This is a genomic window from Salinivibrio sp. IB872 (assembly GCF_001995345.1).
Classification (GTDB): domain Bacteria; phylum Pseudomonadota; class Gammaproteobacteria; order Enterobacterales; family Vibrionaceae; genus Salinivibrio; species Salinivibrio proteolyticus.
In genome coordinates this window covers 57,672-105,016 of sequence record NZ_MUFO01000016.1, presented here as the reverse complement: position 1 = coordinate 105,016, position 47,345 = coordinate 57,672, and the positions used below count along the sequence as shown (strand labels likewise).

The window sequence follows — 47,345 nt, the reverse complement described above, 5'->3', positions numbered from 1 at the left end:
GTCGTGACCGATGGGCCACCAAAGAATTGAAATTGGCGCAGGCCATTCACACGGGCAAAGGTGCGGACGGCGTTGGCTGCGTCGGTGCCGTTAAGCGACGTCTCTTTATCGCTCGCGATATGTTGGCCGCTGATATTCTTGCTGAGGTATTTGGCGATATAGCCAACGGCGCTCCCGCGTGACCAGTCGATACGCTCAACCACAAAACGGCGGCGTTTTGCACCTTGCTCGGTGGGTGAATCGTGCAGTGATAAACGGCGGTACACGTCGATGATGGTGTCGGTATGGCGTGGGTCGCAGAACAGCAACATGTGCCAGTGCGGACAGCCGTCGTGATGCGGCTCAACAACACGCATACCATAGAATTTGATTTTGAGCTTATCGAGGGCTTTTCGAACGCTTTGCCAGACGCCGCACAGGTAATCGTGGGCGTCTTGGGTTGTGGGTTTGCCAGCCTCTAGCCATTTAGAGTTGGGTTCACCTTGGCTCACAGCATGAAAGCGGCTAGGGCAGGTAGCAGTGATAAAGGTGGCGTCGTGCCCCAGTTCCTGCGCGATTTCTTCAAAGCCGCGTAAACGGGTGAACATCTCGCACATGCGAATGTGTTCGTTAGACGGGGATTTGGCGGCCAGCTCAAACAAGGTGAAGAAGTTGTCAGGGTCGGATTCGTCAACCGCAACTGTGTTTTGCAACATGGCTTTGTTGGTTTCGGTGCGGTATTTGGCGCGGTGCAGGTTTGCTTTTGAGCAGTATGGCGAGGCGTCGCGATGTACGAGGTTTAAATCTCGGGCGACACGCTCAAGYTCAATYGCRCTGCGGCGGCGAAGYTGGCGACGTATCCAGATTTCATCAGCGGCACGATTAACGAGCGCTCGGAGTTCGCCWGAYTCGCGTTTTTCRTCAATGAGTTCGTCACGGAATGACAAACCGAGGTCTTCAAGTAACTCAGCAGCGACGCTGAACGCGTGTTCGTCGTCGTGAATCGGTGCGGTCTTGCGCATGATTTTGCGACTAAACGCCTTGGCTGTTTCGCATAAATCTTCGTCATTGCTCGAAAAGCGGTATGCACGCGCTGTCAGTCGYTCATCTGCGGCCTTAATATCACGAAGMGCGTTGATGTAGCCGTTTTTACGTTGCGCGTGGAGAAAACCAGTAAGCAGAGAATGACCGAARTCCCCATGACGGCGGATGATGTTGTAAACCGGATCGCGCCAGTTCGTGAGCCTGATTTTGTGCTCGTTGACGTCGGTAGCTGCAAGACGGTCCCAGAGTGAGCACGCGACAGCACTCATTCTGTGTGGGTTTATGGTGGTGTCACGGTCATTGGTGTTGCGTGCAGATTCGACCGTGGGCGCTGTGAAGTAGAATTCATTCGTGTCAGCGTCAAAGCGCGGCGGACAGACGTGATGCTGTGTGCGTTCGCGCTGGGCAATGGTGGGCTGAATGAATGCATGAGTCATCTAAATACCTGCTATTCTCAAATCTGGATATTCTCATTTTTGAAAACTGTAATTACCAAAGTTGAAAACTACAAGATTCGTTTTTTTGAGAATTGCAAGTAAACTGAGCGTATTGGAGGATTGTCTATGTTTCATTCTGAGCTGCTAGATGCCTATAAAAAGGCAAAAAACTACACACAAGATAAGCAGATTGCGCCGGACTTAGGTGTTACGCCGTCGAACATCAGTGAAATGCGCAAGGGTAAGCGCTATCTAACTGAAAAATCAGCAGTTATTCTTGCTAAAGGTGCAGGTTTAAATATTGAGGAAGTATTAGTAAAAGTAGCGGCTGACCGTGCTAAAACAGAACAAACAAAGAAAGCATGGGAGAACGTTTTGGGAAAGCTACATAACCAAGGTTTGCAGAGTATTCAGGGACTTAGCCTTGGTTTGATGGTATTGGCGCTATCCTTGGAACACTGGTCTCAGTTCGCATTATATATATTATGTTAAATATAGTGGCTGATTGATTGTGATATCTGCCACTTAACCATACGCTTCTCTACTTCATCCGTGCCATTAAACGTAATTAGCTATTTACCATAAAATAGCTAATTACTACTTCTTTTAATCTGATTATCCCAACTTGGTATAAACCGATTCAACTCATTGTAATTAGACCTCGCAATGGCTAGCGCGAGTTACTCGGTATGTAATCCGGGCTTGTAGTCACTGAGCAGCGTATGGAGGCTTTCTGCTCTGACCGGTTTGGTGACGAAGTCGTTCATGCCCGCTTGAATGCAGCGACGGCGGTCTTCGTCCATCGCGTTAGCCGTTAGCGCGATAATTGGTTTGTCAAAGCCTGCCATCCGTAATGCCTTGGTCGCGGCAATGCCGTCCATCACTGGCATCGACATATCCATGAGCACTAAATCAAAATCATCGAGGTGTTGCTGAATATGGTGAACGGCTTCTTCACCGTTGGATGCCAAAATGACTCGATGGCCTTGCTTTTCCAACATGAGTCTCACCACCATTTGGTTGGCGCGACTGTCTTCGGCCACTAAAATCGTCATTGGAGGCACTACATCATCATGATTTTCATCTTTTTTTGGCTGTTCCGGCGGTAATGCGCCATCGGGAGGCGCAATGATGGGCAAACGAACACAGAAATCTGTTCCTTGGTTTGGCTCGCTTTGCACGCTGATGGTCCCACCCATCATTTCAACCAGCTTTTTACAGATAGACAGCCCTAATCCTGTTCCGCCGAAACGGCGCGTGATACTGCCATCTGCTTGAGTAAAGGGATCGAATATCCGCGCGAGTTGATTTTCTTCGATACCGATGCCGGTATCTTTCACCCATAACACCAACGTGTGCTGTTCGGCATCAAGAGATACGGTGACACCACCACGATCAGTAAATTTGAGTGCGTTACCGATAAGGTTCAGTAAGATCTGCGTAAAGCGATTTTCATCCATAAAAATCGTCTCTGGAACCACAGATGAAACCGACATGGATAAGTAGATATGTTTTTTATCGGCACGATCCACCAATTGCTGATAGACATTTGTGACGCTGTCACTAGGACGCATAACGGAGGGAGACAGAGAAAAGCGATTGGATTCAATTTTTGATAAATCAAGCACATCGCTAATAAGCGTTAAGAGCAATTGAGCTGATTTATCCATCTGCCCTACCCATGCCATTTGATCAGCGTTAAGCGAAGAATGTTGCAGTGCGTCAATCAACCCCAGTACCGCGTTTAACGGGGTTCGTATTTCATGACTCATCACCGCCAAAAATTGAGACTTCGCATTATTGGCTAACTCTGCTTGTTGGCGTGCTTGTTGTAGCTCTTCGACACGACGCTTGGTGGTGGTAATATCCTTGGCCGTGCCGCGATACCCAACCAATTCTCCCCGTTTATTATAAAAGGGACGGCCCGACAAACTTACCCAATAATCATTTGTACCAGCGCGCATATGCCATTCAATATCACTGAATGCTTTCTCGTGGCGGATGAGTCGTTCTAAGCGTGCTTTCAGCGCCGTATCTGATTTAATTTTATTAAGTAGCGCTTCCGGATCGATATCCGCATCGGTTGACGGTGAAGAAAGGTAAGTAAGATGAAAGCTGTTGTCTAATTCCCAAAACCAATCACTAGCTGTTTGGGCAAAATCTTGAAAACGTTGACGACTTGCATTGAGCTCTTGGGTGCGGATCCCAACCAGCGTGTGCAGGCGGTGACGATAATCGATATCCATAATCGTCCGTTGGATTAATGGACGAAATCTGTCTAACACTTGCTGGGCTTCGTCGTTGAATGAATCGCGGCGATGCGACAACAAAACCAACATCACTTCACTGTCGTTAACAGTCAGGCCGCTGATCAGTGCTGTTCCATTAATATATCCAGCATACTGGTGCGTCAAACAGTGCAGTTCTTTGACCAACCCTGGCTTATAAATCGCGACAGTCTCACCGCGGACACAACGGCGAAACACCTCCCCCGTTTGCCAAGTCACGGTTTCCAAAGAACTGTCTGTCGCTACGAGGCAGCGGAACGCGTCTTCAGTTTCTCGGTTTCGGCTCAAGGCTAAGGCGCTATCAAAGCTGACATAGCGACGGATCACACCTAATAGCGAGGCAAAGATATCCGTTTTAGTCGTCGCTTCTGTCATTGCTGAAATCGCAGATAAGATGGCATCGTTTTCTTCACGCAGACGCTTTTCTCTCGCCTCGACGCGACTGAGTTCGAACAATGTTTCTTGGAGCGATTCTGAGTCTGAGCGAGCAGACGCAGTGAGTCGTTGCGACGCCATGATTAATCCTTGTGAAATAGCACAGCTGAGATCATTAAATTACCGTGAGACAACTCGCCACCTTGAAACAAGCCCTGCTCGCCAAAGGTAAACGGACAAACGAAAGGCGCATCGTATAACGCAATATTGATATTGTGAGCGACTTGCTCTAGCTTGTCTTTGACATGCAGCATGCATCCTGCACAGTAAATCGCTAATCCCCCTAAGGGTTCAGGCTGTCGCAACGCATGATCATTGGCTGATTCCACTACTCGGCTAGCGCGCGCGACCAATCCTTCGCTGGTCCCAGACATCAAATACACCGATTGACCGACTTCGAGCTGAGAGAATAGCTCTAAATGGCCTTGCTCATTAAATGCCATTGGATGCGTCAATGTGTAATAAGGTAGACCATGAATGGTGCCAGTTTGGGTGCCCAGCGGATACAATGTGGATTGCGTAAACACTGGTTGTTGTGTATCGAAGGCGATACCGGTTTCCGCCTCGTACCATGCTTTGTAGACCTCTGCCGCGGGCTGGTGATCAAGACTAACCAATTGGCGCCCTCTTACATCCGTCACTGTTGCACTGCGCTGAGTAGCTGCGTAGCCGGAATGAAACGAGTAGCTGACTCTTGCAGACGGATAAAACACACTAACCGCTACCCCTGTATTTGCAGTGCGTTGGCTATCGAAGACACGCCATTGCCCTTGCACACTATCCGCGGCAGCTGAGCCACCGATCACCGGCACCGCAACCCCAAGCTCTTCTCGAATCGCGGCCAATGTATGTTCTTCTTCACCAGGGGTGCTATGAAGTGCAATGAGTTTGGGTAACTCGCCACATCGGCCACTGTTTTCGATCGCTTGGTTCAAAGCAATACGCGCGGAGTCGGCGACTTGACGATGGGGTTCGTGCGGCACCAAAGCGGAACCATAGCAGCCTTTCTCATCATTACACGCCCAGACAGCAATGGACGGCCCTTCTATATAGCCACTTTGTGTCATCACACCACAACAGGTTGAGCAGCCGACCATTTGGGCTTCCGGAAACAGTTCAGATAATGTCTCTCGAAGCTGATCGGCATTATATTGCTCGGTAAAATACACCATTAACAGCTGTGGTGCGGTTAATCGTGCTTTTAGCGAACGAGCCAGGGCGTGTGCTGCTTGGCTCGCATCGCTTAGTCGCGTATGTGCTGTCGCTATTTTCATACAACCCGTATGTTTTAATGACACATTAATGAGTAAGAATAGTCATGATACGCACATTAGGCGTCGAATTCATCGCTTTAGGTGGCTGAAATTGCACCTAATCTCGCGTATCCTTAGTGCAACCTTGTTACGGATAGACAAAAAAACATGGACTGTCGACCTATCGCGCTGCTAGGTGGAGCCTGCAAACTCGGTGCCGTTTTGTCTCATCAACTCGCCGGCAAAGGCTTCATTCCCATCTTGATCGATCACCGAATAACCAACGGCTTGGACATCGTCGCAGACGAGCCTCGTGCTCGCTTTCGTGAAGCGCAACCTTCGGCGAGTGAAACCCTTAGAGTATTGGAAGAATGCTGTCGGCAAATGGGGTCTCTTCATGGTGCTGTCGTGCTCCTTGAGCACGGTCAGGCATATTTATCTGCCGTGGGTTGGCATGATTTGATGGCGGCCTGTATTCACGAGCCCGCCTTTGTCATGCTCCAATCACTTAATCCAAATGGCCCAGCACACAAACCCGATACAGAATGTGTGAAACGCTTTAACAGAGTAAATAAAAAAGAATTAGAGAAGTCTTTAGATAAATACCACTCTAGTAAATATACGACACCTATCCCTTAAAAAGTGAATTTACACGCATATCAATTGGGCTTTTTTAGGTAATTAAAGTTGAATTGATACTGATCAATGACAACCACAAACATGTCTTGACCCTCTGGCCGAGTCTCTGATGTCCACTGCCAAACTCGTTGCACGCCTTCTGGGGTTTCTTCTGACGATTCTGCGACTTGCGGCGCTTGTGCGCCACCTGCCAACCAGTAGGCAACATGTGGCTTTGTCTCTGATATTAAAAAGAATTTTAAATTACCCCCCTCTTCTTGCCATTGATAGCTAAGCAATTTCGGGGAATGTGATGTGCCACAAACTCCTTGGTGACCATCGCAGTCTATACTCGAAAGTCCCGGCGTATAGATAAGGGTGCGCCAAATGAACGCGGAGATTAAAAGTGTAAGCATCACCAATATTTGCGTGAGTCGGCCTTTAGTAAGTTTTTCTGCTGCCATAATTAGGTTTTTCCGTGTTACAGAGGTCAAAGTTTTATAAGAAAGAGGGGTAAGCCGTACTGAGTGTGTGGGTTAGCCCCTGTTTTTCACCCATTATCTACAGTATGATTCTGGCCGAAAATGCCATTTTTACAAAGAAATAGCAACGGAGCGAGCAAAGCGGTTAAAAACCGTACGCGACGGATGATGTCCTTTGGGATGGTATGTAACAAGACGAAGCGGAGGCTTCGTCCGTATCAAACGTGAGTGTAGTTAACCAAAAAGTGGAAGCATGCAATATGAGCCAAGTTAAGCAGCTTGAACAAGACTACAACTACCGCGTTGTCCGCTTATTCACCCTAACAACTATTTTGTGGGGTATTGTGGGCATGGCAGTAGGTGTACTTATTGCCGCTCAGTTGGTGTGGCCTGCGCTGAACTTTGATATTCCGTATTTGACCTACAGCCGTTTGCGCCCACTGCATACTAACGCAGTGATCTTTGCATTCGGTACCAGTGCGCTGTTTGCAACGTCTTACTACGTTGCGCAACGTACGTGTCAAACACGGTTATTCGGAGGGAAGTTAGCAGAGTTTACCTTCTGGGGCTGGCAAGCCATTATTATCGCCGCAGCAATCTCGCTGCCTATGGGATATACCACCTCGAAAGAGTACGCAGAGCTAGAGTGGCCAATTGACCTCGCTATTGCTGTTGTATGGGTGGCATACGCGATTGTGTTCTTTGGAACACTGATTAAGCGTAAGACCTCTCATATCTATGTTGCGAACTGGTTCTTCGGTGCCTTTATCCTGACCATTGCTGTACTGCATATTGTTAACAGCATGGCGATCCCCGTTTCACCGATGAAATCCTACTCTATCTACGCCGGCGCCGTCGACGCCATGGTGCAGTGGTGGTATGGACACAACGCGGTAGGTTTCCTACTGACGGCTGGCTTCCTAGGTATGATGTACTACTTTGTGCCTAAGCAAGCAGGTCGTCCAGTGTACTCATATCGCCTGTCTATTGTTCACTTCTGGGCACTTATCTCACTGTATATCTGGGCGGGGCCTCACCACCTCCACTATACAGCACTGCCTGACTGGACCCAGTCGTTGGGTATGGTGATGTCGCTGATCCTGTTTGCTCCATCTTGGGGGGGTATGATCAACGGTATTATGACCCTGTCTGGTGCATGGCATAAACTGCGTTATGACCCAATCTTGCGCTTCTTGATCGTTTCTTTGTCGTTCTACGGCATGTCCACGTTCGAAGGCCCAATGATGTCAATTAAAACGGTCAACGCATTGTCGCACTACACCGATTGGACCATTGGACATGTGCATTCTGGTGCTTTGGGTTGGGTTGCGATGGTATCGATCGGTTCCATTTACCACCTTATTCCAAAACTGTTTGGCCAAGAACGTATGTACTCCGTATCACTGGTTAACGTCCATTTCTGGCTCGCTACCATTGGTACTGTGCTGTATATCGTGGCAATGTGGATTTCTGGTGTGATGCAAGGTCTGATGTGGCGTGCAGTGAACACTGACGGCACCCTCACCTACAGTTTTGTGGAATCACTAGAGGCCTCATATCCGTTCTATTTCGTCCGCTTTATCGGCGGTGCAATCTTCCTCTCAGGGATGTTCCTGATGGCTTATAACGCGTACAAAACGATTCGTGCGCCAGAAGCTAGCTTGAAGTCGCTTGAGCCTGCGGTATAAGGAGAACGAATAAATGAGTGCCAATCGCCACGAAATCGTTGAAAAAAATACCGGTCTGCTTGCGATTTTAATTATCGTTGCAATCAGTTTTGGTGCGCTGGTCGAGATCACCCCGCTGATCTATCAAAAGCAAACCACTGAACCGGTAGATAACCTTCGTCCGTATACAGCCTTAGAGATGGAAGGGCGTGACATTTACATCCGTGAAGGCTGTAATGTCTGTCACAGCCAAATGGTGCGCCCTTTCCGCGCAGAAACAGAGCGTTACGGCCATTACGCAGTGGCTGGTGAAAGTGTTTGGGAACACCCGTTCTTATGGGGTTCGAAGCGTACAGGTCCTGACCTTGCACGTGTGGGTGGCCGCTATTCTGATGAATGGCATCGTGTCCACCTGATTAACCCGCGTGACGTAGTGCCTGAATCAAACATGCCAGGTTTCCCTTGGCTTGCTGAAAACAAGCTAGATGGGAAAACCACTGCTGCTAAGTTGAAGCTGTTCCGTGACCAATTCGGTGTGCCATATACCGATGAGGACATCGCGAATGCGAAGGCATCAGTTGAAGGTAAAACAGAGATCGAAGCACTGATTGCATATCTTCAGTCACTCGGTCATGCAATGAAGTAAAAAAGGAGGGCCTATGGATATCGGCACCTTTCATAGTATTTGGACAGTAGTCCTATTTGTTAGCTTCATTGGGATCGTTATTTGGGCTTACAGCAAAGGTCGCAAAAAGCACTTTGATGATGCGGCCAATCTGGTGTTCGCCGATGAGGACCAGGATAAGTCCAAAGACAAGACAGGAGATAATCGCGAATGAGTACGTTTTGGAGTCTCTTTGTAACAATCATCGTACTCGGCACCATTGCAGGGTGTGCAGCCCTTATCATTTGGACGACCAAAGATAAGATGGGTGTTGCCGAAGGGGATGATATGGGTCACGACTACGACGGTATTCGTGAGCTGAATAACCCACTTCCCAAGTGGTGGTCTTACATGTTTTGGGCCACGTTAGTGTTTGGGATTGGGTATTTAATCTTGTATCCAGGTTTAGGTAACTTTGCCGGCGTTCTAGGTTGGAAAAGTTCTTATCAGGATATAAGAAGTGTCGAGGAGTCGCGTGAATTGATGGCGAAAGCGCAAGAAGCGCAGCACATCAACCAGTACGCGATGGAACTAGAAGCCGCAGACAAAGTGTTCGGTGAAGCCTTCCGTAAGCTTGCTTACCAAGAAGACGGGAAAACGCTTCGCCCTATTACGCAAATTGCGGATAACGAAGAAGCCTTAAAGGTTGGTCAACGTTTGTTTATTCAAAACTGTGCACAATGCCACGGTTCTGATGCGCGTGGCCAAGCGGGCTTCCCTAACCTGACCGACGACGCTTGGTTATACGGCGGTGAGCCTCAAACCATCAAGGCAACCTTGATGCACGGCCGCCAAGGTAATATGCCAGCGTGGTTAGACACCATGGGTGAAGACGGCGTAAAAGAAGTCGCTGCCTATGCCTTGAGTCTTTCTGGTCGTAAGGTTGACGCGCAAATGGCCGCAAAAGGTAAGACGCGCTTTGTTGTCTGTGCTGCATGTCATGGTACAGATGGTAAAGGTAACCCTGCCTTCGGCGCACCAGACCTCACCGATAACGTCTGGCTATACGGTGGCTCTCGCCGTGCAGTTGAAGACACTATCCGCTACGGTCGCCAAGGTGTGATGCCTGCGTGGAAAGATATCCTCGGTGAAGAAAAAATTCAGTTGCTCTCTGCTTATGTATGGCGTTTGAGTAACCCTGAAGTAAAATAAGCACTTACGTGTGAACATGGCCCCTGTTCCGCAGGGGCTTTTTTTAACGCTCAAGCAAAGGTGTTCCCCATGATAAAGCCCTGGTACAAGCAGTTCTGGCCTTGGTTCCTTATCGCGCTTCCCGCTTCTGTTGTTGTCGCCAGTTTGCTCACAGTGACAGTGTTCTCATTGAACTCAGTGTCGCTTGTGGCTGAAGATTATTATAAAAAAGGAAAAGCGATTAACGTCGACCTTTCTAAACTTCGTGTGGCGGCTCAAAAAGGGGTTTCCGCGAGTCTATCGACGACGCCGGACGCATTACGCATTGCGCTCAATAAAGGCGAACTTGAACGTTTCCCAACCCTTCGGGTACATGTCCAACACCGCACGCTAGAGCGGAAAGACATCAATGCGATGGTGAATCCGAACCAAGCGGGCATTTATCATATTGATCTTGCCGAGCCAATTGAGGGACCGTGGTTTGTTGAGATCTCGTCGTTTGACGATAGTTGGAAGGTAAACGGACGTGTAAATTTCCCTCTCTCAAGTGATTGGACACTAAGCGGTAAGCAGTAATCATGACCCACTCCTGTTATCACTGTGGTGAGCCAGTTTTGACTGGCGACACCTATCAAGTTGTGATCTTTGATCAACCTCGTCTAATGTGCTGTCCCGGTTGCCAAGCAGTGGCAACCACTATTGTAGACAGTGGTTTGAGTTCTTATTATCAGTATCGAACAACTCAAGCAGATAAAGCGGATCTCGTACCGGAAGAGCTCAAATCACTGGCGCTGTATGACAATGAAGATGTTCAACGCGAATTTGTACGTGACCTTGCCGAACAAAAAGAGGTGACGTTGTCACTCGATGGCGTGTCATGTGCGGCTTGTGCATGGTTGATTGAAAAGCAATTGCAGCGCGCCAAAGGCGTAACGCATATCCAAGTCAATACAACCACGAACCGTGCGACTGTGCGTTGGGATCAAACCCAAACATCACTCAGCACTATCCTTACACACATTCACCAACTCGGTTACAAAGCTGCGCCGTTTGAAGCGGATAAGCAAGAGCAGCAATACCACCGCAATATGAAGCAATATCTCTATCGCCTAGGGATTGCAGGCCTCGCTACCATGCAAGTTATGATGCTTGCCGTGGCGATGTACTTTGAAGTCTTTGGCGATATGGATGAAACCTTCCGAAACTACTTCCGTTGGATAAGCCTTATCTTTGCGACTCCCGTGCTGCTTTACTCCGCGCTTCCGTTTTACACCAATGCGTGGCGAAACTTAAAAGCACGTACACTGGGTATGGATGTGCCCGTTTCTATCGCCTTGCTCTTTGCCTATTTTTCAAGTTTGTACGCGACCGTTACCGGCAAAGGCGAAGTCTTCTTCGAATCGGTCGCGATGTTTACCTTCTTCTTACTGTTGGGGCGTTTTCTGGAAATGCGGGCAAGACGCACAGCGGCGGCCGCGAGTGCAAATTTGCTCAAGCTGGTACCGAAAATGGCACGTTATCTTGATGGCGAAGCAGTGCCTGCTAATAGCCTCTCGGTCGGAGCAAAAATACGCGTGTTGCCAGGTGAGCCTTTCCCTGCCGATGGTGTGGTACTAACCGGCACAACCTCGGTTGATGAAGCGATGCTCACCGGCGAGTCACTGCCGCAAATGAAACAAGAGGGAGACGTTGTTTACGCGGGGACCATGAATGTTGAAGGTAACGTCGACCTTGAAGTGACAGCCAATCATAAAGAATCATTAGTTGCTAACATTGTTCGCCTACAAGATGAAGCACAAATGGCGAAGCCAAAAGTCGCTGTCCTCGCGGACAAAACTGCCCGCTACTTTGTCGCCGCGATTTTACTTATCTCCGCCTCAACGTGGTTATATTGGCATTTTGAGCGACCTGACGATGCATTTTGGATCATGCTGTCAGTGTTGGTGGCGACCTGTCCTTGTGCACTATCTTTAGCAACACCGACCGCATTAACCTGCTCAACTTCAACCTTTGGTCAGCTCGGTATCATGTTGCGCCGCAGTCATGTGCTGGAGACGTTAACGAAAGTCAATCGGTTGGTTGTCGACAAGACGGGTACCCTGACAGAAGGTAAGATTGAGATCAGTGATGTCGCGATCGTCAATCCTGAATATGATGAACAAAACGTACTGGACATTGCCGCCAGCTTAGAAGCGTTTGCCAACCACCCGATTGCCCACGCTTTTCAGTTGAGAGCCTTAGCGTATTATGACGTCGTTGACGCAGATAATCACATTGGGCTAGGTATCAGTGGCACAATTCACGGACAACATTGGCGGATCGGCAAGCCGGATTTTGCGCTGGCCACCATAGAGACAGCATTTAGCCATTACCCAGTCGTGCTCTCGTGTGATGGTATGCCCATTGCCGCCTTCTCGCTCAATGACCCAATTCGTGATAGCAGTGCATCCTTAATTGCTGCGTTCAAACACGCAGGCATTCAAACCACCATGCTCACAGGCGATCAATCTGCCAATGCCAACACGGTCGCAAACCAGCTTGGCATTGAAACTGTGATATCAGGTGTATCGCCACAAGGAAAACTGGCGTATCTTCAGGAGCTTTCAAGCGATACGATTACATTAATGGTCGGTGATGGTGTTAATGATGCCCCTGTACTTGCAGGCGCGCACCTCTCGGTGGCGATGGGTGGCGGTACCGATATCGCTAAAGCCTCCGCCGATATGGTGTTACTGAGCGATGATCTAGAAAAACTGCTTACGGCGCGACAACTCGCGCGTCGCACTCGCCGTATCATTGCCGAAAACCTCGCATGGGCCTTGGGGTACAATGTCACCATTCTTCCCCTTGCAGTAATGGGGTTTGTCGCGCCTTATGTTGCCGTGGTAGGCATGTCAGCAAGTTCAATTATTGTGGTATCGAATTCACTCCGTCTGCTCAACCGAAAATAAGGAAATCTTATGGCCAGCCTTTATATTTTGATCCCCATTGCCATCATGCTGGTCTGTGTGGCTGCTGTGGTGTTTATTTGGGCGGTGAAGTCCGATCAATTTGAAGATTTAGAACGCCAAGGCTCATCAATCCTATTTGATGAGGAAGAGCCAGAGAAAAATGCGCAGCGTAACGAAAACGAATCCGACAACCAGCACTCATCTAAACATCCCTAAACGAGCCTTGTATGACTAACGTTGATTTTATTGGCGCCTTCGTCATTGGTTTGGTCGGTRCCGGGCATTGTATTGGGATGTGTGGTGGTGTGGCGGCAGCAATGTCACTTGGTATCCCCAAGCATAAAGCGAAATGGCCCTACCTACTTTTGTATAACCTTGGACGCATTACCTCCTACACCATTGCAGGTGCACTGATTGGCGGTGCAGTTGCCTCTATTCTTGCCATGAGTGATCTCACCCATCAGCTGGCAGTCCTACGCCTTTTTGCTGCTGTGATGATGCTGTTGCTTGCGGCTTATTTAGCTCATATCTGGAACGGCTTAAGTTATATCGAGCGGGTTGGTGGCAAATTGTGGCAGCGCGTCTCTCCACTTTCCTCTAAGTTATTACCGCTCAAATCACCAACCTATGCACTTCCATTTGGCTTACTCTGGGGCTGGTTACCCTGTGGACTCGTTTACTCTGCACTCAGTTGGTCAGCAGTTGCAGGTAGCGCATCAGGAGGTGCCCTGATTATGTTTGGCTTTGGTCTCGGTACTCTACCCGYGATGATCACCGTGGGTGCACTTGCGGAGCGGATCAAACCCATACTCAATAATCGTCTAATACGTTTGACATGTGCCATACTAATGGCACTGTATGGTCTTTACACAGCCTATGGCGCGCTCAAACTGCTTTTGTAGGTAGACCATCAGTATAAGGTCGACCGAGCATGCCATAATGGTGTAATATTACTGGCGACGTTTTTTATTTCAGGCAGGTGTATGGTGTCTAATAAGATCATCACTCGGCGGGTACAGTCTGGTGGCTGTGCAATTCATTGCCAGGATTGCAGTATTAGCCAGTTATGTATTCCCTTTACGTTGAATGAGCAAGAGTTGGATCAACTGGATAGCATCATTGAGCGAAAAAAACCTATTCAGAAAGGCCAAGAGTTATTCAAAGCGGGTGATCATCTTCGAGCGCTGTATGCAATCCGCTCAGGAACCATCAAAAGCTATACCATCACCGAGCAAGGTGATGAACAAATAACAGCCTTCYACCTTGCAGGCGACTTAGTAGGCTTTGATGCTATTAATGAGAAAGAGCACCCAAGCTTTGCACAGGCGCTTGAAACCTCGATGATCTGTGAAATTCCTTATGAAATCCTCGATGATTTGTCTGGCAAGATGCCAAAATTAAGACAACAAATCATGCGGTTAATGAGTAATGAGATCAAAGGAGACCAAGATATGATCTTGCTCCTGTCGAAGAAAACCGCAGAGGAGCGTCTCGCAGCCTTCCTTTATAGCCTTTCTAAGCGCTTTGCTCAGCGTGGTTTTTCGCCTCGTGAGTTCCGACTGACGATGACCCGCGGTGATATCGGTAACTATCTTGGCCTCACTGTCGAAACGATTAGCCGGTTGCTAGGTCGCTTCCAAAAATCAGAAATTCTTGCCGTGAAAGGGAAATACATCACGATTCTCAATCTGGAAGAATTAGCACGTTTAGCAGGCGAAGAGCTCTAAACTGCCCTTTCAACATGTAAACAAACTCCTAATAAATGGCGCATTATGCGCCATTTCTCTTTTTTGCTTCCCTATCTCGATTTTATATCGCTCTCTTAGATGTTGTGCGTTACATTGAAACTACACGGTGCATCTGTGCTAAGGAGGCAGATATGTCCAGGTATACAAATCTTCTGGTTGTGATCGACCCCGCCCAAGACCAACAGCCCGCACTGTCTCGCGCAGTCACATTAAGTGAGCGCTGCGATGCGGATGTAAAACTGACCCTATTTCTTGCTATTTATGATTTCTCTTATGAAATGACCTCGATGCTCTCATCCAATGAGCGTCAAGCAATGCGAAATGGCGTGATGCACCAACGTGAAGAATGGATGAATGACATCATTCAGTCACACAACGCGCAACATTGTGATATTGAAAAAGAAGTGGTGTGGCATAACCGCCCTTATGAAGCCATTGTTGAGCGAGTACTGAGCCATCAGCATGACTTAGTGGTTAAGGCCACGCACAAGCATGATACCTTAGGCTCTGTGATTTTCACCCCAACTGACTGGCACCTATTACGCAAATGTCCAAGCTCTGTGTTGTTGGTGAAAGAACATGGATGGCCAGACAAAGGCAAAATCATTGCGTCCGTACATGTTGCCTCTGAGAGCGAAACACACGCCACATTGAATGATAAACTCGTGGATGAAGGCGAAGTGATGAGTGCGATGCTTGGTGCTGAGCTTCATTTAGCCAATGCCTACCCGGCAACACCGGTGAACATTACCATCGAGCTACCAGAGTTTGACCCCACCTCATATACCGATGCGGTTAGAGGACATCACCTCACTGCCATGAAAGCGCTCCGCCAGCGTCACCACATTGAAGAGGCGCGTACACATGTGCATGAGGGATTACCTGAAGATGTTATTCCCGAGATCGCACGCGAATTAGATGCAGAGCTGGTGATTCTTGGCACAACTGGACGAACCGGCCTCTCAGCCGTCTTTATTGGTAATACGGCAGAACATATGATTGACCAACTGGATTGTGACTTGCTCGCCATCAAACCGAATGGTTACATCAGTCCACTTGACCCTCGCGCGAGCGATTAACCCTTCAACCCTAGCAGGCAGTGCGATTCACTGCCTGCTGCTGGCATTTATAGTCAAAATCCGTATCATACCCGCCATTCATGCATTCACTGCAGCGCAACGTGGTTGAGCTGCCCATCACGCGAAAGTACTTATGAGCACGCAAGAGCTGACCAAAGCACAAAAATACGGGTTTAATAAACTGCAAAAGCGCATTCGCCGTAATACCGGCCAAGCCATTGCTGACTTCAATATGATTGAAGATGGCGATCGTATCATGGTGTGCTTATCTGGCGGAAAAGACAGTTACACGCTGCTAGATATGCTACAAAGCTTGCAAAAAAGCGCTCCCATTTCGTTTGAGCTTATCGCGGTCAACTTAGACCAAAAACAGCCCGGCTTTCCCGAGCATATCTTGCCAGAGTATCTTGAGAGTCTCGGCGTCGAGTATAAGATTGTTGAAGAAGACACCTACTCGATTGTGAAAGATAAAGTGCCGGAAGGTAAAACCACGTGCTCACTCTGCTCACGCTTACGTCGCGGTATTTTGTACCGTACGGCTAAAGAGTTGGGAGCCACTAAAATTGCCTTGGGCCACCATCGCGACGACATCCTTGAAACCTTATTCTTGAACATGTTTTATGGCGGCAAAATGAAAGGCATGCCACCCAAGCTTGTCTCAGATAACGGGGAACATGTGGTGATCCGTCCTCTGGCCTATTGTCGCGAAAAAGACATTGAACGTTACTCGGAGCAAAAAGCGTTTCCGATTATTCCATGCAACCTATGTGGCTCGCAACCTAACCTGCAACGCCAAGTGATCAAGGATATGCTGCGTGATTGGGACAAGCGTTTTCCTGGACGTATTGAGACCATGTTCCGCGCGATGCAAAATGTAGTGCCTTCGCACATGGCTGACTTCAACTTGTTTGATTTCAAATCAGTGGCAGCAGGTATGGCCTATGAAGGCGATGGAGACACTGCCTTCGATAAAGAAACCTTTACCAACCCGACACCCGATAATGATGATGTGGTTGAGGTAGACCCAGCATTAACGTTAGCTGTGATGAACGTGAGCCAATAGCTAACCCGTTCGTTATCGTAAAAAAGCGCTCCAAGAGCGCTTTTTTTCTATCAAGAGGAAGGGTCTTTTGGTAGCCAAGGTGATATTTTAATTGGCGTGGCTGGAAGCGTTAAGCGTGACTCCGGTTGCAACGCACTGGCATCAATGGTCACTTTACGGTTCTCAATCACGTACGATTGGCCGGTTGTTGATACCACATTACCGCTAACATCTGGTCCAAAATGCACCACGACACCCTGCGTTTTCGGCATAAACCACGACGCGAACATACCGCCGAGATTCTTCATCATCGCATCCATTTGAGGCAACCAGCCTTGAATTTGCTCCCCCGTCAATTGCTGATCAACCGGCGTATTCACTAGAACCTGAAAAGAGATGTCGCAGGTCATGCCCGCTGGAGTTTCCACAAATACATCTGGGTTCACTTTGCGTAACTGGTTATCTAGTGGCAGTGGCAATGCTTGCGATGGCGGGATATCAAAGGCTTCGTAATGTTCCTTTTTGCGCATCCACGCTCGAGATATGGGGCACACCTCGCCGGTATCAGGCGAAACCATAAAATACGCGACACCAATATCTGGGTGCCCTTCTTCAACATTATGCTTGAGCTGAGTGAACAATTTGCTGTAGCTAAATCTCATGGTATCGGCATGGGCAGGCAAGCTCATACAAGCTGCCAGTGCCAATGCACTGGTTAATTTTTTCATGGACACTCCGTGTACGGGCTAAACGCCAATCAGGCATCAAAAGTATCGTTGCCTGACGAATGGGATGTTTCAGGGGTAGCATTGTTATCGTTATTTTGTGACACCGTCACTTCAACGCCGACACCAAACATTTCTCGGTAAATCACACCCTTAACATTGAACAGAAAGGGTAATGCCCAAACCAATGCAAAGCCAGCGGTAACAAAAGAAATGAGAAATAGCACGCCGACCACCGCATAAATGGTGGCAAGGGCGAGCACTTTCTTGTTGACGGCACGGAAAGACACCGCCAGCGCCTTTAACGGCGTCAAACGCTTTTCACAAATCAGTAGCGGTGCCATTGAAAAGGCCATCGCGACATATAAGCTCAATAATGGAAAAATCATACTGGCGACGCTTTGTAACGTCGCAGACAAACAAATCACCACGGTGACAGGCAGTGCAAACGCCAACCCCTTAACTAGATGGCGAGGTTTGGACCTAAACCCAATTGCATGCGCCAACCCCATCAAGCTTGCACCTGCATACAAGGGGGCAATCAGCACCTCAGAGGTAAAGTTAGATAACCACACGGATGACACCATATCTGTGGTCATTTCGCGCTGCCCGACTAACCCCTCGAATAAATGAGAGGGATCGCCCAGAAGTAACGTCAACATCAACACTAGAATACCAACTTGAACGGCAAATAAGCATAAAGCCGCGGGCAGAAAGGACCAGAAGTGTTTAAATGTCAGCGAGAACGCTTCTTTAATAATCTCAAATGGCTCGAGGCGATATCGACCGTTGAGTGCGGTCTCTATCGACCCACCAATATGTAGCGCATTGTTGAAATCTTGTTGACTCATAATCGTTATTTGTCATGACTGTTGTTGACAGTATATCTGACTGTTACCAATAGCCAAAAACCAATCTCACCAGGAAACACGGAATCCGTGCTATTTTTACCCAACGTTAACATCAAGGATGTTTCATGATTTACCCATGATAGCGGCTGATTAGAGCACGGCGAAAATGTGTAAAAAATTGCTTTAACTTAGCAGGATGCACGTCTATCATGCGCCGTCTATTTTATGGGTAAATCCGCGAACAACAATTTGCCAGGTAGGGAGAGAACGAACCATTGAACCACGCGCATGTATCTCACAAACCGGTTGTTGAGCTTAAATCTCTGACCAAAAGCTTTGACGGCAAAGAAATCATTTCCCGTTTCAATCTCACCGTTAACGATGGTGAATTTCTGACTATCCTCGGCCCTTCTGGCTGCGGGAAAACAACCGTATTACGTCTTATCGCTGGCCTTGAAGATGCGGACAGCGGCCGTGTCATTATCGATGGAAAGGATGTCACAGATATCCCCGCCGAACAGCGCCACGTAAATACGGTATTCCAGAGCTACGCCCTTTTCCCGCACATGAGCGTATTCGAAAACGTTGCGTTCGGACTGCGGATGCAAGGTGTGGATCGTACGACGATCGAGCCTCGGGTGATGGAAGCGCTGCGTATGGTGCAGCTTGACCATTATGCGTCGCGTAAGCCACATCAATTATCGGGTGGCCAGCAACAACGTGTTGCAATTGCTCGTGCCGTTGTCAATAAACCGAAAGTGTTGTTGTTAGATGAGTCTTTATCCGCGCTAGATTATAAGCTGCGTAAGCGCATGCAAATGGAGCTCAAACAGCTACAACGTAAACTGGGGATCACCTTTATCTTTGTCACACATGACCAAGAAGAAGCGCTGTCGATGTCCGATCGGATTTTGGTAATGCGTGATGGTGAAATCGAGCAAGACGGTAGCCCTCGTGAGATTTACGAAGAGCCTAAGAACCTGTTTGTGGCGCGTTTTATTGGTGAAATCAATGTGTTCGATGCTACCGTGATTAAACGGATGGATGAGCAACGCATTTGGGCGCGTATTGAGTCACGTGAATGTGAGGTCTACTGCAAACTGGATGTACGTGCCGGCGATCAAGTCAAAGTCTTGCTGCGCCCAGAAGATATTCGCATTGAAGAAATTAGTGATGATGCTAACCCCAATGGCCTAATTGGCTACGTGCGTGAGCGTAACTATAAAGGCATGACGCTAGACTCTGTGCTCGAGATGCCATCAGGGCAAACCGTGATGGTCAGCGAATTCTTTAATGAAGATGACCCGGATGTTGACCACTCACTCGACCAAAAAGTGGCAATCACTTGGGTTGAAAGCTGGGAGGTGGTATTGGCCGATGAAAAAGCTTAACCTGCAAACCGCCATCATTGGCTTGGTTGTCGGTTGGTTATTGGTTTTTGTCTTTATGCCCAACCTGATGATCATCATCACCAGTTTCTTAACCCGTGACGATGCCAACTTGATTGAGATGACCTTCACACTCAGTAACTATGCCAAGTTATTGGATCCTCTCTACGCCAAGGTGGTATGGCATTCGTTCTATATGGCAGCCATCGCGACCCTGATTTGCTTGTTAATCGGTTACCCGTTCGCGTTTATCATCGCCAGAATGCCAAAACGCATGCGTCCGTTAATGCTCTTTTTGGTCATTGTGCCCTTCTGGACGAATTCACTGATCCGTACCTATGGCCTTAAGATTTTTCTCGGCACGCGCGGCTTATTGAACGAAAGCCTGATGTGGCTTGGCGTGATTGAGCGCCCCATTCGCATTATGTATACCGAATACGCGGTCATGATTGGTCTTGTCTACATCTTGCTACCGTTTATGATTTTGCCCTTGTATTCCAGCATTGAAAAGCTAGACAACGCGTACCTTGAAGCGGCACGCGATCTTGGGGCGAATACGGTTCAACGTTTTATTCGCGTGATCCTTCCCTTAACCACACCGGGGATTATTGCTGGCAGTTTGTTGGTATTACTGCCCGCCTTGGGCATGTTCTATGTCTCTGATTTATTGGGTGGGGCGAAAAACCTCCTGATTGGTAATGTGATTAAGAGCCAAATCCTCAATGTACGAGATTGGCCATTTGGTTCCGCAGCCAGTATTTCTCTGACCGTTCTCATGGGTCTGATGTTGTTCGCCTATTGGCGGGTTGGCAAATGGATGAACCGTAAGGAGACACTTGCATGAGCCGCATCTTACGCAGTGGATTCTTATCCTTAGTTTATGCCTTTTTGTATATTCCAATCATTATATTGATTGTGAATTCCTTTAATGCCAGCAAGTTTGGGATGAACTGGAAAGGCTTTACTTGGAAATGGTATGAGCAGCTTATCAACAATGACAGCTTGGTTCAGGCGGCAGGGAACTCGCTCACCATCGCGATTTTCTCTGCCTCTGCGGCGGCAATTATCGGTAGCCTCACGGCAGTCGCCTTGTTCCGCTATCGCTTTCGTGGCAAGCAATTCGTTAATGGTATGCTGTTCGTGGTGATGATGTCGCCTGATATCGTGATGGCTATTTCATTGTTGGCATTATTTGTCTTGATGGGCGCACAATTGGGCTTTCTTACTTTGCTGCTCTCGCACATCACCTTTTGTTTGCCATTCGTGGTGGTCACCGTGTACAGCCGCTTAAATGGCTTTGATGTCAAAATGCTTGAGGCGGCTCGTGATTTAGGCGCCAGTGAGTGGGTCATTCTGACCAAAATCATTCTGCCCCTTGCAGCGCCTGCGGTGGGCGCGGGCTGGTTACTGAGTTTCACGCTCTCCTTGGATGATGTGATTGTTAGCTCTTTCGTGACGGGCCCAAGTTATGAAATTTTACCTTTGAAAATCTACTCAATGGTTAAAGTTGGCGTCTCACCCGAAGTTAATGCCTTAGCGACCATCATGCTAATGGTATCGCTCGTCTTAGTTATGTGCTCACAATGGCTGGCTAAAGATCGACTAAAATAAACCTTTCCTCGGGCTGCTACCCCGCTGGCAGCCCGCTTCCTGTTGTCTGTAATGTCTAGGAGTTTTCACCATGACCAAATGGTCTTCACTCTCTGCGTTGGCGCTGCTGGGTGCGTCACTGGTCCCATCAACGGCATCGGCTGAAGATGATGTTCTCTACTTTTACAACTGGTCCGAATACATTCCAGCATCCGTGCTAGAAGAATTTACCGAAGAAACCGGTATTGAAGTCATGTATTCCACCTATGAGTCCAATGAGACCATGTATGCGAAATTAAAGACGCATCCTGAAGGCTATGATTTGGTTGTTCCCTCAACCTATTACGTCTCCAAAATGCGTCAGGAAGGCATGCTACAGAAAGTGGATAAAACCAAACTCAGCCATTTTGACGGCCTTGACCCGGATAACCTGAACAAACCCTTTGATCCTGATAACCAATACTCTATCCCTTATATCTGGGGAGCAACGGGCATTGGAGTCAACACTGATTTTATGGATAGCAGCGCTGTCTCTCGCTGGGCCGATCTGTGGGATCCGAAATGGCAGGGGCAATTGCTGATGATGGATGACGCGCGCGAGCTCTTCCACATCGCACTGCGTAAGCTGGGCTATTCAGCTAATACCACCAATCCGGATGAGATCAAAGCCGCCTACGAGGCGCTGCGTGAGCTAATGCCAAATGTATTGGTATTTAACTCCGATTTCCCTGCCAACCCCTACCTTGCCGGCGAAGTCACCTTGGGGATGCTTTGGAATGGCTCTGCGTATATGGCCCGTCAGGAGGGCGCTCCCATTGAGATTGTCTGGCCAGAAGAAGGCGCCATCTTTTGGATGGATAGTCTTGCCATTCCCGCCAACGCTAAACATGTCGACGCTGCGCACAAGATGATCGACTTCTTGCTGCGTCCAGAAAACGCCGCGAAGCTCGCACTCGACATTGGCTACCCAACACCCGTTAAAGCGGCTTATCCGCTGTTACCGGCTTCCTTTAAAAATGATCCTAATATTTACCCACCGAAAGCGGTGATGCAGGCCGGTGAATGGCAAAATGCGGTCGGTGATGCCAACCGCTTGTACGAAGATTACTTCCAGCGCTTAAAGGCGGGGATGTAATGACAAGACGCGGGGGCCTGAGGGCCCCTTTTTACTGTTCAAAGGCGAGGACTTCATCCACCAGCGCCGGTACGAGCGTGCTGGCTTTGCCGTAACGGCGTTCATTAAACTCACTTTCAACCGCACTGGGCTCCAAGTTGATTTCAATGGTGTGAGCCCCATGCATCGCCGCTTCATGTACAAAACCCGCAGCGGGATATACTGCACCAGACGTCCCAATAGAGACGAATAAATCAGCTTGGGTGAGTGCATCATGGATTTGTCCCATCCCCAGTGGCATTTCGCCAAACCAAACCACATGAGGACGAAGGGGCGCTGGCATTTGACAGCAATGACAGTGATCAGCCTCAGTAATATCCCCTACCCAATCAATGGTTTGTTGCGAGTGGCTACAGCGTGCTTTGAGGAGCTCGCCATGCATATGAATGATGTGCTGCGAGCCGGCGCGTTCATGAAGATCATCAATATTCTGCGTAACCACCAGCACAGTGGCATCACTCTCTTTTTCTAAACGGGCTAGCGCGTCGTGTGCCGCATTGGGGAATACACCGGATTGAAGCTGGCGACGGCGGTCATTATAAAACTGCTGAACCAATCGCGGATTACGCGCAAAGCCTTCTGGCGTCGCGACATCTTCAATATGGTGCTCTTCCCACAGGCCATCTTGGTCACGAAAGGTACGAATACCCGACTCTGCAGAAATGCCCGCGCCGGTAAGCACAACAATGTGTCGGTAGGGAAATGTCATAGCCCATCCTTGAATTTTTATCTAACACCTTCATTTATAACATCCAAAATGAAACCTTTGAAGCATGGTGGCTTTAGACCTTGGTCGTGAAATGGTTTCTTTAGGAAAAAATGCTCGACAGCGATCACTAACCGCTAATGCAACGACTGGCTAGACCAATCAATCGGTCCGCTTGGGTTACAATACTCACTTCTTTATCGCTTTTGTTAACAATTATGCAACTTGAACGTTATTATAGTGAGCAGGACGGAAAACTGCTTTTTACTCGCCAGCAAGCCAGTGACTTTGCTAAACGTGTTGCCGGTGACTTTAACCCTATCCACGATACTGAGGCATCACGCTTTTGTGTACCCGGCGATCTTCTGCTCTCTATTTTGCTTGCAAAGATTGGGATCAGTGAGCATATTCAGATTCATTTTAATGGCATGATCAGTGCGAACACGCCATTAAAGATTGTCGAAACCGAGCATGAAGTCACTGTGGTCGATGAAAACCAAAAGCTCTATCTTACCCTGACCCGCCGCGGTGCTGTGCGACACGACCCTGCGCTTGCTAACGAAATTGCTCAGCACTATGTACAGTTTTCAGGTAAAAACTTTCCCCATATCATGGTGCCATTGATGCGTGAGCAGCAGATGATGATCAATACCGATCGWCCGCTGGTGATGTATGAGAGCATGAGTCTGTCGTTTGATGATTTACAAATTAGCTCGGCAGAAGTTGCCCTTTCTAGCTCAACCATGAGTGTTAACGGTAAACGTGGCAAGGTCGATCTCTCGTTTGATTTTATGGTTGGAGATAGGCGTGTCGGTCATGGTTGCAAGACAATGGTCGCCAGCGGGTTACGCCCTTATTGTGAAGACGCGATTCAAGATTTGGTTGAGCGTTTTAATGCCCGCAAGCAAGCATACTGTACGACTTAGTTTTTTGCATTTTATCTGCACCCATGTTTCGCCCTGATCTATAGTTAGATGAGGGCGTTTTTATAGGAAAGTTATTATGCAATCCAGTAGCTTAGTTGAGCGTATCGATAAATTACCGAAGATCCCTAAAATTGTGCAAGAACTGATTGACTTGGTAAACAGTGACAGTGCCGATCTCAATCAAATTGCGGACAAAATTTCATACGATCAAGTGATTTCAGCCCGAGTACTCCGCTTATCAAATTCCGCCTATTTTGGACGAGCCCGGAACATTGGTTCTGTCAATGAAGCAGTCATTCGGCTTGGGCTTGGCCCCGTGCGCACCCTCGTCGTTTCAAGTGCATTAATGAGTGCGTTTGACGTCGATAGCGAATTGGATATCGACGCATTTTGGCAGCACACCTTTGAAGTAGCGACCATCAGCAAAGCGCTCGCGGGCTCATTAAAAATGGATCCGAATGAGGCGTTTACTGCGGGGATGCTTCATAACTTGGGCGAATTGCTGATCATGACCACCGCTTATGAACAGCTTGATAGGATTAACCTACATATAGAAGCGGGTAAACCCAAGCAAGAAGCGCAGGAACTCATTTTAGGTGTCACCAGCGCAGAGTTAGGCGGTGAGTTAGCACGTAGGTGGAATTTTCCTGATCGGCTTTGCGATGCAATTCGCTATCAATTTACGCCCGTCCATCAAGAACAATTCTCGCCCCTGGCCGGTATCTTACGACTGGCGGGGAAAGTCGACGAATCATGGCAGGAGTTTGTCACTACCGACTCCAAGCTCGAGTGGCTTAATCAGCAGCTCGAATACAATATGCTCGGCTTTCCTAAAACCGTGGTCGCCGCCGTTGATGATGTGATCGGCAAAGGCCGTGAAATGGCTAAGATGCTGAAATAGTTAAATCTGACTATACATAGAATACAAGCGCCATCGCCATCCAGCATGGCGCTTTTTGGTTGTCACCGAACGTTGCCATTGCAGCCAAATAAACTCGGTATCTGTTTATACATCACCTTGCTAGAAACAATGGCGAATATCTAAATACTTTTGCCGAATGTGCTCAATGAGTAAGCGGATCTTCTTTGGTGGCTGACGGGTAAACGGGTACACGGCATAAATCCCCAATCGCTTGCCCACCTGATCGGGAAACAGATCAATCAAGTCGCCCCGAGTAATATCCTGATAAACCAAACAACGCGGGACATACGCAATACCGTGTCCCCCAAGCGCGCCTTTCCTCAATGCAATGGGGTTATCCGTCGAGAGATTCCCCGACACTTTAATCATTTGGTTTTTGCCCTCACCTTTAAATTCCCAATCACTTGCCCCTGTGGTTTGATAGGCATATTGCAAACAGTTATGGGCTTTCAGATCATGAGGTTGCTGCGGACGACCATGACGTGCAATGTAGCCCGGTGCGGCACAAACCACCCATTGAGAGTCAAGAATATGTCGAGCAATCAAACTGGAGTCTTCGAGATAACCGGTACGGATTACCAAATCAAACCCTTCATCAATCAAATCAACAAAGCGGTTTTCTAACGACATATCAATGGTAAGCCCCGGGTATTGGCTACAAAATTCCGCGACTGCCTCTGCTAACAGTAACTCACCAGAAATCGTTGGTACCGAGATTTTGATATGGCCACTGATCGCCTCACCAAAGCCCGAGACAGCATCAAAGGCTTCATCAGCGGCTTGCTTCACAGTTTTTGCGCCTTGATAGAGTGTCCGCCCCGCATCCGTCAGTGTCAGCTTTCGGGTTGTTCGATACAACAACTGAACGCCTAGACTCTCCTCCAGCTTCTTAATCCGTTTACTAACGACTGAATTTGTAAGGGAATTTATTTCGGCAACTTTGCTGAAGGAACCATATTCAGCGACTTGAGCAAAAAGTACGAGATCGTCTGTTTTCGGCATATTATGTCAATTATGGAAGTAATCATTTTCATTATTTCCATATATCAAGAAAATGTAAACGAGTAATGTCACATCCAGTTAACATCACGTCATCACGATGTCAGCAAAAAAACAACAGATGCGACAGCATAAAAATACGATGGCGTGCCTTGCTTTTACGTGAACTAACGGAAGAGACGTCTAAAAGGACAGACTATGACTGATACCCTCTACGCCCTTGTTGCGTTTTCCCCCATCGTGGTTGCTGCCATTTTGCTGGTGGGATTAAATTGGCCCGCCAAAAAGGCGATGCCAGTGGCATTTATCATGACAGTGTTAATCGCACTATTCCAGTGGCAAATGAGCCTTACTCGCGTCTCAGCCTCGATTTTACAAGGACTAATCATTACAGCCGCTGTCCTCTGGATTGTCTTTGGCGCGATTTTGCTGCTCAATACATTGAAACACACCGGTGCGATTACCGTGATCCGTAATGGTTTCACCAATATTTCTGATGACCGGCGTATTCAAGCCATTATTATCGCTTGGTGTTTTGGCTCTTTCATTGAAGGCGCGTCAGGATTTGGGACCCCCGCGGCAATCGCTGCCCCTTTGTTGGTTGCAATCGGCTTTCCTGCGCTGGCCGCCGTTGTGATTGGTATGATGATCCAATCCACGCCCGTCTCTTTCGGAGCAGTGGGAACCCCTATCATTGTCGGCGTCAATAAAGGGCTTGATAGCCACACTATTGGACAAACATTACTGGCTAACGGCAGTGACTGGGCCAGCTATTTACAAGCTATCACCACCCAAGTCGCACTCATCCATGCCATGATTGGCACCCTAATGCCACTATTGATGGCCATGATGTTGACCCGCTTTTTCGGCAAAAACAAAAGCTGGCGCGAAGGATTGGCCGTGGCGCCATTCGCCATTTTTGCGGGGTTAGCCTTTACCATTCCTTATGCCTTGACCGGGTGGTTACTCGGTCCTGAATTCCCCTCTCTACTTGGTGGATTAGTGGGTATTGTCCTAGTCACCACTGCGGCACGGAAAAACTTTCTTGTTCCCAAAAAGCACTGGGACTTTGATGATGCCTCTACGTGGCCGAGTCAATGGTTAGGCTCGCTTAAAATGGACCTTAAGGTTCAAGAAAAGCCCATGAACATGGCCATGGCTTGGGCGCCTTATTTACTCTTGGCACTGTGTTTGGTGATCAGCCGCGTCAGTCCAACGGTAAAATCACTACTAACAGATGTGAGCTTAAGTTTTAACGCGCTATTGGGAGAAACCGGCATTAATGCGGCGATTCAACCTTTGTATCTTCCTGGTGGGATCCTCGCATTCGTCGCCTTAGTTGCCACCTTACTTCACAACAAACGTCTCCAGCCTCTATTCAAAGCAGCGAATGAGTCTAGTAAAACACTCATCGGTGCAGGCTTTGTGTTGGTGTTTACCATTCCTATGGTGCGTATATTTATTAACTCAGGAGTGAATGCCGCCGATTTGGTCAGTATGCCAGTGATGACAGCGCGGTTTGCTGCGCAACTGGTGGGTGATGGTTTCCCTGCTCTTAGCGCCACCATTGGTGCATTAGGGGCCTTTATCGCCGGCTCAAATACCGTCTCGAATATGATGTTTAGTCAGTTTCAATTTGAAGTCGCACAAACACTGGGCGCATCAACCGTCACCGTGCTGGCACTTCAGGCCGTCGGTGCGGCAGCAGGTAATATGATTGCCATTCACAACGTCGTTGCCGCCTCCGCCACTGTGGGCTTATTGGGGCGCGAAGGCGCGACCTTACGTAAAACTGTGTTACCTACGATTTACTATCTGATTGCCGCTGGGGTAATTGGCATCATCGCGATACATGTGATTCAAGTTGCTGACATCCTGATGGCGGCGTAATCTGACGATGATAGGCCGAGCGCAGAACTCGGCCTGATTGACCTAATTCAAGCGGGCCAGCCCGGCTGACCCTCAGCCTTTTTGAATATATGGAAGGAAAGGAACGCTTATGAACACCCCATCACGTTTGTCCTCATCACAACAACAAGCATTGATACAAACGCTGACGGATATTGTCGGTCACAAGAACCTACTGACGGATGCAAGTCATACCCAACACTATCGCACTGGGTTTCGCTCAGGAGGAGGCAGTGCGCTGGCGGTCATTTTCCCGACCTCATTAGTGATGCAATGGCGTGTCTTGCAAGCCTGTGTTGACGCCGATGTGGTGATCATCATGCAAGCCGCGAATACGGGCTTAACCGAAGGATCGACGCCGAAGGGCGATGACTATGACCGCGATGTGGTGATAATTAATACCACACGATTAGACGGCTTACAGCTGCTTGATCAGGGCAAGCAAGTGATCAGCTTTCCGGGGACCACACTTCATCACTTAGAGCAAACCTTACGGCCTCTTAACCGAGCCCCGCACTCTGTGATTGGCTCGTCGTGTATTGGCGCATCGATTGTCGGTGGTGTGGCCAATAATTCTGGTGGCGCGTTGGTTAAACGTGGCCCTGCCTATACAGAATATTCGCTCTTTGCGCAGTTAAACGAAGCCGGTGAGCTAGTCTTGGTCAATCATTTAGGGATTGCGCTTGGCGACGATCCGGAAACCATTCTCGCCCGTGTCGAACGCGGCGATTATCGTCCTGAAGACATTACCACGGATACGCGCAAAGCCTCCGCGCATGATTACGAGCAAATCCTCCGTGATGTCGACGCAGATGGTCCTGCACGGTATAACGCCGATAAACACCGTCTTCATGAAGTGAGTGGCTGTGCAGGAAAACTGGCAGTGTTTGCGGTCAGGCTAGATACCTATCCCATTCCAGAGCGTGAAAAGGTGTTCTATATCGGCACCAACAATCCTGATGTTTTGTACCAGTTACGTCGCCGAGTGCTCAGCGAGCTGTTACATCTTCCCGAAGTGGCAGAATACATGCATCGCGAGGCCTTTAATATTGCTGAACGATATGGCAAAGACGTGTTTTTAGCCATTGGCCGACTAGGGACGGACAGCATTCCTAAAATGTTTGCCTTAAAAGCCCAAATTACCGCGTGGCTGGATAAAGTGCCCTTGCTGCCCAATTCACTGCCGGATAAAGTCATGCAGTACGTTAGCCAGCTTTTTCCGCAGCATTTGCCTTCTCGTATGCTCGCGTTCCGTGACCGCTTTGAGCATCATTTGATTTTTAAAGCATCAGACGAAGGTATTGAGGAAAGCTCGCAATTCTTGACGCAATTTTTTGCCGACCATGATGACAGCGACTTTTTTGTCTGTACCGAAGAGGAAGCCAAAAAAGCCATGCTTCACCGCTTTGCTGCTGCCGGCGCAGCGATTCGCTATCACACCATGCACAGCAATGATGTGGAAGATATTCTCGCGCTTGATATTGCATTGAAGCGCAATGAAAAACATTGGGTCGAGCAACTGCCTGATACCATTGAGTCACAATTGATCACCAAGCTCTATTACGGACACTTTTTCTGCCACGTCTTTCACCAAGACTACATTGTGAAAAAAGGTGCCGATGTACATGCAATTAAGGCAAAAATGCTTGCCCAGCTCAACGAACGCGGCGCGAAATACCCTGCCGAGCATAACGTGGGGCATCTCTATGCCGCCGAGCCCGATTTAGCTCATTTCTACCATCAGCTTGACCCAACCAATAGTTTTAACCCGGGGATCGGAAAAACCAGTAAGAAAAAATACAGTGCAGACTGTCAGTGCCTTGATCACCAGCTTCGTCATCGAGCAAGCCAGGACACGTCACCCGCCACGCATGAGCACTAAACCGACCTGCAAACCCGCCAACCGTTAGGCGGGTTCTTTTTAAAGCATGGGTTTCTCGCGAATAAAACGCGCAAAGCGTGGGATGCCCTTTTCCGTCACACCAYTGTGCCTAACCAAAATGGTACTGCCGATTTCAGGTGGTTCAGCCCGCTGTGCATCGCTAAAGCCTGACCCCACGCGAAACTCAGTACCATCCGCAAGGCGTACCACTAAGGCCCCCATCAAGCCTTGTAACCGACCTTTTCCGGGCGTCATGCCAACAACGGTGGCATCTTTCTCTTGGTAGGTTTTTAGCTTGACCAAGCTCTCTACCCGATCTCCCAAGTACAGGCTATCGGGATGATGCAGCATCAACCCTTCCCCTCCCGATTCATTGATGGCAATAAGCTGTCCTTGGAGCGCGTCATTGTCAGTCACTGGCGTTTGCTTTACCAAGGCTAAGAACGGCGATGCGCTGTTGGCGACTATCTTTTTCAGTGCTGCATAGCGAGCAGAAAACGGGCCAGGTTCATCCGGTAAATCAAACGCATAAAAACGAACGTTCTGCCACGCGTCAGGGTCTGGTTTATCGTCCAACACGGTACGCAACACGGTTTGAAACTCGCCTCTTCCGGCCCATAACTCACCATCTAAAGGCGTCGTTGGTAGCGTTCGTATCAATGCATCCGGTGCGTGAATGGGATTTCCTTGTCGGGTTAAGAATTGCGTGCCCGTCCAATAGGCGCGGATCCCATCCAGTTTTTCACTGGCCCAATAGCCACGATAGTCATGTTCGGCAATCTGCCCGTCAACACCATGCATCAACGCTGGCGCGGACGGTGCAGCATCCCCATCACTGCTAGGAAACAGGGTAAACGCGGAGAGTAAGCATAAAGTAACAGGATTTAGGCGTGCCATGCATTCCTCCTTAGTGGTTAAGGAGCATACGCTAGCGCGATAAAAGGCGTCTCAACATGCCTTTATTTTTTGTTGGTAGAGAATTTGCGTTCACGATGAACAATGTGCAGGTGTTACATCGCCCACCGTGAAATGACTCGTGAAACCTCGTCCGCTGCGCAATCAAGAACCATCAAGCTTGGCTGGCAAACGCATAGATAAAGGTGCCATTTTTTATTGCATCAATCACGCGCGCGGATAAGTAGCTAGGTAACGCCGGGCAGCCCCAGCTTCTACCTAATTGGCCGCTTTGTTTAATCACCTTAGGATGAGCATAATCGGCACCGTGGATCACGATCGCTCTTGCGCGCGCATTATCGTTTAAGCCCTTCGAAAGCCCATCTAAACGCAGTGAGTAGCCATGTTTACCATGATAGGTTTCAGCCGCACGATAAACCCCTAACGATGTTTGCAAGGAATTAATCTGATTCGAGAAACGCTTTGCGTAAAGGGCGCCACTATTTTTGCCATGAGAGACATAAGAGCGAAATAACACTTGGCGTTTTTTTACATTGATTACCCAAAACCGCTTTTCTGACGACGGTTTGCCGTAATCAATCAGCGTCATCACCGGCTTGCTACTTTGGTTGTGCTTAAAATGGCGATACGCATCAGAAAAGGCCTGATACGACACCTCACCAGCGAGGTTGAGAGACTGATATAAACCACTGACCTCATCTTTAAAACTGGCCCATACTGTGGTTGGCATGCTGAGCGCTAACACATAAAAAACTACCCGATACCAAGGGGCCACACCTGCTTGTTTCATTTTTCTGCTCCTTACTTTGCCACTGCAACACGAACGACCGAGCCGTTTGTTGTCCGTATTGGCAAAAACAAAAACCGTGCCATTTGACACGGTTTCTATTAACTATTGATATTTATATAAATTAATTATCGTTCAAGATTTATCCTTTCACTGACGTCACACGGCGGCACGACCTTGCCGCGTTTAAATCGCCGCAATGGCGTTTTTAATCCGCTTGTCTGAAATCGGATAAGGCGTACCCAGTTGCTGCGCGAAGTAACTCACTCGAAGCTCTTCAATCATCCAGCGTATAGCTTTTACCTCATCAGGGAGAGTTTTGCCTTTCGGTAACTTATTCAGCAACGCCTTATAGTCATTCATCACAGATTCAATCTTGAGCATATGACTGCGATCTCGCGCTGGATCAATCGGCAGCTTCTCTAACCGACGCTCTATCGCTTTCATATAGCGTAAAATATCGGGCAGCCGCTGCCAGCCTGATTCGGTAGCAAAGCCTTTGTAAATCAGCCCTTCTAGTTGAGCTTTGATATCCGACATCGCAAACGCCATCGAAAGATCCACTTTGCCTTTTAGCTTTTTATTGATGCTAAAGGCATGGGTTAAAATCTGTTCGACTTGTTGAGCAATATCCACCACAGTATCACCTAGATCCGCACGCACCGTCTCTTTAAGAGCTTCGAATGCTTGCGCTTCCCAGGTTAACCCGCCGTGTTGCTCAATGAGTTTATCCACGCCACAGGCGATACAGTCATCAATCAAATCCAAAACACGGCCATAGGGGTTAAAATACAGACCGAGTTTCGACTTGTTGGGCAAATGGGTGTGCAGGTATTTTATCGGCGATGGCACATTGAGCAAGACCAATCGACGCTGCCCCGCTTGCATGGCTTTATGTTGTTGATCTTCCGTTTCGAAGAGGCGGATCGCGACACTGTCTTTTTCATCGACTAAAGCCGGATACGCTTTGACTTCAAACCCGCTGCGCTTTTGCTGGTAGCGTTTCGGCAGTTCCCCAAATGTCCATTGGGTGAGTCCTTGCTGTTCAATGTCATCATCCGCCACATCCGATAACGTCGCTTGCACCTTATCTTTCAGTGACAGTTTCAGTGCATGAAGATCTTCGCTTTCAGCCAAGGTGCGATTTTTATCATCCACAACGCGGAATTGAATGCGCAGATGCTCTGGCAATTGCGCCACATTCCAGCTGTCGCGCGCAATGGTGACACCGGACATCTGCTTTAGGGCTTTTTCCATGCTATCGAGCAAAGGCGCTTCCATGGGCGTCACTCGTTGCAAGACCGCATCCGCATAGTTTGGTGCCGGAACAAAGTTACGTCGTATCGGCTTAGGCAAAGATTTAATCAGCGCGACAATTAGCTCGTGACGTAGCCCGGGGACGTGCCAATCAAAGCCTTCTTCTGACACCTGATTAAGGATCGGCAGTGGGATATGCACCGTCACCCCATCGTGGTCWTGGCCCGGCTCGAATTGGTAGCTTAATTTGAGTTTTAGGTTGCCTTGATGCCAAAAATTGGGGTAATCCAGCTCCGTGACATGGCTAGCGTCGCCTTGCAATAGCATGGCTTTTTCAAAGTTAAGCAGGTCCGGATTGTCTTGACGTGCCTTTTTCCACCAGGTATCGAAGTGACGCCCACTGACCACGCTATGATCGAGGCGCTGATCGTAAAAGTCGAACAAGGTATCATCGTCTGCCAAAATATCGCGCCGGCGAGATTTGAGCTCGAGCTCCTCCACTTCCGCCAACAGCTTTTGGTTTTGGCGGAAAAAGGCATGTTTGGTTTGCCAATCCCCCTCAACCAATGCCGAACGAATAAACAGCTCACGGCTAAGCACCGGGTCAATGGCGCCATAATTGACGTTACGGCTGGCGACAATCGGGATCCCGTATAGCGTGACCTTCTCGCTGGCCATGACAGCCGCTTGCTTGCGTGACCAATGTGGTTCACTGTAGCTGCGCTTAATCAAATGCTGCGCCAATGGCTCCACCCATTCAGGTTGGATACGCGCAACAATTCGCCCCCAGAGTTTTGAGGTTTCAACCAGTTCGGCAACCATCACCCATTTAGGCTGCTTTTTGAAAAGCCCAGAACCCGGGAAAATATGGAACCGTGCATTCCGTGCGCCTTGGTATTCGTTCTTTTCTTGGTCTTTCAGGCCAATGTGGCTTAATAGCCCTGCTAACAGTGCCATGTGAACGGCCTGATAACTGGCAGGCTCTTGGTTAAATTGTGCATTTTGCTCTTTCATTACTTGGGTGATTTGATAGTGAACGTCTTGCCACTCTCGCACCCGCAAGTAATTGAGATAGTCTTTTTTGCACTGTTTACGGAACTGGTTATTCGATAGCGCTTTTTGCTGCTCTTTGACGTAATCCCAAAGGTTTACATAGGCCAAAAAGTCCGATTCTTTATCGGCAAAACGACGATGTTTTTCATCCGCTTGTTGCTGCTTATCCGCTGGACGCTCACGCGGATCTTGGATCGCTAAGGCCGCGGCAATTACCATCACCTCATTTAAGGCACCATGCTTGGGCGCCTCAATCACCATGCGTGCCAAACGCGGGTCAATCGGCAGTTTAGCTAAGGTTTTACCAATCGCGGTCAGCTTACGTTTATCAGTGGCTTGGCCGGGCTTGATCGCCCCCAGCTCTTCGAGCAAACGGACACCATCTTTGATGTGACGGCTGTCAGGCGGCTGAACAAACGGAAAGGCTTGAATATCACCGAGCCCTAATGCCGTCATTTGTAAGATAACGGAGGCTAGATTCGTCCGCAGAATTTCTGGGTCGGTAAATTCAGGACGGCCTAAAAAGTCCTCTTCGCTATATAGGCGCACACAAATGCCTTCCGACACACGGCCACAGCGCCCTTTACGCTGGTTAGCACTGGCCTGTGAAATCGGCTCAATTGGCAATCGCTGCACCTTGGTTCGGTAGCTATAGCGAGAAATCCGCGCCGTACCGGGGTCAATCACATACTTAATGCCCGGAACGGTTAGCGAGGTCTCGGCGACGTTGGTGGCCAGTACAATCCGGCGTCCCGAGTGAGATTGGAATACACGATTTTGCTCGCCAGCAGAAAGCCGCGCGTATAAGGGTAAAATTTCGGTGTCGCGCAGTTGACGACGCTGAAGGTAATCGGCGGTGTCGCGGATCTCACGCTCACCGTTCATGAAAATCAGGATATCACCCGGCCCTTCAAGGCACAGCTCATCGACCGCATCGCTGATCGCTTCCAGCTGGTCACGATCGCTATCGTCCTCTTCCACTAATGGACGGTAGCGCACTTCCACCGGATAAGTACGGCCAGACACCTCAATCATGGGGGCATTATTGAAATGCTTAGAAAAACGTTCAGGATCGATGGTTGCCGATGTAATGATGACTTTGAGATCGGGGCGCTTGGGCAATAACTCGCGCAAATAGCCGAGAATAAAGTCGATATTCAAGCTGCGCTCGTGCGCTTCATCGATAATGATGCAATCGTACTGATTCAGATACCGATCGTGCTGGATTTCGGCCAACAAGATCCCGTCCGTCATCAGTTTGACTTGCGTCGCCTCTGAGACTTTGTCATTAAAGCGCACTTTATAGCCCACGCTGCTGCCTAACTCGACGTCAAGCTCTTCAGCAATCCGTGAGGCGACCGAGCGTGCAGCCAAGCGACGTGGCTGAGTGTGACCTATGGTACCGGCGACGCCTAGCCCAAGCTCCATACAGATTTTGGGCAGCTGAGTGGTTTTGCCTGAGCCCGTTTCCCCCGCAATGATCACGACTTGGTTGTTCGCGATTGCCTCGGCAATGTCATCTTTCTTCTGACTGACTGGCAACTCTTCCGGGTAGCGAACGGTTGGCGTATTGGCTCGACGGGCGAGCAGGCGCTGCATACTCTGCGCCATTTCAGCGGCAATTTGATCGTACACCGCCTGTTTGGCGTCGTCTTTTTTGATTTTTTGTGCGCCATGGATGCGCTTTTTAAAACGAAAACGGTCTTGCAGCATACAATCGTTTAACGCTGCAAACAGTGTCTCTGACGTGTTGTGATGACGTGAACTCAAGGCGATTCCTGCTTACTGCTTAATCTTTTAAGGCGTTTATCAGTGTCACAGCCGATAAATAAGGTTGATTGGAGACGCATCCTATCACAAAGTAAAAAGAAACAAAGCCGCGCCATCGACGCACAAACCGCCAATACGGTGTTGCTAAAGTAAACGTATTGCCCGTTCACTGCGTACTCAGTGTGTAAAGACGGCCAATAAACTCCGCAGTTTGGGAGAACAGCCATGCTAAAACAGCTTTTTAAAAAACTTGAATCCGCCCTCGCCGCTGATGCGGCGCAACACAGTGACGTTGGGCTATCGCTGCATCAAGCGATGGCAGGCTTACTGAGTGAGGTTGCAATGGCCGATCACGACATTGATGAGCGCGAGTTTGTGACTAAGCGCGATCGCATTTGCCAATTACTGAACCTCGAGCCATCGCAAGCGGATACACTGTTGGCCGAGGCACAAGCTCACAGTAAACAAGCGACGTCGCTATACGAATACACGGACAAGCTGCGTGATTTAGACCCACAAGCACGGATTGAACTGATTGAAGCCATGTGGTCGGTGGCGTATGCCGATGAAAATATCGACCCGCTCGAAGAAGCGGTGATCCGTAAAACCGCCGAGCTGCTTTATGTGGATCACGCGGAATTCATCAGGGCCAAGCTGAACGTCATCGAGGCGGATTGAGATCGGCTTGCTCGCCAACGCGCACAATCACCGGGCCGTATGCAGTACTGACCTGCACTAAAGGAGTCGCAAATACGTCAGACAAGCGGGTGTCCGAGAGTACATCACGGGGTGCACCACTCGCCACCATCCGGCCTTGGTTGAGTAAAACCACGTTATCTGCGTGCGTCAGGCTGCGGTTGAGATCATGGTTTGCCATGACGACGCACAGTCCCTGCTTGGCGGCGTGAGTAATTTCTGCGTAGATCGCTTCTTGCTGAGCAACATCCAGCCCCGTCGCCGGCTCATCCAGCAATAACACAGAAGCTTGCGGGTTTAATTGCCTGTCGACTTGCAATAATACCCCAGCCAGCCTAACCCGTTGCCATTCGCCTCCTGACAAACTGTCAACACGACGATGAAGCTTGTCATCAATCGACAGCGATTGGCATACACGTCTTACCACCGCATCACGCGCAGACACTTGGCCAAGCTGTAAACTGTCGATGACCAGATTGAGGTATTCATACACGGCCATCACGAAGGCAGGTTTTTGCTGTTGGATTAAGTAACCGCGAAGATGCGCGAGATCTTGGCGGCGTAGGCCGGCAATAGCGGTGCTTTGAATGCTCACCTGGCCGTGTTCAGGCGTACCAAGCCCTGACAGCAAATGTAATAACGTGCTTTTGCCACTGCCGTTAGGGCCAATCAAATGCGTCACTTGCCCGCGCTGAAAGCGGATAGACAGTGGCAATAAACGCGGCGATAAGCTCAATTGATGTGCTGTTAACATTACACCGCCTTAACCAGCATCCAAATGAATAAAGGCGCACCAATCACACTGGTCACCACCCCAACGGGGAGCTCTGCCGCATCAAGCAGCAATCGACCCAGCGTATCGGCACTGACCAGTAAAATCGCCCCAGCCAACGCCGACAAAGGCAGCAAGTAGCGATTCCGGCTACCAAACCACAAACGCAAATAGTGGGGCACCACAAGGCCAATAAAGCCAATCACGCCAGCTGCAGCGACCGATAATCCGACCAAGATGCTGATCAGCACAATCAGTTGCCAACGCAATCGATGAGTATCTAGCCCCAATTGTTGCGCTTGTACATCACCAAGCATGAGTTGATCCAATTGCTGGCCAAAATGACACAATATCGCGATACACGGCGCGGTCAGCGCCAACCACGCGATATGGCTTAAGCGCATACCGGACAATGAACCCATTAGCCAATACATCAATTGGCGAAGGTTAAAATCGGAGCTGAAATAAAAGGCTAAGGTCACCACCGCCCCGGCAAGGATGCTCAAGGCTACGCCCACTAACAAGATGCGTGAYGTCGCTAAGGCACGACGAGCAAGCAATACCAATATCAGTGTAAAGAGGCTAGCACCAAGCATAGCCGCAACCGCCATCATGCCGCTGGATGCCCATGCTGGCGCGAAAAAAAGCAACAATACGACTGCGACGCTGGCGCCGCCTGAGATCCCCAACACGCCGGGCTCGGCAAGCGGGTTACCGAGTAACACCTGTAAACTCGCCCCTGCGATGGCAAGCGACGCGCCAATGAGTATGGCCGCCATCACTCGCGGCAAACGCAGTTGCACCAGCAGCTGCGACTCTAATACTGAGTGATTGCCAAACGGAGCGATCCAGATCTCCCCAACGCTCAGAGCGAACACGCCAACGACCAGTAAAACGCCACTAAATGCTAATAAAGCACGCCGCCATCTGGCTTGTTGGCGTGCAGTAAGTTCGGACACTCGCATGCGTCATCCATTATTTTGATTCTGTGACGCACTTTACAGACTGGCGTGAGGCTTGAAAAGCGCTACGCAGTGGCTTTTTGTGGTACGTGCACATAGAGTGGCTGACTCGCATCGGCTTCAAACGGTGTGGCAAGCAACCCAGCGCGATGACCCACTTGGACATTCGCGTTTGGAAAGATCACCACTTCACCGTCGTGTTCAGCATAAATTTCTTGTCCCTTGTCGGTCGCCAACAACGCGCCCTTTTCAAACGGTGTAAAGTTTTTGGCGGTGGAGGGAAACGTGAGTGCAAATTGCTCGCTGTGCTTGGTCAAGGTTCGGGTCACGCGGTAAAAGCGCATCGGCGCCAATTCAGTCGGCAACGTAGCGGCTTTTAACAAGCCCCGTAAGGTGCGATCAAGTGGCTCGTACTCACGCATATCATTTTCAAACAACGGCGCCACACGGCCCATTTCTAAGGTTGCAGCCAGCGCATCATGGTGATTGGCGCTATACCAACTAAAGGTTGGTGAGGGTGATTGAGACAGGACAGTGGCATCCATTTTCGCGTCATTGAGTAATGCGGCCAATGGGCGTACGTCTTTCTCGGTCGGCGTGGTTGGGATCACACCAAACATATAGTGGTAGGACTCACGAATCGCACTGTGTAAATCGAGATGCCAACGGGTCATGTTATCCGGTTGAGCTGCGAAGAAATCGCTCACCGCTTTTTGCAGCTGGTTGGCAAGGTAGTGCTCTTCGTTTTTTTCCTCATTCCAGCCTCCGAATAAGCGGTTGAGGTTATCTTCAATAAAACGAGTGTGCGCTTTAATCGCCTCAGCATGACCAATGATCAGTAACAGTGGAACATCAGGAGTAAATTGCCCTGCGAGCATATCCGCGAGCAGCTGATCAATCAGTTCAATCGGTGCAGTTTCGTCTCCATGGATCCCCGACGATAGCACTACACAACGGGAAACGTTGGCCGCATCGGGTTGGATTGAGATGATACCGGGCGCGCTGTGATTGAAGGCCAGCGAGCCAACTCGCCATGAGTCTGGGGTAAAGGCGTGAGGTGCAGTCAATGCCGCATCAATAAAGGCACCAGGACGTGTTGTCAGCATAATGCTTCCTTTTATTACAACTAGACAACAAAACGTTACAGCGACTTAACCGATAAACCCAGCGTTTTCCCTTCACAGTGTGATCATGTATAGACAAATTAAAAAGCCGCCAACCTTTCGGTCCGCGGCTTTTTATCCGTGGCATCGTCACCACTGGCACGAGTAACGCTCTGTTTATTTCTCTACCTCGGCGTTCTCAACCCGTGCTTTTAGTTTTTGGCCAGGTCGAAACGTCACAACGCGTCGCGCAGTGATTGGAATATCTTCCCCTGTTTTAGGGTTTCGACCGGGACGTTCATTCTTGTCTCGCAAGTCAAAATTACCAAAACCCGATAATTTCACCTGCTCGCCACTTTCGAGTGCTTTACGAACTTCTTCGAAAAACGCTTCGACTGTCTCCTTGGCGTCCCGTTTGCTAATCCCGATATTTTCAAACAGGTTCTCAGCCAAATCGGCTTTAGTGAGCGCCATAGGTTTTTCCCTCAAGAATTGTTGAACACATATGCAATACCGCAGTATCGACACCACCATTCTACACGTGGTCCACACGTCTTTAGCCCTTGTATTTTAGGGATATTTGAGGACCAACTCAAAACAAGTGTATGCCAACTGGCTGATTTGCGCCAACTTTTTTAAGTTGCAAAAGCAAGAACAGTGTCCAAAAATTTGACCTTTGTTACCAGCTACTTACCAAGCGTATTTTAGTCACGCTATTTGCATATATCCATTAGTGACTGATTTTAGGCAAATTTATCAATATCTGAGCGGATTTTATACAGATTTAGTGAATTCACTCAGCTTTTCAAACGGATAGATGTTAGATCAATTAGGCATAAAAAAAGCAGCGTTTCCGCTGCTTTTTTCTAATCAGAGTGGGATTAATCACGCAAAGTTACGCCCAGTTTCTCTGATAAATGGGCCACAACACCAGACACGGCATCGCTAATATCGGCTTCTTCCAGCGTGCGCTCATCAGACTGAAGCGTAAGGGCAATCGCCAAGCTTTTCTTACCTTCTTCCACCCCTTTGCCAGTGTAGAGGTCAAACAGTTTCGCCCCTTTCACCAACGCATTACCGCTTTCCAAGCACGCAGCTACTACGTCACCAGACGCGAGTGTTTGGTCGGCAATCACCGCAATATCACGGCGGTTTGCTGGGAATTTAGAAAGGCCAGCGGCTTCTGGAATAAAGCGGCTGTCAATGGCTTGCCACTCAATCTCAAACACCACGGTACGACCATTTAAGCCAAACTCACGCTCAAGCTCTGGGTGTAAGGTGCCCATATAGCCAACGACCTTGCCATCCAATTCAATCGCAGCAGTTTGACCCGGGTGCATCGCTGGATGCTTGGCGGCGACAAAACGGAAGTCAGACAACTTACCGCTCAATTCAAGAACAGCTTCAAGATCGCCTTTCAAATCAAAGAAATCCGCTGTCGCCGTTGCCATATCCCAGTGCTCCTCGCTACGAGGACCAGCAATCACACCCGCAAGCATACGCTCTTGACGAATATTTTCTTGGCGAACAGCACCCGTCATATCGCCTTCTGGAGTGAAACGTAAACCAAACTCAAACAAACGCACGCGTGGTTGTTGGCGTTTTTGGTTGTACGCCACCGTATTCAAAAGCCCTGGAAGCAGGCTCAAACGCATGGCTGACATGTCTGCAGAAATTGGGCTTGGCAGGATTAGCGGCTCAACATGTGGCACAATCAACGCTTGCTGTTTTGGCTCGACAAAGCTGTAGGTAATCGCCTCGTGGAAGCCACGGTCAACCAACAAATCGCGTACACGTTTTAGCGGCATCGCGGCTTCTTGATGCTCGCGCATAGTCAGTGCGGCTTTCGGTGCGCGCGTCGGAATGTTGTCATATCCATAGATACGGCCCACTTCCTCAATCAAGTCTTGCTCAATAGCAATATCAAAACGCCAGCTTGGTGCTGTCGCCTGCCAACCTTCCTGCGTCTGTGTGACGCCACAGCCAAGACGGGTCAGAATGTCGGTAACGGTGGCATCGTCGATATGATGACCCAGTAGGCGATCAAGCTTCTCGCGGCGTAAAGTCACAGTGTCACGCTTAGGTAGATGCTCAGATGACTCACCCACCACAATTTCACCGGCTTCTCCGCCACAAATCGCGATCAATAGTTCAGTCGCACGCTCCATTGCAGCAGTTTGCAGTGCTGGATCAACGCCGCGCTCAAAGCGGTGTGACGAGTCAGTATGCAAACCATAGTTACGTGCACGACCACGAATGGCTTCAGGCGCAAAGAAGGCGGACTCTAATAAGATGTCCTGAGTTTCCGTCGTCACACCTGAGTCTTGACCACCAAAAATCCCCGCCATCGCCAAGGCTTTTTGGTCATCGGCAATTACCAGTGTTTGCGCATTTAGCTTCGCTTCGTTGCCATCGAGTAAGGTCAGTGCTTCGCCCTCTTCAGCAAGACGCACGACAATGCCGCCTTCAATTTTGCTGAGGTCAAACGCGTGCATCGGCTGACCTTGTTCAAGCATCACATAGTTGGTGACATCAACAACAGGATCAATGGCACGAATGCCGCTGCGACGTAGTTTTTCTTGCATCCAAAGCGGTGTTTGTGCGCCAACATTGACATTGCGAACGACACGGCCGAGGTAACGTGGGCATGCCTGAGGCGCATCAATACGTACCGTGACTTTATCATCAATGCTAGGTGCCACTGGAGTAATGGTCGGCTCGGCTACATCGGCGCGATTAAGCACGCCCACTTCGCGAGCGAGGCCACGCAGGCTCAAGCAATCAGCACGGTTGGGGGTCAAATCAACATCAATCGCAGCATCATTGAGTGACAAGTATTCACGAATATCGGTGCCAATCGGTGCATCGGTCGGCAGCTCAATAATGCCATCAGATTCCACATCGATACCTAGCTCGGTAAAAGAGCACAGCATCCCGAACGATGGCTGGCCACGCAGCTTCGCTTTTTTGATCTTAAAGTTTCCAGGAAGGACCGCACCAACGGTCGCTACTGCAACTTTCAAGCCTTGGCGGCAGTTTGGCGCACCACATACAATATCAAGTAGCTCATCACCGCCAACATTGATTTTGGTGACACGCAGTTTATCCGCATCCGGATGCTGACCACACTCAACCACTTCGCCAACCACTACGCCGGAAAAGTCGCCGGCCACTGACGCAATGTCGTCTACTTCTAAGCCGGCCATCGTGATTTGGTGGGCAAGCGCCTCGGTGTCGTTTGCTGGGCTCACCCACTCTCTCAGCCAAGATTCACTGAATTTCATTATTACCTTGCCCCACTGATTACTTAAATTGTTTCAAAAAGCGCAGATCGTTCTCGAAGAACGCACGAAGGTCGTTCACGCCATAACGCAACATGGTCAAGCGCTCTACCCCGATACCGAAGGCAAAACCTTGGTACGCTTCTGGGTCAATGTTTACCGCGCGTAGGACATTCGGGTGAACCATGCCACAGCCTAAAATCTCAAGCCACTTGCCACCTTTACGGCGCACATCCACTTCTGCTGACGGCTCAGTAAACGGGAAGTAAGACGGACGGAAACGCACTTCTAAGTCTTCTTCAAAGAAGTTACGCAAAAAGTCATTTAACACGCCTTTCAGGTCAGCGAAGTTAATGTCTTTATCAACCAATAAACCTTCCACTTGATGGAACATGGGGGTATGGGTCTGGTCGTAATCATTTCGATAAACACGGCCCGGCGCAATAATGCGGAACGGTGGCTTACCCGCTTCCATGGTACGAATTTGTACACCCGAGGTATGGGTTCGCAACATCAGATCAGGGTTGAAGAAGAAAGTATCATGGTCTGTGCGTGCCGGATGGTCCGCAGCAATGTTCAACGCATCAAAGTTGTGGAAGCCGTCTTCGACTTCTGGGCCAGCGGCAACAGAAAAGCCTAACTCACCAAAAAACTGTTCGATACGCTCAATAGTACGCGTTACAGGGTGAATACCACCGTTTTCAATACGACGGCCGGGCAAGCTGACATCAATGGTTTCAGCCGCAAGCTTCGCTTCCAACTCGGCGCGCTCAAGTGCATTCTTACGCTCAGCAATCGCTTGTTGTACGGTTTGCTTCGCTTGGTTGATCGTTTGACCTGCTTCACGACGCTCTTCCGGAGGCAATTTACCTAAAGCTTGTAATTGCGCGGTTAATTCACCTTTCTTACCCAGGAATTTCACCCGGACCTCATCCAGTGCAGCAACGGATGCGGCACTGGCGATCGCCGCTGTTGCGCTAGCAAGAATTTCTTCTAATTGTTGCATTGTTTCCTCGTCGACCCGTGGGGCTGTCCAACCAGATTAAAGAAGTGGCATACCAGTTGGAAATCGTGGTTTACCAATTGTCTGAGCAAACTGACAGAGCGCCGATTTGCACTACCATGCCAATTAACTGAGAGAACGGGTAATAAAAATGACCTTACATACTAATTAATGCCACGGCTAATGCCAAACCCTAAACCGCTTTTGTTGGATTTTTCCACACTGATTTGCGGAGAAAAAGTAAATTTGTCTGCTCTTTAAGCAGAGTTGTCAGTCGCAGCGACACTCGGAGATGATTTTTATTGCTATTTGTTCCCGCTCGCCTCAGTGAGTTTGTTATTCTACTGCCCAGCTTTTTGACTGATTGGAGCCTTGCATGAACCCTAACTCTCTGCCGCTGCGCGTTTTTGTATCTACGTCCACTCACCCGTGGTTCAATCTTGCCGTGGAAGACACCATATTTCGCACCATGTCGGCCCAACAAAATGTGCTGTTCTTGTGGCGCAATGACAATACGGTGGTCATTGGACGCGGTCAGAATCCTTGGCGCGAATGTAATACGCGAAAGATGGAAGAAGACAAGGTGGTCTTAGCGCGTCGTCAAAGTGGCGGTGGCGCAGTGTTTCATGATCTCGGCAATACCAATTTCACCTTCATGGCAGGCAAACCCGGCTATGATAAATCCATTTCTRCGCAAATCGTCCTTGATGCGCTCAAATCGCTTGGCGTGAATGCATCCGCCAGTGGACGCAACGACTTGGTTATGGACACCCCTGAAGGACAACGTAAAATTTCTGGCTCTGCGTATAAAGAAGCCAAAGATCGTGGTYTTCATCATGGCACATTGTTGATTAACGCCGATCTATCTCGATTGGGTGATTACCTCAACCCCGACCCCAAAAAACTGCAAGCCAAAGGCATCACATCAGTCCGCGCTCGCGTCGCTAACATTGCGGAGTTTGTGCCATCGGTGGATCACGAAAAGGTCTGTGACGCCATCAAACAAGCATTCTTCGCGCACTTTGGTCAGCACACTGAGATTGAATACATTTCTCCCCAAGCAAAACCTGACGTCGAAGGGTTTGATGCTATCTACGAGAAGCAATGCAGTTGGGAATGGAACTTTGGCCAAAGTCCGCAATTTATGCACACCTTTGACGAGCGATTTGATTGGGGTGGCGTTGAGTTACACTTGGACGTCCAACACGGTCAGATTGTCGACTGTAAACTGTTTACCGACAGCTTGACGCCCGGCCCGTTAGAATTACTGGCCAATCAAATGGTGGGGCAAGCGTATCACCACGAAAAGCTTTATCACTTTGTGATGAGCTGGGCGGATGCCGATCAGAGCCACCAAACTATGTACGAAGATATTGCGCTGTGGCTACGTAACGCTATTGTCTGATTTCTATCCAAACGCACTTTTAATAGTGACACGCGTCACATAAACACCCTTCTTTTGATCCCACTCAAAGATTTAAGAGGCTGCTACACCAACTATGATGGCGGCAGCCTTTTTTGAAATCCTCAAAACATAATATTTCAACTACCTGCTCGAAAGTTAATCAAATGACTCATAAAGAGATTGATTAATAGATTTTAATTTTGGTAAAAAACCATTACTCCTAGATTTAAATATTTTGTTACAAATTACATTTAAGGAGCTCACCTAACCGATTTAATAGGCTGCTACACCAACTATGATGGCGGCAGCCTTTTTTGAAATCCTCAAAACATAATATTTCAACTACCTGCTCGAAAGTTAATCAAATGACTCATAAAGAGATTGATTAATAGATTTTAATTTTGGTAAAAAACCATTACTCTAGATTTAAATATTTTGTTACAAATTACATTTAAGGAGCTCACCTAACCACAACCCTCCCTCTTGGCGACGTACTGCACGCCAAATGACGAAATGCAGACCCAACAAAAACTTTAAGTGAATAATTAGATAGTTATGGAAAACCAAAAGAATATACTCGGCCACCCTCGTGGGCTATTTTTGCTTTTTGGCACTGAGCTTTGGGAGCGCTTTTCGTACTACGCGATGCGCGCCATCCTCGTCCTTTATTTGACCGATCAGACCATTAACGGTGGTTTAGGCTGGTCAACCAAAGATGCACTTGAGCTTTATGGCTACTACACAGGCTTGGTCTACATCACGCCATTAATTGGTGGGTGGTTTGYCGACAACTATATTGGTCAGCGACGTGCGGTGGTGTTCGGTGGTGCCTTAATGGCCATCGGTCAGTTCACCCTTGCATTTCCCGCTCACCAATATGGCTTGGATATCGTGCATACCTTATATGCTGGTCTTGCCCTACTGATCACTGGTTGTGGCCTGTTAAAGCCCAATATTTCAACCATGGTTGGCGACCTATATAACGAAGGTGATCACCGCCGAGATGGTGCCTTTACCATCTTCTACATGGGGATCAATATTGGTTCACTGCTCGCCGGTTTTGTCTCTGGTACAGTGACGAGTGCTTACGGTTGGCAATACGGTTTCTTCGCGGCAGGCGTTGGTATGCTAATCAGTTTGGCAATCCAGCTTACCATGGCGAACTCATGGCTGGGCGAAATCGGTAAAGTACCCGCCGCACAGCAAGCGCGAGACGCTAATAAGTCGACCACCAATGCCCCACTGACGAAAAAAGAAATCGATCGCCTCAAAGTGATTTTATTGATGGGCTTGTTCGTGATCATTTTCTGGGCTGGCTTCGAGCAAGCAGGCGGACTGATGAATATCTATACCCAACAATACACAGATCGTATGGTGGGGAGTTTTGAGATTCCTGCGGCTTGGTTCCAATCGCTTAATCCATTCTTCATCATCGTGTTTGCCCCAATTGTCGCATCACTATGGGTTCGCTTAGGCAGTAAAGAGCCAAGTTCACCCGTGAAGTTCGCAATGGCGCTATTTATGCTCGCGTTAGGATTTGTGTTCATGATTGGCGCCGTTTTAGAACAAGGTGGCGACACGGCGGTTAAAACCTCTATGTTCTGGCTGGTGGGCGCGTTCTTCTTCCATACCATGGGCGAGCTTTGTCTCTCTCCAATCGGCTTATCGCTAGTCACCAAGCTTGCACCACTACGTTTGGCCTCGCTAATGATGGGTGCATGGTTTGGCTTTAACGCAGTCGCTAACTATGTAGCAGGTATTATTGGCTCACATGTGGGCGATTACGGTGCCATGGCCATCTTCGGTGGTATTGCAGCAACAGCAGCGATTTCCGGTGTTATCTTACTGGCGCTATCCGGCACACTGATTCGTTGGATGCACGGTGCTGAGTCTGGTGCCACACCAAGTGAAGAAATCGAACAACAGCAAGTGCAAGTGGCGTAATCCCCCCCACTTCAATAATGAAAAAGAGGCCGTTTGGCCTCTTTTTTATGGCTACTAACCGCGGAGGAATTTATTCTGCGCCTTGAAAATATACCGCGGGGAAAATAAATGACTACTTCTTGCTTAAATCCAGCTTTCCGCTGAATACAGTCACTGCTTGGCCTTGTAGCAACACATGGTCTTCGCTGAGCGTCATCTTGATATACCCACCGCGTGCGGATGCTTGATAACCGATAAGCTGCTTTTTACTCAGTGCTTGAGACCAATAAGCTGCCAGCGCACAATGTGCGGACCCTGTCACTGGGTCTTCGATCACCCCCACCCAAGGGGCGAAGTAGCGAGAGACAATATCGACCGTGTTATCAGAGCTTGCCGCAGTCACCACCACACCACGCCCAGGCTGCGTATTTAGCACCGCAAAATCAGGAGACAGCGCTTTTACATCGTCTTCAGAATCAACCACCAACAGCTCTTTTTCGCCAAAGCAATAACTCGCGCGGATACCAGA

The 47,345-nt window shown here is 48.9% G+C and carries 42 protein-coding genes (1 of these 42 only partly in view); 24 read left to right on the top strand and 18 right to left on the bottom strand.

Going from position 1 to position 47,345, the window contains the following annotated elements; all coding sequences use genetic code 11:
- Positions 1-1,460, bottom strand: a 1,460-nt coding sequence (locus BZJ18_RS08840; protein WP_131825273.1) for a replication endonuclease, incomplete at its 3' end; no start/stop codon positions are given.
- A gap of 126 nt (positions 1,461-1,586) precedes the next feature.
- On the opposite strand from BZJ18_RS08840, the gene BZJ18_RS08835 reads away from it, so the two are divergent.
- Complete coding sequence (locus tag BZJ18_RS08835) at positions 1,587-1,952, top strand: DUF3693 domain-containing protein (RefSeq protein ID WP_077456163.1); 366 nt, start codon at positions 1,587-1,589, stop codon at positions 1,950-1,952.
- 188 nt (positions 1,953-2,140) lie between these two features.
- On the opposite strand, the gene BZJ18_RS08830 is transcribed toward BZJ18_RS08835, so the two are convergent.
- The gene (locus BZJ18_RS08830) at positions 2,141-4,264 is read right to left on the bottom strand and encodes an ATP-binding protein (RefSeq protein ID WP_077456162.1); all 2,124 of its coding nucleotides are present in this window, start codon (positions 4,262-4,264) and stop codon (positions 2,141-2,143) included.
- 2 nt (positions 4,265-4,266) lie between these two features.
- Positions 4,267-5,457: an FIST signal transduction protein gene (locus tag BZJ18_RS08825; RefSeq protein WP_077456161.1), complete on the bottom strand. Its 1,191-nt coding sequence runs from the start codon at positions 5,455-5,457 to the stop codon at positions 4,267-4,269.
- A 147-nt stretch (positions 5,458-5,604) separates the two neighbouring features.
- Here BZJ18_RS08825 and BZJ18_RS08820 point away from each other — a divergent pair, with 147 nt between their 5' ends.
- Complete coding sequence (locus BZJ18_RS08820; protein WP_077456160.1) at positions 5,605-6,075, top strand: hypothetical protein; 471 nt, start codon at positions 5,605-5,607, stop codon at positions 6,073-6,075.
- Positions 6,076-6,095: 20 nt separating this feature from the next.
- Here BZJ18_RS08820 and BZJ18_RS08815 read toward each other — a convergent pair whose 3' ends face one another.
- A complete protein-coding gene (locus BZJ18_RS08815; RefSeq protein ID WP_077456159.1) occupies positions 6,096-6,518 on the bottom strand; it encodes a hypothetical protein in 423 nt (140 codons plus the stop codon).
- Positions 6,519-6,796: 278 nt separating this feature from the next.
- Here BZJ18_RS08815 and ccoN point away from each other — a divergent pair, with 278 nt between their 5' ends.
- The 11 genes from ccoN to ttcA all read left to right on the top strand — a co-directional run bounded on the left by ccoN (position 6,797) and on the right by ttcA (position 16,839).
- Positions 6,797-8,224 (top strand): cytochrome-c oxidase, cbb3-type subunit I, encoded by a 1,428-nt coding sequence (gene ccoN / locus BZJ18_RS08810; protein WP_077456158.1) that lies wholly within the window; start codon positions 6,797-6,799, stop codon positions 8,222-8,224.
- 13 nt (positions 8,225-8,237) lie between these two features.
- Positions 8,238-8,849 (top strand): cytochrome-c oxidase, cbb3-type subunit II, encoded by a 612-nt coding sequence (ccoO, locus tag BZJ18_RS08805; RefSeq protein WP_077456157.1) that lies wholly within the window; start codon positions 8,238-8,240, stop codon positions 8,847-8,849.
- A gap of 13 nt (positions 8,850-8,862) precedes the next feature.
- The gene (locus BZJ18_RS08800; protein WP_077456156.1) at positions 8,863-9,042 is read left to right on the top strand and encodes a cbb3-type cytochrome oxidase subunit 3; all 180 of its coding nucleotides are present in this window, start codon (positions 8,863-8,865) and stop codon (positions 9,040-9,042) included.
- Positions 9,039-10,019, top strand: a complete 981-nt coding sequence (ccoP, locus tag BZJ18_RS08795) for a cytochrome-c oxidase, cbb3-type subunit III (protein WP_077456155.1) — start codon at positions 9,039-9,041, stop codon at positions 10,017-10,019. Before BZJ18_RS08800 ends, ccoP begins: the two co-directional genes overlap by 4 nt.
- 69 nt (positions 10,020-10,088) lie before the next feature.
- On the top strand, positions 10,089-10,574 hold the full coding sequence (locus tag BZJ18_RS08790) for a FixH family protein (protein WP_077456154.1): 486 nt from the start codon (positions 10,089-10,091) through the stop codon (positions 10,572-10,574).
- 2 nt (positions 10,575-10,576) lie between these two features.
- The gene (locus BZJ18_RS08785) at positions 10,577-12,949 is read left to right on the top strand and encodes a heavy metal translocating P-type ATPase (protein ID WP_077456153.1); all 2,373 of its coding nucleotides are present in this window, start codon (positions 10,577-10,579) and stop codon (positions 12,947-12,949) included.
- 9 nt (positions 12,950-12,958) lie between these two features.
- A complete protein-coding gene (gene ccoS / locus BZJ18_RS08780) occupies positions 12,959-13,165 on the top strand; it encodes a cbb3-type cytochrome oxidase assembly protein CcoS (RefSeq protein WP_069587692.1) in 207 nt (68 codons plus the stop codon).
- A gap of 11 nt (positions 13,166-13,176) precedes the next feature.
- Entirely contained in the window at positions 13,177-13,851 is a 675-nt protein-coding gene (locus tag BZJ18_RS08775) for a sulfite exporter TauE/SafE family protein (RefSeq protein WP_077456152.1), read from the top strand.
- 81 nt (positions 13,852-13,932) lie between these two features.
- A complete protein-coding gene (locus BZJ18_RS08770; RefSeq protein WP_077456151.1) occupies positions 13,933-14,676 on the top strand; it encodes an FNR family transcription factor in 744 nt (247 codons plus the stop codon).
- 152 nt (positions 14,677-14,828) lie between these two features.
- Positions 14,829-15,776, top strand: coding sequence for a universal stress protein UspE (uspE, locus tag BZJ18_RS08765; protein ID WP_077456150.1), 948 nt, complete (start codon positions 14,829-14,831; stop codon positions 15,774-15,776).
- A gap of 133 nt (positions 15,777-15,909) precedes the next feature.
- A complete protein-coding gene (gene ttcA / locus BZJ18_RS08760; protein ID WP_077456149.1) occupies positions 15,910-16,839 on the top strand; it encodes a tRNA 2-thiocytidine(32) synthetase TtcA in 930 nt (309 codons plus the stop codon).
- A 50-nt stretch (positions 16,840-16,889) separates the two neighbouring features.
- On the opposite strand, the gene BZJ18_RS08755 is transcribed toward ttcA, so the two are convergent.
- Both BZJ18_RS08755 and BZJ18_RS08750 read right to left on the bottom strand, forming a co-directional pair.
- Positions 16,890-17,546: a DUF2987 domain-containing protein gene (locus BZJ18_RS08755; protein ID WP_077456148.1), complete on the bottom strand. Its 657-nt coding sequence runs from the start codon at positions 17,544-17,546 to the stop codon at positions 16,890-16,892.
- A 29-nt stretch (positions 17,547-17,575) separates the two neighbouring features.
- A complete protein-coding gene (locus tag BZJ18_RS08750) occupies positions 17,576-18,394 on the bottom strand; it encodes a hypothetical protein (protein WP_069587681.1) in 819 nt (272 codons plus the stop codon).
- A gap of 275 nt (positions 18,395-18,669) precedes the next feature.
- Between BZJ18_RS08750 and potA the strand changes: the two genes are divergently transcribed.
- The 4 genes from potA (at position 18,670) to BZJ18_RS08730 (ending at position 22,507) form a co-directional block, all read left to right on the top strand.
- Complete coding sequence (potA, locus tag BZJ18_RS08745) at positions 18,670-19,785, top strand: spermidine/putrescine ABC transporter ATP-binding protein PotA (RefSeq protein WP_077456147.1); 1,116 nt, start codon at positions 18,670-18,672, stop codon at positions 19,783-19,785.
- Complete coding sequence (gene potB, locus BZJ18_RS08740; RefSeq protein WP_077456146.1) at positions 19,772-20,626, top strand: spermidine/putrescine ABC transporter permease PotB; 855 nt, start codon at positions 19,772-19,774, stop codon at positions 20,624-20,626. Before potA ends, potB begins: the two co-directional genes overlap by 14 nt.
- Positions 20,623-21,393: a spermidine/putrescine ABC transporter permease PotC gene (gene potC, locus BZJ18_RS08735; RefSeq protein ID WP_069587677.1), complete on the top strand. Its 771-nt coding sequence runs from the start codon at positions 20,623-20,625 to the stop codon at positions 21,391-21,393. Before potB ends, potC begins: the two co-directional genes overlap by 4 nt.
- A 70-nt stretch (positions 21,394-21,463) precedes the next feature.
- A complete protein-coding gene (locus BZJ18_RS08730) occupies positions 21,464-22,507 on the top strand; it encodes an extracellular solute-binding protein (RefSeq protein ID WP_077456145.1) in 1,044 nt (347 codons plus the stop codon).
- 31 nt (positions 22,508-22,538) lie between these two features.
- Here BZJ18_RS08730 and cobB read toward each other — a convergent pair whose 3' ends face one another.
- On the bottom strand, positions 22,539-23,255 hold the full coding sequence (gene cobB, locus BZJ18_RS08725; RefSeq protein WP_077456144.1) for a Sir2 family NAD+-dependent deacetylase: 717 nt from the start codon (positions 23,253-23,255) through the stop codon (positions 22,539-22,541).
- 215 nt (positions 23,256-23,470) lie between these two features.
- Here cobB and BZJ18_RS08720 point away from each other — a divergent pair, with 215 nt between their 5' ends.
- Positions 23,471-24,178 carry a DUF3581 family protein gene (locus BZJ18_RS08720; protein ID WP_077456143.1) on the top strand — a complete coding sequence of 236 codons (708 nt, stop codon included), beginning with the start codon at positions 23,471-23,473 and terminating at the stop codon, positions 24,176-24,178.
- A 76-nt stretch (positions 24,179-24,254) separates the two neighbouring features.
- Positions 24,255-25,079 carry an HDOD domain-containing protein gene (locus BZJ18_RS08715; RefSeq protein WP_077456142.1) on the top strand — a complete coding sequence of 275 codons (825 nt, stop codon included), beginning with the start codon at positions 24,255-24,257 and terminating at the stop codon, positions 25,077-25,079.
- Between the two features lie 120 nt (positions 25,080-25,199).
- Here BZJ18_RS08715 and BZJ18_RS08710 read toward each other — a convergent pair whose 3' ends face one another.
- Entirely contained in the window at positions 25,200-26,102 is a 903-nt protein-coding gene (locus tag BZJ18_RS08710) for a LysR family transcriptional regulator (protein ID WP_069587666.1), read from the bottom strand.
- A gap of 195 nt (positions 26,103-26,297) precedes the next feature.
- Between BZJ18_RS08710 and BZJ18_RS08705 the strand changes: the two genes are divergently transcribed.
- Together BZJ18_RS08705 and dld are read left to right on the top strand one after the other, a co-directional pair.
- On the top strand, positions 26,298-27,989 hold the full coding sequence (locus BZJ18_RS08705) for an L-lactate permease (protein ID WP_077456141.1): 1,692 nt from the start codon (positions 26,298-26,300) through the stop codon (positions 27,987-27,989).
- A gap of 109 nt (positions 27,990-28,098) precedes the next feature.
- The gene (dld, locus tag BZJ18_RS08700; RefSeq protein ID WP_077456140.1) at positions 28,099-29,889 is read left to right on the top strand and encodes a D-lactate dehydrogenase; all 1,791 of its coding nucleotides are present in this window, start codon (positions 28,099-28,101) and stop codon (positions 29,887-29,889) included.
- A 39-nt stretch (positions 29,890-29,928) separates the two neighbouring features.
- On the opposite strand, the gene BZJ18_RS08695 is transcribed toward dld, so the two are convergent.
- The 3 genes from BZJ18_RS08695 to hrpA all read right to left on the bottom strand — a co-directional run bounded on the left by BZJ18_RS08695 (position 29,929) and on the right by hrpA (position 35,671).
- On the bottom strand, positions 29,929-30,786 hold the full coding sequence (locus tag BZJ18_RS08695; protein WP_077456139.1) for a DNA ligase: 858 nt from the start codon (positions 30,784-30,786) through the stop codon (positions 29,929-29,931).
- Between the two features lie 172 nt (positions 30,787-30,958).
- Complete coding sequence (locus BZJ18_RS08690) at positions 30,959-31,594, bottom strand: murein L,D-transpeptidase catalytic domain family protein (RefSeq protein WP_077456138.1); 636 nt, start codon at positions 31,592-31,594, stop codon at positions 30,959-30,961.
- A gap of 183 nt (positions 31,595-31,777) precedes the next feature.
- On the bottom strand, positions 31,778-35,671 hold the full coding sequence (hrpA, locus tag BZJ18_RS08685) for an ATP-dependent RNA helicase HrpA (protein WP_077456137.1): 3,894 nt from the start codon (positions 35,669-35,671) through the stop codon (positions 31,778-31,780).
- A gap of 225 nt (positions 35,672-35,896) precedes the next feature.
- On the opposite strand from hrpA, the gene BZJ18_RS08680 reads away from it, so the two are divergent.
- The gene (locus BZJ18_RS08680) at positions 35,897-36,349 is read left to right on the top strand and encodes a tellurite resistance TerB family protein (RefSeq protein WP_069587658.1); all 453 of its coding nucleotides are present in this window, start codon (positions 35,897-35,899) and stop codon (positions 36,347-36,349) included.
- Here BZJ18_RS08680 and btuD read toward each other — a convergent pair.
- The 6 genes from btuD to pheS all read right to left on the bottom strand — a co-directional run bounded on the left by btuD (position 36,333) and on the right by pheS (position 43,491).
- On the bottom strand, positions 36,333-37,121 hold the full coding sequence (btuD, locus tag BZJ18_RS08675; protein WP_077456136.1) for a vitamin B12 ABC transporter ATP-binding protein BtuD: 789 nt from the start codon (positions 37,119-37,121) through the stop codon (positions 36,333-36,335). The two genes, BZJ18_RS08680 and btuD, sit on opposite strands and share 17 nt — an antisense overlap.
- Positions 37,121-38,104: a vitamin B12 ABC transporter permease BtuC gene (gene btuC, locus BZJ18_RS08670; protein WP_077456135.1), complete on the bottom strand. Its 984-nt coding sequence runs from the start codon at positions 38,102-38,104 to the stop codon at positions 37,121-37,123. Before btuC ends, btuD begins: the two co-directional genes overlap by 1 nt.
- Before the next feature lie 62 nt (positions 38,105-38,166).
- Positions 38,167-39,207 carry a succinylglutamate desuccinylase gene (locus tag BZJ18_RS08665; RefSeq protein WP_077456134.1) on the bottom strand — a complete coding sequence of 347 codons (1,041 nt, stop codon included), beginning with the start codon at positions 39,205-39,207 and terminating at the stop codon, positions 38,167-38,169.
- Between the two features lie 174 nt (positions 39,208-39,381).
- The gene (ihfA, locus tag BZJ18_RS08660) at positions 39,382-39,678 is read right to left on the bottom strand and encodes an integration host factor subunit alpha (RefSeq protein ID WP_077456133.1); all 297 of its coding nucleotides are present in this window, start codon (positions 39,676-39,678) and stop codon (positions 39,382-39,384) included.
- A 407-nt stretch (positions 39,679-40,085) separates the two neighbouring features.
- Positions 40,086-42,488 carry a phenylalanine--tRNA ligase subunit beta gene (pheT, locus tag BZJ18_RS08655; RefSeq protein WP_077456132.1) on the bottom strand — a complete coding sequence of 801 codons (2,403 nt, stop codon included), beginning with the start codon at positions 42,486-42,488 and terminating at the stop codon, positions 40,086-40,088.
- Positions 42,489-42,507: 19 nt separating this feature from the next.
- Entirely contained in the window at positions 42,508-43,491 is a 984-nt protein-coding gene (pheS, locus tag BZJ18_RS08650) for a phenylalanine--tRNA ligase subunit alpha (protein ID WP_077456131.1), read from the bottom strand.
- A 373-nt stretch (positions 43,492-43,864) separates the two neighbouring features.
- On the opposite strand from pheS, the gene BZJ18_RS08645 reads away from it, so the two are divergent.
- Both BZJ18_RS08645 and BZJ18_RS08640 read left to right on the top strand, forming a co-directional pair.
- Positions 43,865-44,893 carry a lipoate--protein ligase gene (locus BZJ18_RS08645; protein WP_077456130.1) on the top strand — a complete coding sequence of 343 codons (1,029 nt, stop codon included), beginning with the start codon at positions 43,865-43,867 and terminating at the stop codon, positions 44,891-44,893.
- A 555-nt stretch (positions 44,894-45,448) separates the two neighbouring features.
- Positions 45,449-46,837, top strand: coding sequence for a peptide MFS transporter (locus BZJ18_RS08640; protein ID WP_077456129.1), 1,389 nt, complete (start codon positions 45,449-45,451; stop codon positions 46,835-46,837).
- Positions 46,838-46,949: 112 nt separating this feature from the next.
- Here the strand turns inward: BZJ18_RS08640 and BZJ18_RS08635 are convergent, their stop codons facing one another.
- Positions 46,950-47,345: the final stretch of a PhzF family phenazine biosynthesis protein gene (locus BZJ18_RS08635; RefSeq protein ID WP_077456128.1), read on the bottom strand. It continues 408 nt past the right edge of the window; only the last 396 of its 804 coding nucleotides appear in the window; the start codon falls outside the window, past its right edge; its stop codon occupies positions 46,950-46,952.

Bases quoted from the DNA above. Each gene is read 5' to 3' on its own strand.
- BZJ18_RS08835 (WP_077456163.1), top strand. From the start codon at position 1,587: ATGTTTCATTCTGAGCTGCTAGATGCCTATAAAAAGGCAAAAAACTAC.
- BZJ18_RS08830 (WP_077456162.1), bottom strand. From the start codon at position 4,264: ATGGCGTCGCAACGACTCACTGCGTCTGCTCGCTCAGACTCAGAATCG.
- BZJ18_RS08825 (WP_077456161.1), bottom strand. From the start codon at position 5,457: ATGAAAATAGCGACAGCACATACGCGACTAAGCGATGCGAGCCAAGCA.
- BZJ18_RS08820 (WP_077456160.1), top strand. From the start codon at position 5,605: ATGGACTGTCGACCTATCGCGCTGCTAGGTGGAGCCTGCAAACTCGGT.
- BZJ18_RS08815 (WP_077456159.1), bottom strand. From the start codon at position 6,518: ATGGCAGCAGAAAAACTTACTAAAGGCCGACTCACGCAAATATTGGTG.
- ccoN (WP_077456158.1), top strand. From the start codon at position 6,797: ATGAGCCAAGTTAAGCAGCTTGAACAAGACTACAACTACCGCGTTGTC.
- ccoO (WP_077456157.1), top strand. From the start codon at position 8,238: ATGAGTGCCAATCGCCACGAAATCGTTGAAAAAAATACCGGTCTGCTT.
- BZJ18_RS08800 (WP_077456156.1), top strand. From the start codon at position 8,863: ATGGATATCGGCACCTTTCATAGTATTTGGACAGTAGTCCTATTTGTT.
- ccoP (WP_077456155.1), top strand. From the start codon at position 9,039: ATGAGTACGTTTTGGAGTCTCTTTGTAACAATCATCGTACTCGGCACC.
- BZJ18_RS08790 (WP_077456154.1), top strand. From the start codon at position 10,089: ATGATAAAGCCCTGGTACAAGCAGTTCTGGCCTTGGTTCCTTATCGCG.
- BZJ18_RS08785 (WP_077456153.1), top strand. From the start codon at position 10,577: ATGACCCACTCCTGTTATCACTGTGGTGAGCCAGTTTTGACTGGCGAC.
- ccoS (WP_069587692.1), top strand. From the start codon at position 12,959: ATGGCCAGCCTTTATATTTTGATCCCCATTGCCATCATGCTGGTCTGT.
- uspE (WP_077456150.1), top strand. From the start codon at position 14,829: ATGTCCAGGTATACAAATCTTCTGGTTGTGATCGACCCCGCCCAAGAC.
- ttcA (WP_077456149.1), top strand. From the start codon at position 15,910: ATGAGCACGCAAGAGCTGACCAAAGCACAAAAATACGGGTTTAATAAA.
- BZJ18_RS08755 (WP_077456148.1), bottom strand. From the start codon at position 17,546: ATGAAAAAATTAACCAGTGCATTGGCACTGGCAGCTTGTATGAGCTTG.
- BZJ18_RS08750 (WP_069587681.1), bottom strand. From the start codon at position 18,394: ATGAGTCAACAAGATTTCAACAATGCGCTACATATTGGTGGGTCGATA.
- potB (WP_077456146.1), top strand. From the start codon at position 19,772: ATGAAAAAGCTTAACCTGCAAACCGCCATCATTGGCTTGGTTGTCGGT.
- potC (WP_069587677.1), top strand. From the start codon at position 20,623: ATGAGCCGCATCTTACGCAGTGGATTCTTATCCTTAGTTTATGCCTTT.
- BZJ18_RS08730 (WP_077456145.1), top strand. From the start codon at position 21,464: ATGACCAAATGGTCTTCACTCTCTGCGTTGGCGCTGCTGGGTGCGTCA.
- cobB (WP_077456144.1), bottom strand. From the start codon at position 23,255: ATGACATTTCCCTACCGACACATTGTTGTGCTTACCGGCGCGGGCATT.
- BZJ18_RS08715 (WP_077456142.1), top strand. From the start codon at position 24,255: ATGCAATCCAGTAGCTTAGTTGAGCGTATCGATAAATTACCGAAGATC.
- BZJ18_RS08710 (WP_069587666.1), bottom strand. From the start codon at position 26,102: ATGCCGAAAACAGACGATCTCGTACTTTTTGCTCAAGTCGCTGAATAT.
- BZJ18_RS08705 (WP_077456141.1), top strand. From the start codon at position 26,298: ATGACTGATACCCTCTACGCCCTTGTTGCGTTTTCCCCCATCGTGGTT.
- dld (WP_077456140.1), top strand. From the start codon at position 28,099: ATGAACACCCCATCACGTTTGTCCTCATCACAACAACAAGCATTGATA.
- BZJ18_RS08690 (WP_077456138.1), bottom strand. From the start codon at position 31,594: ATGAAACAAGCAGGTGTGGCCCCTTGGTATCGGGTAGTTTTTTATGTG.
- BZJ18_RS08680 (WP_069587658.1), top strand. From the start codon at position 35,897: ATGCTAAAACAGCTTTTTAAAAAACTTGAATCCGCCCTCGCCGCTGAT.
- btuD (WP_077456136.1), bottom strand. From the start codon at position 37,121: ATGTTAACAGCACATCAATTGAGCTTATCGCCGCGTTTATTGCCACTG.
- BZJ18_RS08665 (WP_077456134.1), bottom strand. From the start codon at position 39,207: ATGCTGACAACACGTCCTGGTGCCTTTATTGATGCGGCATTGACTGCA.
- ihfA (WP_077456133.1), bottom strand. From the start codon at position 39,678: ATGGCGCTCACTAAAGCCGATTTGGCTGAGAACCTGTTTGAAAATATC.
- pheT (WP_077456132.1), bottom strand. From the start codon at position 42,488: ATGAAATTCAGTGAATCTTGGCTGAGAGAGTGGGTGAGCCCAGCAAAC.
- pheS (WP_077456131.1), bottom strand. From the start codon at position 43,491: ATGCAACAATTAGAAGAAATTCTTGCTAGCGCAACAGCGGCGATCGCC.